The sequence below is a fragment of the Candidatus Bathyarchaeota archaeon genome, assembly GCA_026014745.1.
Taxonomy (GTDB): domain Archaea; phylum Thermoproteota; class Bathyarchaeia; order Bathyarchaeales; family Bathycorpusculaceae; genus Bathycorpusculum.
The window spans coordinates 1-57,671 of sequence record JAOZHS010000003.1; the positions used below are offsets into that span (position 1 = coordinate 1).

Consider the following 57,671-nt stretch of genomic DNA (forward strand, 5'->3'; position numbering starts at 1 on the left):
CTACGGTGCTAGGCGAGACGCCTAGGTAGACGAAGGATTTGAATTCGGTGTAGGGAACAGCAGCGTTACTTGTGGGTAGGTTTGCGATAGCGACGACTGTAGCGGTCAATAGCAATAGCAGAATAGAGGCAGAGAGTATTCTCTTTACATTTAGGGTTTTCATGTTCGATTTTCCTTTCGGTTTTAGGGGTAAGCCTAAGCTTACTCGGGCTTTTCGTATCAAGCAACCCCTATATAAGATTAGTCTCATTCACTTGGCCGATATATATACATGAAACTCAAAGTTACCCCCAAGATGCTGCATGGTGTACTTCGATTGAAAATTCCATATGAATCCCATGCTTCCCCCGCAATTGGACGACAAAAAAATGTTTTCTTTTCCCCAAAGGTGCTATTAAGTAAGCTAAGGCTACCATTTTTTCAAAAAATATCGTTTTGCACAAAAGGTCTGGTTGCAACCATACCTGCCCATTTATACTAAAAGGGTGGAGCAGCGGCTCTAACTGACTTCTTCTTTTCAAGAAACCGTTGTGCGCTGTTGCGTTTGCCTTAGTTAGTAATCGATATGCATTTAGGGTGGTGCTCGCGATATAGTTGCCACAGTTGATGACGATGTCTCTGGTTAAGATAAGCAAAATCTTAGACGGTGCCTATGCGGACCAAAAAGTAATGGTTCGCGGCTGGGTCTACCGTAAACGTGAAGGCAAAGAACTCATCTTTCTCCTAATCCGTGACTCCACAGGCGTTATACAGTGCACCATCAAAAAAGCTAACCCTTGCTGGAGCGATGCACAAAAACTCACAATCGAATCCGCCCTCTCCGTGGAAGGCACAGCAAAACCTGATACCCGCGCGCCTGGTGGATACGAAGTCGGCGTAGAAAACCTCAACATCATCGGTTTAGCCGAAACTTTCCCCATCAGCAAAGACAAAAGCGAGGAATTCATCCGCGACATGCGTCACCTCTGGCTGCGAAGCCGCAAAATGAATCTCGTCAACCGCGTCCGCGCCCAAACCATGCAAGCTGCACGTGACTACTTCAAAGAGCAAGATTTCACCGAGGTTTCCCCGCCCATGTTCATCTCCGCAGCAGTTGAAGGCGGCGCAACGCTTTTTGAGTTGAAGTATTTTGACCAGAATCTCTACTTAACCCAGAGCAGCCAACTGTACCTCGAAATACTCATGTACTCACTCGAAAAAGTCTACTGCATCGCGCCCTCATTCCGCGCAGAAAAAAGCCGCACCATACGCCACCTAACGGAGTATTGGCATATGGAGGGTGAGTGGCCCTTTGCCGACATGGGTGACCTCATGAAATTCGAAGAAGGACTACTAACGCACGTTTGCCACTCTATCGCAGGTACCTGCCAAAAAGAATTCAAAGAGTTAGGCGCAGACATCGAGAAACTCAAAGCCGTGCAGACGCCGTTTCCCCGCATAACCTACAAAGAAGCCATCGAGCGGCTCAAACCCAAAAACCCCGCACTTGATTGGGGCTCAGACCTCGGCTACGAGGACGAGAAGGTGCTTGCCGAAGATTTCGGGAAACCCTTCTTTGTGTATGATTATCCGACGGCGATTAAGGCGTTTTACTGCAAAACATACAGTGACCATCCTGAAGTGGCGATGTCGGTGGATATGATGGTGCCCCGCATTGGCGAAATCAGTACTGGCGGCGCAAGAGAAGACAACAAAGACATCCTAATCGCCCGCATGAAGGAGCAGGGGCTCAAACCCGAAGATTACGAATGGTACCTTGACCTACGCCGCTACGGCACCGTGCCGCATGTCGGTTTCGGTATGGGGTTGGAGCGACTGCTGGTATGGATGCTCGATCTCGACAACATCATCGACGCGATTCCGTTCCCACGCACTACGCGACGATTCTACCCCTAAACTCCTTTTCTTTATTGGTATCCTGTGAAGTATTCGAGTCGCAGTTTTTCTTTAGGTAACCCCAACGTCTCCACCAGTGCCTGCATGGCTTTAACCATCGGCGGCGGTCCACACGCGTAGTAGATGGTTTCGGCGTAGTCAGGGAGGGTTTGTTTTATCAGGTCTGCGGTTATGTGTCCAGTTATGCCCTTCCAGTCCGCGGGGGGTTGGCTGATAACGAAGACGACTTTTAAGTTAGGGTTTTTGTTGGCGAGCGCTTCAAATTCAGTTCTAAACGCAATGTCTTCTGGGGTGCGGCAGCCGTAGAAAAGGGTGATTTTGTTAGGTAGCCTCTTGTCGGCGGCGTTTTGCATTATGCTTATGAATGGGGTGATGCCGATGCCGCCGCCGAGCAACGCGATTTTTGGGTATTCGCCTGTAAAGGTGAATTCGCCATACGGTACGTCGATGCGTACCCAGTCGCCGACCTTGGCGGCTTTGAGCGCGAGGGAGTATTCGTGGTCGGTGAATTTTTTTGTGAATTCGATGTAGTTGGGTTGGGTGGGGCTGCTGCTGAAGCTAAAATGTTTGGTTAATTCTTTGCCGTCTTGGCGGAGCGTGACGAAGAAGAATTGCCCCGGCAAATAATTTAATCCGGCTGGTCGGGGGAATCGGAAGCTGGTGATGTCGGGTGTTCGGGGGATGATGGCTTGAAGGGTGGTTTCAAACTTCAAAATTGGCGCCTCAATCATCTAGGGTACGCGGGGTTTTAGAAGGTTTTGGAAAATCAAGCGTGCAACCCTTATTTTGCTTAGATACCAGTAGTATAAGCAACTACCTTATCCCTTTTTTAAACTATAACTAGACATTATTCTGCTCAAAATTGTACCTCTTATTCTAAAATTGCCTTAACCGGTCATTTCAGTAGAAAGAGTTGTCGGTGCTCGACGCTTGAGCTTTTCTCTGTTTTTAATAACTAAAGCTGTGGTCAATAAAGCTATGACACCAAAGATGATACAGACAAAGATTGGGATTTGCGAAATTGGGCGCACACTAAAGTATAACGCGCCTGAAGTTTGGGTTCTGCCATATTCATCGGTGGCAAAAACCGTCACGTTATGAGAACCGTTTCCCAAGTTGGATAGCGTTATGTTGCCCTCTATGGGTATGCTGTCGCCGTTGTCTAATACGTAAGCCATCGTTCTAACTGGTTGGTTTATTGTAAAGTTTAGAACCAAATCTGGGCTTGTCAAGTTAGTTCTTTGAGGGGTTAGAAGGGTAATTGATGGTTCCACTGGTACCAAGTTACTGTCTGCGTCTTGAGTTATCGAGAAAAGTGACGCTTTAGCAGGAACCGAGAAGGTAACGACTGCATTCTGGATTAAGATGAACTGATTTTGGGTACTGCTGTTGTTGTCCCAGTAGGTTCCAGATGCATAAGCACGAAGGGTCAATTTGTGTGTTCCCATCGGTACCCCGTCAATCGTAAAATTATATTTCCTGTAGTGTTTTCCGTTCATATGGTCTTTATCTTGGTAGGGGGATAGCCCGCTCGGATTGGGACACCGTTCCTCGGTTTGCATCCAATCTCCCTGATACATGACGCTGCTTAATCCATGGCCTGCTATCCAACAGACCCCCTCTGGGTCAACTAGGTACTGTGAAAAGCACACGTTCATTGTTCCATTCAAGAAATCATCATCTTGCTGGGGCGACTCAAAGGAAAAAATTATCGCTATATCATCTGGCGGCGCCACAGACACAGGGGGTCGCCAATCGGCATTAGCACCCACAGGTTCAGCAAACAGCAAACCAAAACAAAAGAGGACAAGAAGAGTATAACTTAGCAATTTTTTTCTCATATACCATTGAAGATACATTGCTGTCGCCTTATGAGGTTTTACCTGCATATTTCTTGTACTAGAAAAATCAAATACCTCATTATTTTTCGTTTTTTTCGCTCTGTATGAAGTTTAGTAGGTTCGGTTGGTTTCTAATTGCCATTGTGAGCAGGAGCCATTTCTCTTTCTCCTCAAGCGTATCTAAGGCTGATTTAGTTTCGAGAAATTTGTTGATTAATTTGATTCGTTCGTTGAGGATGTCTGTGTTTTGAGTATTGTAGGTTTTTAGCTCCTCGCGGTACAGTTTGTTTTTAGCTTCCTGCACGGTTTTGCTCAGTTTGCTCCAAACCTGTGGGTCTGCGCTTGGTTTTTCTGGGAGAACATTGTTTTTGTCTTTTTCATTGAGGGCTTCTTGCGCGATGCCTATTTCTTGCATTCTTTGGGTTTGCTCGGCTTTTCGTTGGAGAATCTTATCGTATTGCCGTTTTTCTTCTGGATTGGCTTTGGTTAGGGCTTCTTTTATGAGCTGGGCTTGGTACTCTTGATTATCTATCAGCCTAAAGTCTCCCCGCACTTCCAAGCCTCACCTATTTCTGTTTCTTAATTCTTCTTAAACGTTCTATTTATTTTTCTTTGACGGCTGGCTCGTAAACTTTCCAAAACACAAAAATCGACATCGGAATCGCCACCGCCGCCAAAATCAGAAACGGCAACTGCGGTGAAACAAATGCATAGAGGGCACCCACCATGATTTGCAGGATGGCCTGGGCAATGAACATGAAGAATTGCATGCAGCCGGTGGCGGTGCCGCGGAGGTTACGGGGAACAAGGTCGCCCATGAGCACGAGATAGCTGTTGAGTTGGAGCAGGTTGCCTAGCCCAAAGAAGAAGAACGCCAAAAGTAGCATGTAGAAGTCTGCTTGTATAAAGAGCAGCATGCCCGGCACAAATAGGAGGTAGCCGATGATTAGAAAGCTTTTGCGCCCCCGCCTATCCATCAACAGCCCTGCCAATATTCCGGGGACAGCGATGCTTAGGTAACGGAAGGCGGTTACGAGCGCCCATTGTTCCAGCGTCATGTTTAGCACGTCGGTGGCGTATACTACAAAGTACATCATGCAGCTTACCACCAGCCCGTTCATGATGATTGTGGATATGAAGAGGTTAAACGCGGAACGAGGGACTTTGCTCCAAACGGTTATGCCCTCCTTGACAGCGCGGGGGTAATTGCGAAGGACCTCAATGAAGCTTGGGCGTTTGGCGGTTGCATCTGCGGGAAGCGTCTCTTTGAGTTTAAGCCTCAACACGGCAATAACAAAGTATGCTGCGGCAACGATGGTGTAGGCAACGCGCATTCCTAAATCGAAATTGAACGTTGCAACCAGATACTGAGCAATGAGCGGCGCAGGTAACAGGACGAGGTTGGTTATGACCGATTGAAAGCTAAAACCAGCGCCACGGTTCTCGGGCGGTAATGAGTCGATGACCATAGCCATCAGAGCGGGACCATACATGGAGCAGACGTTTTGGATGAGGATGCCGATGAGTATGAATTGCCATGAAGGCGCGAATATGAAGAATAAGCTGCCTATGCCGAGCCCAAATGTCATGGAGACAATGAGCCATCTGCGTCCGTGTTTATCTGCGAGATAGCCACCGGGGAACTGCACCAACGCAACCGCGATGGAGCCCGCGAAGCCCATTACGGCAAGCAAAAAGTCGGTGGCGCCCAAATTTAGGTAGTAGATGCTGGCGTAGGTATCGGGGATGGGTTGAGCGGTGAAAAGGATAATCCAGCTTAGCGTTATGAGTAGAAAGTTCCCTCTAAGTACCGCTTGTTCTCCACGGAAAAGCTCCGAAAACCGCACGCAAGATAAAGCTCGCCTAAAATATTTAAAGTAAAAACCTAAAAACTCTTGTTTACTCAACAAACAGCCAAATTCAAGCTCTACGCGAATAGAGGTAGTACAGTCACATAGCTTTTTCTTCCATGAGTTCTCCAAAGAATAAGGACAACAATTTCTTCGGAGGTGAAGTTTTGTCATTTCTTAACAAAGCCAAAGAGAAAACCGAAGAGGCAGCAAAAAAGGCGTCTGATGGCGCCAAAGATGTGGGACAAAAAACAGAGGATGCAGCAAAGAAGGCAGGCAATAAAGTAAAGGGAAAAGAAGAATAGCAAACTACTGCTGGGATGGTATTTCGGCGCAACAACTACGATGGATATATAGAGTTTTCAATATGTACCGTTATTCTTAAATCGCCCTTATTCTGAGCTTAGATAGACTACTACAATGCAAAGCTCCTCAGATGGTCCAACCAAGCTTAGGGCTCTAAAGATTTCAGCCGTCGCTATATTTAGTGTCGTCATTGTCGAAGTCACAATGGGCGCGGCGGTGAACAGCTTAGCCATAATAAGCGACGGTTTACACGCACTTCTAGACGCTGTATCGAGCGTTATGCTCTTTTTTGCTGTCCGCGCCTCACTAAAACCACCCGATGAGGAGCACACATATGGGCACGAAAAATTCGAAACCATCGGCGGGTTAATCGGCGGCATAGTCCTGATTGCCGTTGCGATTTTGATATTCTACGAAGCTGCAATGCGCTTAATCTCTGACACCCAAATCGTCTCAGGTTTCGAATACGCGGGTTTCATAGCAATAGGCTACGCCCTCTTTATTGCGTCGTTGAGGGTGACGGTTTTTAGAAAATTCGAAAACGCCGAAAGCACCTCCATGAAGGCAGGGCTATACGACGCCATCTCCGACTTAGGCTCAACCCTTATTGCACTCTTGGGCTTCGGCTTAGCAGCCGTGGGCTTTGCATACGGCGACGCTTTCGCCTCAATTTTCCTCGGCGGCATGTTGACCTTTTTGAGCATAAAGCTTGTGCGTTCCAGCGTTATGGAACTCAGCGACTCCGCTTCCAAGGAACTCGTGGCGAAGACCCGCCGAATCATCGAGTCCTGCGATGGCGTCGTGGAAATCAAAACCCTCAAAATCCGCAAAGTTAGCTCCAAAATCTTCATCGAAGCATGCGTGGAAGTTCCCGGCGTTTTGAGTTTTGAAGATTCACATGGCTTAGCTTCCAAAATTGAAGCCTGCCTCAAAGAATCCTTCGGCAACGTGGACGCAACCATCCACATCGAGCCCTCTGAAGAGTCCCTAAAAACGGTTACGTTAGTCAAGCGGGCAGCAACGATTAAGGGTGTTCATGAAGTCCACGGAATCTCCACCATATACGTCGGCGGCAAACTCTACATCACTCTGCATGCCTACGTTAACCCTGACTTATCCGTTGAAGCAGCACACCAAATCGCCGAAACCATCGAAAGCCGCATCCGCATAGAAATTTCGCCTCTGGAAAACGTCACGGTACATGTGGAGCCCTCTGGCGTCGCCGTCCCCGCTTTGGAGGTTAACGAGGAGCAACTCCAAAAGGTCGTACGCGACATTGCAAAGGGCATCAAGGGCAACATGCGCGTTAACCGCGTTGTAACCTATGTCGCTGAGGGCAAACGCTACATCAATATTGACTGCTGCTTCACCAAGCAGGTGCGCATTAAAGAAGCTCATCACATGGCGTCGCTGCTTGAGAAAGAGACCAAGGATCATTTTTCAAGCGCCGTCGTCACGGTCCACATTGAACCTGAAACATACTAAATAATTATGTTTCCCCTCCAAAATCGCTAGACAATTTGGGTTGCTTGAGGGATTTCAGGATTTTTATTTAATTCAGATTGAAATAAAAAAAGAAAAAAGAAGAGCGGTTGGTTTATGGTTTTTTCTTAACCGCCATTAAAATAACTGCGCCCACGATTGCTATGGCAATGATAACGGCTACGCCAGTACCTAGAATGTACATGTCAGTAGGTGATTGCGCCACTTCTTGAGGTTGAGGACTTGCTGTTACTGCAGGTTCATCAACGGCAAAAGCTGTTTCTGCATGTGAAGGCCAATATGATTGTGTTCCAGCAAATGTTGCGATAACAGTGTATTTTCCGGGTATGTCTGGTTGCCATTCATAACTAAAGCAGCCATTGAGGTCGCTTGTGGTTTCGCCGATGTTGCGGTAGTTGCCGTTTGCATCCATAACGTCTAATGTAACTTTAACACCTGAAGCGTTTGTTGGTTTTGGTTGATCCATGTAGACGTATTCCATCCATTGACTCATGCTTTCGTCGGAAACCGCTGGGACACCGTTTGGAAAGCGAGCGGCTTGTTCAGTTATGCTTACTCCCGTAGCGATATCAGTGACTGTGCCCTCGATTAGCACGCTGCTGCCATATAGCGAGACCTTTGGTGAAGCAGTTGTTGTCATGGCGCTTGGTCCCTTGCCGAAAGAGTATATTCTTCCGTCATATCCGTTGTATGCTGTGTATTGACCGTCTGCAATTGCAAAGTCGCACCACCAGCCCTGAATAGACCAGATTCCTTCTCCAGTCGTGGCGTTTATCACGTGTAACCGTTCTCCTTGGTATAGCGGATCGTTTGGAGAGTGTTCTCCTGTTGCAGCGAAAACTTTTCCGTCAGCTACGCCAAATCCCATATAGATACCCACAAAGAAGGGATAGCTTCCGTAAGGTGTCATTAATCCTGGGTCGCCCGAAGAGTATTGCCAAAGCAAATCGCCAGTTTCGATGTCATATGCCATCATGTAGCCGTCGTATGTTCCTATGAAGAGTTTTCCGTAAGCGCTTTCCATGCACCAGCCTGAAGTGTAGCTGCCCCAGTCACTTTCGTTGCGTGGTGGAGTGTAGTATTTTACTTTTCCGTTGTTTATGTCAATGGCTAATGCCTGCAAGGTCTCCTTCTTGTAGTTTAGGTAGACGCCTCCTTCGCTGTCTAGATGTGTTCCTCCTCCGCCTCTCCATATGCCTGGGTCTTCGATTAGTTGGTGGTTTGATTCCCACATTACCTGGCCATCACTAGCTCTTATGCCTGCTAAGTAGACTGTTGGTGGCGATGTGGTCGTGTTTACTGATCTGGCGATTATCCATTTTCCGTCGCATTCCCCGCCGTTAGTGCCAAAAGCATAATCAGCTGATAGGAATTGGCCTGCTGAGTTGTGTGGTCTTGGGATCGCTACGTTGTAAACCATGCCGAGTGTACCGTTATAGGCTGTTGTTCTTGATGGTGACCAATTGGTTTGGCTCCCTGTTGGTTTTACTGTTTGGTAGAAGCTCCATTTTGTTAGGTTGCCTGCGGATAATGTGTATATGTATAAGTCGTTGGTGATGCCTACGTCTGTTACGTTTGTAATCAAAGCGCCGCTGGCTGGAACGTTGGTTATATTGAAGACGTTTTCTCCGTTTCGTGGGTCAAAGAAGTTGAGGTTTGTGCCTGTGCGTTGTATCAGGAAATCTATTGTTCCATGTGCATTTTCCCAATTGTTAGCAAACGAGAAGCCACAAGTGAGCGTGTAGTCACTTCGTCTGAAGAGTTCTTTTCCAGTGGCAAGGTCAAAGCATACGTAGCCTTGAGTTGAGGCGGGGCCGATTCTTGCGTTGGTGTATAGTTTTCCGTTGAGAATTATGGGGAAGAACTTGCTTTGATAAGATTCGCCAGTATAGTAGGCGCTTTCACCCATTTCTCCGCCAACTATGCCGCCATTGTCCCAATTGTTCGCCCAGAGTATGTGTGCAGTGTTTGGTGCTACTCCGTATGGTTGGTAGTTAGTCCAGTACATGTTTTGTGAACCGCCCATTCCCATTCTGAGCCAATTGCTTGTCTGACTGGCCCATAGTTGATTTGAGGCATCGATGGGGCGCGTCCAGTATTCCGTTGGCAGTGGCGTCTCAATCCAGTTACTTATTGGTTCTTGTTGAACTGTGAAAGTTGCAGGTCTACTTTGGGTCGCTTTGAATGTCACATTGGTTTTGAAGTATTCCACGTTCTCGAATGATTCACCGGGGTAGTAGGCAACGAGTGTGTAGGTTCCGATTTTGGTTGGAGCGTAGCTAAAGGCTACTGTGCCTAAGGAATCGGTTTCTTTGAAGGTTCGGTTTTCGACGATTCCGTCGGGGTCGGTAATTGTAACTACATAGTTGTGGTACCTTGGAAATCGAAGTAATCCTTGGCCAGCGCTCAAGTTTTGCGCAATGTATGTGCTTGGGTTAACATTTGCCCAAACTACAATTTGCGTTGATTGTCCAACGCCTATTGTACTTGGACCTGCAGCGGCAAGAAGCGTGAATGATCTTTCTGTTACAACAGAATCTCCTAGGGGCACCGTAATTAGCATCGCTAAGACCATCGGTATCAGTATAAGCGAACTTTGGAAGCGTTTGTTTCTGAAGGGTTTTCTTAAAGTTTCAATTAAAAAATTATGATTTTTTTTGGGTTTCATGCTTTTTCTCCTTATTTTGATAAGCGATAATTTGCTTACCGAAAAAGCAATCTTTTTGTCAGGAATATATTAGATTTTGGGTAATTTGTTTTTATGAATTGGCTGGAATCAAAAAAAGCGTAAACAAGATTTTATGCCTGAATTAGGTCCGCTTTTTTATTTTTTTGTGAAAGCTGCTCTAAACGATTATCGGATGAAGGTGGGTTTTTAGTGATAAGGCTTTAATGTGGAACTTGCATTATTTTCTATACGTCATTTGGAGTTTAAGGAGTATGTTATCCCGTTCGGCTTCCGTAAAATTAAAAGCAATTCTCATCATTGACCTCTTAATTGTTTGTTGTGCGGCAGGCGCCTATTTTTACCTTCAAAACCAAGGTTTAGTGGCAGGCGCTGAAAAACCAGCCGAATTCGTTCTCTCCGATTTAACTATCTCGCCGACCGAAGCCTACGTTGGTGAAGCCATCGCAATCTCCGTTAACGTAACCAACATTGGCGATTTAGAAGGAAACACAACCATTGACCTCCAAATAAACGGCGACGTATCACAAACCGGTAACATCACTCTGCCCGGAAACTCCTCAGACATTTTAGAATTCACCGCAATCGAAGACGCCGTAGGCACCTATAATGTGCAAATCGGCGACTTAGTGGGGAACTTTACCCTTAACGAAGCACCGCCAATGACAAGCAAAATCGTGCTTTCCGACCTCAGAGTGAACCCATACGAAATCTGGGTGAACGAATCTGCTACTGTCACTTGCCTTGCTGAGAATCCATCCTCGGAGCCTGACAAATTGATGGTTAAAATATCGGTTGATGATGTGGTTGTCGCTTCGCAGGTTATCTCGTTAGATGCGAAGGCAAGTCAAACGGTGACGTTCTCGGTTAACGCCACAACTGAGGGCAAACACATCATTTTGGTTAACACGCTTAAGGGCTCCTTTACGATTGTTCAGACGGGTTATCATACCCTCACGATTAACCGCTCGGGTGGCGGCTCTAAATCTTTGCCGTTTACTCTTGACGGACAAGAATATGGTACTCCTTACACAGTGCTCATGCCCGTAGGTGAACACACAATTTCTGTACCTGACCCCTTCGATGTCGGCACGGGTGTTTTAGCCTTCCAAACTTGGAGCGACGGTTCTCACAGTGCTTCCCGCACATTCACACTTAATTCGCGTTTGGTGCTGGTTGCAACTTACCTCTTAATCAGCGGATACGCCTCTTGCCCATCTCTCTACATTTGGAACGGCAATGGATACTCCTACGTCACCGACGTCTCCAACCCCGGCTGGCTAGGCTACATCGGCTACATCACCGATCAAGGAACAATTGTATTCAGCGGCGGCAACCCCTATGACTACGTTAAACTCGACCGCAACGTGCTGGCAACCCACGACGGTTACTATGACATGACCCTAACCCAACAGTGGGACGAACTCTACTACCTCGACCAAGCATACATGCTGGTTGTTGACCACCCCGCAGGCACCGACGCCTACACCTCCATGACTAACTACCTCAACAAAGGCTCCACAGGTCAAATCTATACGGTAACCAGCGGCGATTTAGGCTCACCAGTTAGCGCCACCAACGAAGCAGGGCAAAATGTGTTACCGTACCTTTTGAAACGTGACGGCAACTTTACCCCTGGCATCAACGGAATCGAAAGCACCTCTTGGGACAACATACTCAAAAACCAGTTAACGCTTGACTTAGGAGACCTTTCGGGATCTTCTAATGTAAAACTGGTGATTACAGGTATGGTTGATTGGGGTTCTGCTGATACATACTACAAGTACCTGGATCTTTTCAAGGAGGGAGCGGCACAGGGCTTGGTGCCTAACGGAACCGAAATCATGCCTGCACCTTATCTGGAGGTTTTAGCTGCAAACGGGACTTGGCTGCGTGCCCCTCAAAACCGGCAAATTCCTCTGCCCTCTGACTATAACGCTCGCACATTTGCCGTAGACTTAACTGGTTTATTCCCCGACGATGTTACCGACTATCAGGTGCGGTTCACTAACTTCTGGAACGTTACCTTCGACTTCATCGGCATCGACACTACTCCGCAGGCAGAAATCACCATCCAAGAAATCCACCCAACAACGGCGACGTTTAGCCAACTCTGGGAAACCATCTCTACGTCTTCGGGAGCCTTCACCCGTTACGGTGACGTCACTTCACTAGTACAAGACGCTGATGACATGTTCGTGATTGGTCGGCAAGGTGACCAAGTTAACCTGCAGTTCTCCACCGCAAACCTCACTGCCCCCGCGGAAGGAATGGAAAGAGACTATTTCTTTGTCGTGGCTTGCTGGTTCAAAGACCCCCTCGGAGAATGGGGCTACGGATTTGACTTCACTGTTGACCCGTTGCCGTTTATGGCTATGAGCGGCTTCCCCTACCCATCCACTGAAAGCTATCCCACCGACGCAGCGCACCTAGCATACCTGCAGCAATACAACACGCGCATATTCCCCCACTCTTAACCCTTTTTTATTGCAAAAATAACCTCAAACATCTGATTTGCAAAAGATATGTAACCTTTAAATTGCCAACGGCTCATTAAATGGTTTAAACAAAAAAAATTGAGAATATTTGCATGTCGTTGCCGGAAATCTCTAATCCATATGTTGGCTCGTTTACTATCGGTTTGTTCTATGGATTAGTTGTTTGCACCGCCTCTTGTCTTCCCTTCATCAGCAGCTACATTGCAGGCATCGGCGCAGGCTTCCGAAGCGGCATAAAAGTTACCTTCATCTTCAACGCAGGGCGCATCTTCGCCTACGCCCTCATCGGTGCCCTCATAGGCGTATTTAGTGGAATCATAACCCTCGTCGATCCCACGGCGTTGTCGCCTTTCCAAATGTACGCTTCACTCGTATTCGGCGCGGTAACGGCGGCAATCGGCATAAGCATCATTTTGAAAGCACGTAAACCCCCCCAATGCGGCTTACATGGCGCAGAATTGGCCCCTGTGGGTAGGCTGGGGAGGTTTGGGTTTGATTTTGGCGCTTTCTCTTTGGGGTTAACCCGCGGCTTAATTGTTTGTCCCCCGCTTTTGTCGCTTCTGTTGCTCTATGCGTTGCCTTTTGCTAATCCTTTGGGCAGCGTTGCTTTGGCGGTTCTTTTCGGTTTAGGCACGACTATTTCACCTCTTTTGGTGCTTGGCGGCGTCACGGGGTGGCTGTTTAATAAGGCTCCACTGCTTCGGAAGTGGATAGCGTTTGGCGGCGGAGCAGTACTTATCATCTTGGGCATCGTAACAATAGTAACTTCAATAATACAGACGGGGTAACAAAGCATGGTTTGGGAATATGTTGGGGAAATATTGCGGCTAATGGTGTTAGCGGGGCTTGGCATTGCTGGCGTTTTGGCGGTCTTGATTTGGAAACGCAACCGTTCCACACGCGTCACCTTTTTGCGCTTTGTTATCCAATTAGTCGCCTTAGCTGCAATCTTTTACATCTTTAGCTACTCCGAAATTATCCCCCTGCTCTACGAGCTCCTAATCCTCTTTGGCATGTCGCTGTTTCTGGGGCGCTTCTTCTGCGGCTGGCTTTGTCCACTTGGCTTAATCTTGGACCTCGAAATCTTTCTGCGTAAAGCCCTCAAAAAACGCCACCACCTCATCCCCGACCGATTAAACATTGCCCTCCACAAAAGCCGCTACATCATCTTCTTGGTCTTTCTGCTGTTGCCTATTGTGCTCTGGGTGCTTGACCCCCCCAACCCCGCGTATGTTTCTTTGATGGCTCAAAAATTAGCGGGTCCTTTTCGTCCCCTGAGTGTGCTTCTTGACCCCATGATACCCTTCATCGTGCCTTGGACTGGCGCAGCAGGAGAAGTCACAATCGGACCCCTAAACCTCTCCTTCCCCTACGCCCAAGACATAATCACCTACACAGGCGAAGGCATCGGTCAAATCGTAGCCATCGTGTTTGTCGTCTTGGTGTTGTTGGGCGGCTGGTTTGTTCGTCGTTTCTGGTGCCGCTTCTGCCCTACAGGCATCTCTTTGGCGGCAGTGAACCGCTTCAAAGGATTCAAATGGGCACCCTTCCTCTACGTTGACAAAAACGAGGAAAAATGCACCAAATGCGGCGTATGCAAACGCGTCTGTCAACTGCAAGTTAACGAGGTTTACGAGCAGAAAGGCGGAAAAATCATGACCCAACAATGTATGGTGTGTGCCCGTTGCATTGAGATGTGTCCCTATGAGGATGCTTTGCAGCTTAAGCTCGGTAACAAGACCCTGTTCCGGTCTAGGAACTGGTTAGAACCATCTACAAGTGAATGAGGAAAACAAAGTGAACACAAAAACCCCTGAAAGGAAATATTTGCCCGAAGTTTCCCCTAAAGAAATTGAAGAACTCAAAAAGAACATAACCGCCGCGTCAAAGAAAATCATAGCCGACAACATAGCACGCATGAAGAAAGCAGACCCCCACCGACCCAAAGCAATGGAATACTTTGACGGCATCGCAGATTTGTTTGGGCAACGCCAAAAAGAAATAGCCGCAGAAAAGGCTAAGGGCAAAAAAGTCATCGGTTACATGTGTCTCTTTGCACCCACCGAACTAATTATGGCTGCTGACGCCATCCCCATCCGCGTCAACTCCGGCTGGTACGACACATCCAAACTCGGCGACCGCGTCGTCCCCGTCGAAGTCTGCCCAGTGCTTCGCAGCACCATAGGCGCAAAAATGATTGAACTCTCCCCCTTCCTCGAACAAAGCGACGCTCTCATCAGCGTTTTAACCTGCGATGGCATGACTAAACTTAGCGAAATTCTAAGCGACACCAAACCCATCTGGGGCATGAACGTGCCACGCATAAAAGACAGCCAACAATCCCTGCGCTTCTGGAACGACGAAATCCGAGAGATGAAAACCCAAATCGAAACCTTCACCGGCAACAAAATCACACGGCAAAAACTAAAAGAAGCCATCGAAGTCAGCCACCGCGCCACCAAAGTCTTCCGTCGACTCCAAGAACTGCGCAAAGGCAACCCCGTTATCATGGGACGCGACGCCATGCTTGTTAACCAAACCTTCGTTTGGGATGATAAGAAGCGTTGGACTGAGAAAGCTGAGGCGCTCTGTGATGAGTTGGAGCAGCGTGTGCAACGTAAAGATTGGGTGGTTTCTACTGATACGCCTAGGGTGATGGTTACTGGTACGCCGATGTTTTGGCCTGACAACTGGAAACTCCCCACGCTGGTGGAGGAGGGTAACCCGCAGGGCGTTATCGTTGCTGACGAGCAGTGTAGTGGTGAACGCATCTTAAACGATCCCATTGGAGTTGACGAATGGTCAATGGATGACATGTTGAACGCTATTGGCGAACGTTATTTGATGGCTTCTACTTGTCCCTGCTTCACCAGCAAAGACGGCAATGAGGACCGCGTGAATTGGCTCCTTAACAAAGTCAAAGATTGGAAAGTTCAAGGCGTCATCTACTACGTGGTTCGTGGCTGTATGCTCTACGCTATGGAGTACACAAGAATCAAGAAAGCTTTGGACAAAGTAAATGTTCCCGTTTACTATTTAGATACAGAGTACACGCGCGAAGATGTCGGACAACTAAAAACACGTGTTGAAGCCTTCCTTGAGATGCTTAGCGCGAACGTTGACATTTAGGTGAACATGTAGTGATTACAGTCGGAATGGATCTCGGTACACAAAGAGTAAAAGCAATTGTCTTAAAAGACGGCGCAGTCGCCGGCATGGGGCAAGCGTTTTCAGGCTTTGACCCCGCTAAAGCCGCTGAACAAGCCGTCCAAGACGCCCTAAACACCGCCAACCTCAAACAAACAGATGTAGCCTACTTTTTAGCAACAGGCTCCGCCATGGACATGGCGCCCTACGCGAACAGCACCGTAAGCATGATGGGAGCCGACGCCAAAGCAGGCGTCTACCTCTGCCCAACCACACGCACAGTAATCGACGTCGGCGCAGAAGAAGCCCGAGCAGTAAGATGCGACGAGAAAGGCATCATGCTTGACTTCGTCGTCAACGAACGCTGCGCCGCTGGAGCTGGAGCATTCATTGAAGCCATGGCACGCGCATTAGAAGTTAACCTCGAAGAGATGGGTCCGCTCTCGCTAAAAGCCGAACGCGCAAGCCCAATTAACGCGTCATGCGTCATCTTCGGCGAATCTGACGTGGTTTCCCTGATTCACCGTCAAGAATCTAAACCTGAAATCGCCCGAGCCGTCTTTGACGCCATGGCTGACCGCATTTCTTCAATGATTCACCGCCTCGGCATTAACCCCGAAGTTGCATTGGTGGGCGGCGTCGCAAAAGATGAAGGCTTTGTCGCTTCACTTAACCGCAAACTGGGCCTAAACGTCGTGGTTCCCAAAAACCCTGATTATGCAGGAGCGTTAGGTGCCGCATTAATCGCTGTAACCCGCGCCAAGGAGGGGTCTAAGTGAAAGAACCCAGCACCGTAAAAGGCTTAGACTTCTGGCGATGGCAAGAATACCACCGCATTCTGCCCAAGAAATGGAGCAAAAACGACATAATCACCGCAGGCGTCGACGTAGGCTCCGTCGGCTCTAAAGCAGCTATTATGATTAATGGGGAAGCTTACAGTTGGGGCATCACCCGCACAGGCAGCAACAGCCCCGAATCCGCAAAAAAAGCCCTAGACTACGCACTCGAAGGCACCGGACTCACCGTAAACGATCTCAAATACATCGTCGGCACAGGCTATGGACGCGTGAACGTGCCAATGGCAAACAAAGCCATAACCGAAATCGCCTGCCACGCAAAAGGCGCCAACTACATCTGGGGCCCATCAGTGCATACAGTGCTCGACGTCGGCGGACAAGACATCAAAGCCATCCGCATTGACGAAAACGGCAAAGTTGTCTCATTTCTCATGAACGACAAATGCGCGGCTGGCACCGGTCGAGGCATGGAAGTTTTCGCTGACCTGCTACAAATCCCCATTGAAGACATAGGCGGCATCTCGCTTAAAGTAGACAAGGAACCCGACCCTGTAAGTTGCACCTGCGTTGCCTTCGCTAAAACCGAAGCTATGGGGCTGCTGCGCAAGGGCTGGTCTAAAGAGAAAGTGCTTGCCGCCTACACACGCGCGATGGCGGTGCGTATGGCTAACCTCATAAACCGCGTCGGATTAGAACGCGAACTCGTCGTTACTGGCGGGCAATCCAAAAACATCGGCATAGTTAGCCGTATTGAAGTGATTTTGGGTGTGAAGACGCTTCCGATGCCTCGATGGCAAGAAGATGGCGGCTTAGATCCCATGGTGGCGGGCGCGTTTGGGGCAGCGTTGTTTGCCAAGGCGCTCTATGAGAAGGCACAGAAGGGCTAGGCGTGATTACGCATTACGGGTATATTGATGGTTCAGGCGAATATTTCATCGTTGTTGACTCCGACAAATGCGTGGGCTGCGGCAAATGCGTCACCGAGTGCCCTCAAACCGCTTTTGAGTTGATAACCGAATTCATTGATCTTGAAGATAAAACGGTTGCAGCCATAAAAGAGGACCAACGCAAAAAAATCAAATACACATGCGACGCCTGCCGACCCGAAACCAACAAAACCCCATGCGTACTGGCATGCCCCGAAAAAGCCATAAAATGCATTTGGACTGCCCACTAAAATTTTGATATAGCGGTAGATCAACATTTTTTGTGCTTGGTTATGTTGTGGTGCTGGTGGTGTGAAAGAAAAATCAGTCTATACATGCCCCCACATGCACATGGCGGCAGTTTCAACATAGAGGCATGTTGGGTGTGTGGTAAACTTATGTTATCCCACACCTAAACAGACGCAGAAACACAAACCAAACCCAAAAAACGAACACAACCTACAACTATCTTGTGGCAACCGTAAAACCGCCACGCCCACACAAAGAGATAAAACAAAATTTTGATCTAATGATAAAATAAAAAGAAAAAAGGAAAAGTTTTTGGCTAGTGTGCTTTGTGCCTAAAGCTCAGTAACGCCACTGCCGCGATTCCAGCAATGACAACTACTGCGATTATGATTGTCCATGTGGCCATTGAATCGTTAGGGGGCGGGGTTGGCGAAGGTGTTATGGTTGCTGTGGCTGTGGGGACTGGTGTAGGCGATGCTGTGGGTGCTGGAGTTGGGCTTGGGGTGGCTGTGGGTTCAGGTTCTTCATGGACTGCGAAGGTTATGGTGAAGTTTTCGGTGGCCTTAACGCCGTGAGTACTGTTATAGACCATGACGTTCCAGAAGTAGGTGCCGTTTCCAGCGACTTGATAGGTGAGTGTGTTTTGGGTGTTGTTGACTATGGCTGTTTGGTTGGTGGAGGCTCTTTCGGTTCCGTTTATGTAGAGTTTAGCGATAAGATAGTAGTCATTTGTGCCGTTTATGATGGGCAGGTACCTGTAGGTATAGTTGAAGGTGCTGGTGATTGTGGTTTTGTTTGCGGGGTCAGTTAGTTGAACGGTTAAGGCTTGGTTGGTAGGTTCAGGAGTAGGCGAAGGCGTAGGCGTTGCAGCATCCGTGGGCGTTGGGTCTTGACTGGTAACCACAGAGGTAAAGCAACTGCCAACTAAAATTGTGAACAGGAGCAGAAAAACTGCTTGTTTGGTTTGCATGAAGCCTAATTAAAAAGCCTTTTCTATTTATAACTTTCCAACCGTTCAGACGCCGTTTTGCTGTCTATACAATAGAACGGCCCCTAAGTTGTATGTATCAGCGTGCCGCATTCCACAAAAACACCACTACAGCCGCCAAAATAACCGCTACAACCACTAAAGCTATGATTAAAACCATCATGCCATCCACTTCAAGTGCGAAGGGTTGGTCTGTCGGTTTGGGCGATGGGGTTGGCGTTGCGGTGGGCGTTGGTTTGGGGGTTGCGGTGGCTGTTGGTTGGGGTGTGGCTGTAGCTGTAGCGGTCGGCGTGGGTGAGGGCGTAGGAGAAGGTTCGGGCGTGGGCGAGGGCACCTGAATAGTTAAGGTGAAGGCGGTGGGAGTTGCGCTGTGGGTGCTGTTTTGGACTTTTATGGTCCATGTGCAGGTGCCGTTTTGGGTGAAGGTATACGAGATGTGGTTTTGGGTTTCGTTTCCAATAGGGGTTTGGTTCACGGCGGCAGTTGCGGTTCCATTAATGAACAATGTAGCCGTGTAGGGGTCGTCGCCGTATATGATGGGTGTGTAGACAAAGTCTACTGTAAAGCTTGTTTGAGTGCTTGTGTCTGTGGGGCTGTTAAGCGTCACCGAAACAAGTTGTTCTGGATCAGGGCTCTGCGCCACTGCGGAAGCGGCGAAACAGCCCATCAAAAGTAAAAACAGCGCGAATACCGCTAAGTGCGAGTGCCTACTGTGCATGAGTTTTAGTTGCCAAGTTAATATTTATGCTTTTTCAACTTACCCCTTGAATACATCAATCTTATAAACCTAAAAAATTCAATACACATAGGCTACTTACATGAAAAACCAGGCTGACCCATTAAAAAAATCCAAAACGCAAGCTCTGGGTGTTGCACCCTTAGTCGGCGCTTTCTCGCTGCCTCAACTCTTCTCTTTTCCCACAGTACTGTTGCTTGTTCTGGTCCCGCTGATAATAGTCGAAGTTGGCTTAGTCATATTTTACCTCGCTAAAATTAACAAGAAACACCAACCGCCTCCACCCATCGCCCTCGAGGAAGCCCCTACACCAGCCAAACCTGTGCCTCCGCCAAAGCCGCCCATGATATTGATTTCCAAAGCCGAAATCGCCGACAACAAACTCAAATTCTCCATCAAGCAGGGTTTGTTGCGTAAAAAGTGGGTCACCCTAAAAGAAATCCCCTTAACAGACCTCTTCCTCCTTGAATCACTCGGCAACACCCTAACAGTCACCACAAAAGACGCCGCATTCATGTTTGTGTATCCTAAAAAGAATGAATCATTTAGCAAGTTCCAAACCGAAGTTGCCGAAGCGCTTGAGGCGCAGCATAAGGCTCGTCTTGCACAGGAACAGGAAGCACGTCGCAGAAGCGACCTCAACGGCTTAATCCACGCCTCCACTCGCATCGTAGATGTCTCTTTTGACATCTTGATGGGGCTACAGCAGAAACGGGTCAACTGGCCCCTTTTGGAGGGCTACGTTAACCGTTTAGGCGGCACACCAAGCTTCTGGGGTCCCACCGTGCCACCGCTCTCGCTGGATTTTTCAGCCGTAGATGCCGCAGTGAAACGTCGAGTGCCCCAAGAAGCCTCAGACGAAACCTTTGCCATGCTAAAACTGGTTTACTCTTACTTTGAGGCGCTCAAAAAAGAGGAAACTTCACAGTTACACCCCAACTTCAAAGACGCCCACGCCGTCGTTGCGGCATATTACACCCTAAACGACATGCTCTTTGCAAAAGTCGTGGGAGCAAAAGAAAACCAAAACGAAACCTCCGCCCTCAAATCCAACCTCGACACCCTCGCAGCAGAGACCGCCTTCCAAGTTGACTTCGAAGCACTCACAAAAAGCGTTAGCCAAATCGGCAGCTTAGATGTTGATGTCGGCGACACCGTTGAGGACACACGTGACCTGTTTAAGATGCAATTAAAGCGCTTTGACACGCCCATCGAAATTCCCCCGGTAACTCCTGAGGGAACAGAACCTTCCTCGCCTGAGGCTACTCCACCGACCGAAACACCCGAAGTTCCCGCGTCGCCAGAACCTCCCTCCCAAACGCCTCCTCAAACACCATCCGAAGTGTCCCCCGAACCAACCCCAACTGTAGAGACGCCGCCTCAACCCCTCTCGCCTGAGAATCCTCAAGCAACCTCCCTCGAATCTGCCCCGGAAGCCGCCCCGCCGCTTGAAACACCCACATCCACTACCTCTGCCCTTGATGTGGAGCCTCCTGTTGCGCCAGAGCCACTTGCAGAACCATCCGCGGAAGCTGTTCCTGAGGTGGTCGAGGTTCCCGCTGTTGAACAGGCAGAGCCTGCAAAACCTGAATCGGCAGAGCAAGCTCCCTCGTCTGTTGTTGAGCCAGAAGCCGAAGCGCCCGCAGAAACGCCAGAAGCGCCTAAAAAGCCGAGTTTTGGTCGACGGTTACGCAAAGCCATCATGGGCTACTAGCCCTTTTTTGAGATTTTTTGTTGTACAGAATTTTCAATCAGTATGACTGTGCCTTTGCAGAGATATTTCTTTGTGATTCGTTAGCTTTATTTACACTAACCGCTGTAATGACTTGTCTGACCAAGTGGGGGTAGAATCAAAATTGACGAAGCCACAAAGCAAAGATGATGCTCTAGAAGCCTTAGATTTCATCGTTAACGTGCTAAAAGAGCATGAAAAAGACTTAGACAAACTCATTAACGAATTAGCAACTGTAACCGAGCAGATGGGTGACACTACCGAATTAACTGAAAAAGTCCAAACCATCGAAGAAAAAATCGGTGGATTGCAAAAAGAAGTAACAACCTTGGTATCCTGCATGTCAGGCACCTCCAAAGCTCTTCCTACAGTGGTTAAACAATCAGCTGAAGAACCCATGCCTTCTGCTGCTGTAGCTACCTCGACAGGGGGTCCAACAGTTGTTTTAAGGTGTAACCAACTGGAGGATTTTCAAGTTTTGGCTGCAAAAGCCCAAGAGGTCTCTTTTTCTTATAAAGAAGATGAAAAAGTTTTTCAGGTTGACGCCTTGAAAGGCAATCAGGTAATATCCTATACTGGTGCCTTGCCTAAATTGTCGGCGGTTCTTAAAGTGTACCTGTCTAAGCAACTATGTGTTCCTGAGGGAAACATAGTTGAAGGGCTACTTTCTGTAGCTTAAATCTGTACTTTTGTTTTTTATTTCTTATTCACAACCGTTATATCTTAATACTGGTATATTGTGTCTTGTTAGTGAATGGAGGACTTGGTTAAGGTTGAAGGCAAACCAAAGCCCAATAACAACCTTTTCCGTTTTCGAAGCCTTCTCCTTTCTCCTCGAACGACGGATGGCTTTGGTCGACCAACACACTTAACCCGACCTCCACATTTACACTAACAAAACAGAATCTTAAATAAAATATCCTGCTAACTTCTAATATTCAAAATTCAACACAAAAAAACTTGAAAGTAAAAAGGAAGGCGCGGTCATCTTAGATGCCGCCAACTAGCTATTACCTGTGCTCTAAGCCTGTGCGCTTTCATTTTTTCTTTTTTTGATTTGGCTCAACCCAATGGGTACGATTGCTGCGAAACAGGCTAAAATTGCTGCAAGGCTACCAATGGTGCTCTCAGAGAGTGGCAACGACGAAATAACAGCGAAAGTACATTCGCAAAGCGGTGCTCCACCATTATGGTCAAAAACATACACTGTATATGTTCCCATGGGCGTAGCTGCGTCTGTAGGCCAAGATACCTGTGAATTTGGAGTAACCCCTGAAAACACTTTGCAGTAATTTGAGCCCTTAAAAATTAAAACGTCAACCGAACTCAGACCAGAAGCGCGGACATCCCATTTTATAAAAACGGTATCGCCCTGCACAAATGCTGTTTGAATGGTCGAATAATCACTTTGATATGTCTGGACATTTGAGGCAGGCGGCGTTGGAGTGGGTGTGTTGGTCGGCGCAGGTGCAGATGTTTCTGGACCTATAGGTGGTAAAGTTGGCGCTGGAGGTGGCGTAGGAACCGTTGTCGGAGTGGCTGTGGGTGTAGCTGTGGGGGGTGGTGGTGCCGACGTACCCGGTCCAGGAGGGGGTCCAACCGGTGGGGGCGTTGGAAGAGCTGACACATCAGTTTGGACAACTATTACTGCAAAGGCAGCCAAACACATGATAGTTATTACTAAAGTCACTAAGGTTTTTCTCGGCATAATCTCAACCAAATTTAGTTAGTGGTAAAAAAGTTGCTTATTTAACGCTTATGCCCAACCCCGCAACGCCCAAGATACCTAAATGGCTCAGTTTATGCCCGATGCATTTGCTATCACGTCTATGTAGGCTTCTAAGTGGCGGACGTGTTGGCGGAGAAATCAGCATTTTGAACAACCTGCCATTATCCTTAACTTTGTATACAACAAATAAGGAAGAGTTTTGGTCTCTGAGGTGCGCCTCTTAGTGTGTGTGACGTTTTTGGGCGTTTTTTGATGGGCTTGATAAAAGAAAGGTGCGTTTCCGTCGATTGCCGCTAAAAGAGGTGTCAGTTCGCCCGTCGAGTCTTACTCACTGCATGTGCTCAGACTCTAGTGCTCATCATCCAACCAGTTAGAGTAGCAACTCAACATAAGACTCTTTTGCTATGTGAGCAAAAAACGATTTTAATCCCGTCAAGTAATCCTAGTTGCAGGAGATTTAGTTTGGATTTTTATTCGACCATAGATAACCGCAGAAGCATAAGAAGATTCACAAAAGAAACGGTGCCCCAAGAAGTGCTCAACCGCCTTCTTGATGCTGGCAGACGTGCGCCTTCTGCGGGGAACGCACAGCCTTGGGCTTTTATTGTTGTAACCTTGCAAGCCATCAAGGAACTGATTATGAAAGCGGCGTATGGGCAGAGAGCCATTGGGCAATCCTCCGTCTTAATTGTGGTCTGCGCCGACGAGAAACGCGCCGAAGAAGCCTATGGAGACCGCGGCAAAAGCCTCTACTGTCTGCAAGATACTGCTGCCGCCGTCGAGAACATCCTTTTGGCAGCCACCGCTTCTGGGTTGGGAGCCTGCTGGATGGGGGCATTCAACGAAGCTGAACTCCGAACCATAATCAAAGCTCCGCCACACATGCGACCAGTCGCCGTAATTCCAGTGGGCATCCCAAACGAGTCACCCCCACAACGGTCGCGAAGGGAGCTGATCGAAATCGTCTACAAAGAGACGTTTTAGCCGAATTTGATGCATTTCTTTGGCTGCAGGTTGGAATCGGTTGAGATTTTGCGGCGTTTTAGCTGAAGGAAAGCTTTAAAAGGGCGGGTTGCCTTCAACGTTAGCTCTATCAAGGTATATCACATAACAAATACCAAGTCACAATAATCAGGAGGAAAAGAAAAAGAATGTTATCACGCGATTGCGATGGCTGCAGCCAAATGAGACCCTGCAGCAGACGCTTCTTCGTCGCCGCTAAAGGCGAAAAAGTCTACTGCCCAGACGGCACAGCCCACTTAGTAGACGGCAACTAAACAACAAAAAGTAAACTGATTTTTCAGAATTTTCGTTTCTATTTTTATTTTTCTATATTTGTATAGCCGTTTTTATTTTCGTTAAGACTTCTGTAAAGTCAGCTTCCACGTCGGGTTTCATGCCTTTCTTGGAGACCTTGAGCACGATTTCGTAGCCCTTTGTTTTGAGCGTTTTCTCCAAGGTTTTCATGGCCCGCTCGTTACCAAAGATGCGGTAGGTAACAAAGAGGATGACTTTTTTGCCTTCCCCAGAAGGCATGGCGTCGATGAAGGCGCTGGTTTCTTTGGTTGGGCTGCTCCCCTCTACGGGCGTCCCCAAAATAACAAGGTCAAAACTTGCAAGAGCGGACGGTTGAGTCGCGGCTATGTCGAAGAGGGTTGCTTTGGTGGCGTCAGCTATGGCTTGGGCTAAACGTTTGGTGTTGCCAGTACGTGAGAAATATACAACGCAGGTGTTCATAGCCTCTTTTTAGGGGTCACTTGGTTAATATAACCTTCGTACATAGTTTATGGCGGCTTTTACCTTTTAATATCTGCACCTAACAGTAGTGTGTGGAAGCAAAACATGAACTACGCCGTAATCGCCGAAGCCTACGAAAAAATTGAATCCACCACCAAACGCCTAGAAATGACCGACCACCTCGTCGCACTCTTAGAGCAGACGCCTAAAGAAGTCATCAGCCGCGTCGTTTACCTCACACAGGGCAAACTCTACCCTGACTTTGTGGGCATAGAGATGGGCGTCGCAGAAAAACTCGCCATTAAGGCACTCATCCGCGCTTCAGGAGCCAGCGAAAGCGCAATCCTGTTGATGCTGCAAAAAAGCGGCGACATCGGCGAAACCAGCCAAAAAACCCTCGAAAAACGCAAACAATCCACATTTTTCACCAAATCCCTCACCGTAGAACGCGTCTATGAGACGCTTGACAAGCTGGCTAAGACGCAGGGCAGTGGCGCTGTAGATACAAAAATGGCGTTGCTCTCAGGGCTCCTAACCGATGCTTCTCCGATGGAAGCTAAATGGCTCATCCGCACCGTAACAGGCAACCTACGACTGGGCATCGCGGACATGACGGTGCTTGATGCGTTGGCGATTGCGTATGGCGGCGGCAAAACAGCCCGAGAACTCATCGAACGCGCCTATAACATCTCCTCGGACCTTGGTAAAGTCGCCTACACCGTCGCAGACCGCGGCTTAGAGGGTATTCAAGCGTTTCAGGTGGAAGTTTTTGAACCCATCCGCCCCATGCTTGCTGAACGTTTAGGCGTACCTGAGGAGATTTTGGAGAAATTCGGCGGCAAATGCGTAGCCGAATACAAATACGACGGCGAACGGGTGCAAGCCCACAAAAAAGGCGACAAAGTTGTCCTCTACTCTAGGCGGCTGGAAAACATTTCCAGCCAGTACCCTGATGCTGTAGAGCTTGTGCGGAGCCAGATAGCCGCGCAAGAGGCGATTTTTGAGGCTGAATGCGTAGCCATGGATCTTGAAACGGGGGATATGCGTCCTTTCCAAGAGTTGATGCATCGGCGCCGCAAATACGGCGTCGAGGAAGCCATCGAACAATACCCCATTTCCCTGTTCGCGTTTGATGCGCTTTTTGTGGATGGCAAAGATTTGACGCGGGAGCCTTTTCCGCAACGCCGTGAAGCTTTAAAGACGCTTATTCGCGAGGGCGAGCGTGTGAAGCCTGCCACACAGAAGTTGGTCAGTAGCCCTAAGGAGTTGGAGGATTTCTTTGAGGAAGCCATCGAGGACGGCTGCGAGGGCGTCATGTGCAAATCCATCGCCAAAGACTCCGTGTATCAGGCGGGTGCAAGGGGTTGGTTGTGGATTAAGTTTAAGCGGGATTACCGAAGCGAAATGACCGACACAGTGGACCTCGTGGTAGTCGGCGCTTTTCATGGTAGGGGGAAGCGTGTTGGCGCTTACGGAGCGCTGCTGCTGGCAACCTATAACCCAGAGAATGATACTTTTGAGTCTGTTACGAAATGTGGCACGGGCTTCACTGACAAGGATCTTGCCACTTTGTATGAGATGTTGCAGAAGCATGTTATTCCCCGCCGAAACAGCCGCGTCCAAACCACGCTTGAAGCTGACGTTTGGTTTGAGCCTGCTGTGGTGCTTGAGATTTTGGGCGCTGAAGTAACTTTGAGCCCCATTCACATGGCTGCCATGGATTCCATCCGCAAGGGCAGCGGGTTGGCTATTCGTTTTCCACGTTTTACTGGTAAGTATCGTACGGACAAAGCGCCAGAAGACGCTACCTCCTCTGCGGAAATCGTGGAGATGTATCGTGGGCAGCTTAAGAAAATCGGGGAAGCCCCTAAAGCTTAAGAAACCCGACCTGAATAAGGAATACAGCAGAAATATTGGCGGTGGACTGTTTGGCACAAGACCCTGAAAAAATGAAAGCTATAATCGCGTTCAAGAAGCGTCTCGAAGACCAGCTTGAAAAACTCTCCGCAGAAACCCACGAAGTTCAAGCCACCCTTGAAGTGGTGAATCAAATGTTGCTTGAGAAGGGTTTCAAACGGGGCGACATAAAAGAGGTTCCGCAGTCCATGCCCAAAGAGGTTGTGCTGCCCAAGGAAGAGCCTGAAGCGGAAGCCCAAAAACCCGCGTCTGTGCCGACACAGCAGCATACCGAATCCGAAAGCGTCATCCCCCTTAAGACCATGGCTGAGGAACCGTTGGCGTTGATGTATTTCGATAAGCAAACCATCCATGTGATGCCTGACGAATCCAAGCAGTTTAGCATGAATACGCCGCCGTTTGGTAATTTCTTGGTTGAGAAGGTCTTTGCAAAGATGCAGGAGAAAGACAAGGAGTTGGTGCGGCTGGGGCAGTTAACCACGGATAAAATGTTCTCCTACAATGTCGTGCACGAAGGCGATTCCCTGCGTGAAATCATTATAAAAAACGTTGATGATGAACGCCTAAAAGAACTCAAGTCGAGCATCCGCTGGACTTTTGAGAAGATGTATGAGAAAATGAAGAGTTCCCAACCGTAGCGTTTAGTTTCTAAATGTTTACGGTGTACTCCATCTCTTGTCCATATTCAACAGCTTTCTTGATGTACTCCAGCTCTAAGGTTACTTCTTTGTCGACTTCTTTGCTGACGCTTAATTTGTCGACAATTTTTCCGAAAACAGAATAGGGCAACTCATATTCCCCACCATGCGACAGCCTGACGCCTTCTCCAACGGGTTCAATGCTGTAAACGTTTATCAGTTTTTGTTTACTATCTGGCGCCGTACTCCAGACGATTTTTTGATTTTCTACCCATTCAGTTATAGCCATATCCCAATGTGTTTCTGTACCGCCATGCTTGCCAACAAAATGTGCAGTGGTTCCAAGGCCAACAGGACCCTTTGAGGTATATTCGGCTTTGGTGAATCCTTCATGTGCCTTGTTCATTTTTTCAAAGTCAATTAAGAAATTAAAAACCTCCCCGGGGGAGGCTTCGATATCAATGGATTTTACCATTTTTCCCACTTAATCACCTCCCAAGATTGGTTCTCAGAGCAGAACGCGCTGAGTAGGCATTAAGCAGGAAACGGGGCTTACTGTTGCTTGTTTAAGGTGTCGGTGATTCGGCTTTTGGGGCACAAACCGACAATCCGCTCAGTTTCCTGCCCATTGACAAACAGAATCATAGTTGGAATGCTGAAGACTTGGAAACGTTCGGCGGTGGCGGGGTTCTCGTCTACGTCTAGTTTTCCTACGAGTACTTTGCCTTGGTATTCTTTTGCGACTTCCTCGATGGTTGGGGCTAAAGCGCGGCAGGGACCGCACCAGGTTGCCCAGAAGTCAACAAAAACCACCTTGTTACTATTGATTGTTTGTTCAAAATTCGCGTCTGTTACATGGAAAGGTAGATTGCTCATAACTTGTGTCTCCAAAATAATATTCTGATTTTAGTTTGATATAAACAGTTCGTGGATACCCCTGCCTAGGCTGTGTAGGTAGCAAGCTGCAGATTTTTGCGGTTGTTCAGTGGTATACTTATCTGCTCAGTTAGAGTCACCTACCCCTCCCTTATTTGTCAGTAGATCAAAATTTTGTTTGTCTCTTTGTGTGGGTGCTGCGGTTTACGGCACGCCACAAGATAACTGTTGGTTTGGGTTGCTTTTTGGGTTTGGAGCCTGTTTCTGCGTCTGTTTGGGTGTGGCATAACCGTATTTTACCACACGCCCAACATGCTTCTATGTTGAAGCCGTCACGGTGTGCATGTGGGAGTATGCATGGATTGGTTTTTTCCTCCACAAGAACCAGAATACAAACAAACTTTTCTGATCTACTGATAAAGTAAAAATCTTCGCTACACTGGACTTATTAATCAAGTTTACCCTTTCTGAAGGGATTACCATTGCGCATTATTGAACACAATAAAATCGATTTAGCAATCCTCAAAACCTATCTAACAAAGCCCCCTTTGTACACGGAAGGTACATCAAAATTTTGGGACGACGAATACGTTTCTTTGCAGATGTTGAAGCTTCATCTAAATCCTGAAGTAGACTCCGCCAGCCGAACCAAAGCTACCCTCCAAGCAGAATCAGCCTTCATAATTCGTGAAACAGGTTTAACCGCGGCAAAGGCGGTGCTTGACTTAGGCTGCGGACCCGGATTGTATGTAGGTGAATTTGCCAAAACGGGTGCACATGTAACAGGTGTGGACATTTCTAAGCGTTCAATAGAGTACGCTAACAAGAACATTAAACCCGCATATGCGAACGTAGACTTTGCGCAGATGAATTATTTTGACTTGGATTTTAGGGGGTTATTTGATGTTGTTACTCTGATTTTTTATGACTTTTGCGTGCTAAACCCAACTGAGCAAAAGAATCTGTTGATGAGAATAAATAGTGCCTTAAAAATCGACGGTGTATTGGTCTTTGATGTGGTATCTGAAAGCTTCAAAGTAGCAGAATCCACTCAGGTCTCCATTTCTGAGGGCGAAGGGTTTTGGAGCCCTAAACCCTACCTAGAAATTGCCAACACCTACCTCTACGAGAACCCCAAAACATTGGGTCAACAGTACACAATCATAAGCGAAGATGGCTCCGTGGAGGTCACCAGACTCTACACCAGACTGTTCAACAAAAAGGAGCTTTCCGAGCTATTGAGCCAGTGTGGATTTAGAGTTGAAAAAATCTACAAAAACCTAAAAGGCGAACCCCTAAACGAGGGCTCAGAGACATACGGCATCTTTGCAAGAAAAGTATGACTTTAAAGTGGGAAGTTAGAGCTGAACTTTGTGAAGTCCTTTTTGGTGTAGACCTTCTTCTCTGTAATGATGCCTGTAACATATTTTAGCGGGGTAGGGTCAAATGCGGGGTTGAATACTTCGATGCCGTTTGGTGCCGTTTGCTGGCAACCCACATGCGTAACTTCTTCAGGTTTGCGTTCTTCGACGGTGATGTCGGCGGCTTTATGTGCCAAATCAAACGTGGATGTGGGCGCCGCAACGTAGAAGGGAATTTTGTGTTCATGCGCCAACACCGCCACGCCATAGGTACCGATTTTGTTGAACACGGCGTCTTGGGTGATACGATCTGCGCCTACCACGACTTTTTGAATTAAACCTTTGCTCATAACGTAGGCTGCCATGTTATCCGTGATTAAGGTGACTGGAATGCCGTCGCGTTTAAGCTCATACGCTGTGAGTCGTGCACCCTGCAGAAGCGGACGGGTTTCATCAGCGATGACCTTGATTTTTTTGCCTTCCTCCCATGCTGCGCGGATAACACCCAAGGCTGTACCGTATTCGACGGTTGCTAATTCGCCTGCGTTGCAGTGGGTTAGGATGGTGTCGCCGTCTTCGATGAGGGCGGCGCCGTTTTTGCCTATGGCGCGGTTCTGGGCGGCATCTTCGTCAGCGATTGCTTGCGCCTCTGCGATGACGGCTGCTTTTATCTCCTCAACGCCGCCTTGCACGGTTTTGGCTTTGGATAAGACGCGGTCGACGCCCCAGAACAGGTTTACCGCGGTTGGGCGTTGGCGTTTGATGAATGTGCCTGCGGTTTCGAGTTCCGCTAAAAGGGCTTTGGGGGTTTTGGCGTTTGAATGGTAAGCGGCTAAGGCAACACCGAAGCCTGCTGCGGCTCCCAAAAGCGGGGCTCCTCGGACGCGTAGGACTTTGATGGCTTCTGCCATTTGCTCGACGGTTTTGAGTTCGAGAGTGACTTCTTGGAGGGGGAGTTTGGTTTGGTCAGGGGTTATTACGACGCCGTTTTGCCATTTAATCATCCGCATAACTGTTGCCTCGGTGGTGCGGTTTAGTTGTTGGCTGATTAGTTAAAGGTTTTCTGTAGCCTAATGAATTGACGCTGCAAGAAAGCCATCTAAAAGAAGAAGGTTGACTTAAGGGTGTCCTTAGTTGGAGTTGTCAAAGGGGGATTTGAGGTGTGTGACAACCTCGACTGGGCTGTCTTCGCCGCTCTTTAGGCGTTTCTTCCATTCTTCGCCGACTGCAATTAGCGAGAAGATGCCTGAAACTTCAGCTTTGGATTTCTTGACGAGGTTTACCAGTGCTTCTTGGGTTTCGCCGCTCTTAATCATGTCATCAACAATTAGTACGCTGTCACGTTTCTTGACGGATTCCTTGGGGATGTAGAGCGTTACGGTTACGCCGCTGTCTCGTCCCAGGATGTAAGTTTCTTCTAGGAAGGCTCGGACGCCGACTTCTTTGTTGCGTTTAGCTACGATAAGGTTGACGCCTAAGGCGTTGGCAACCATGGTTGCGAGGGGGACACCATCAACGGCTGCGGTTAAGATTTTGGTGACGCGTTTGCCGGCGAAGTTGGCGAGTGCATGGTTAGCGGCTTGTTGGAGGATGTTGTAGTCTCCGACGATTTCGGTGTTGTCAAAGTACCCGCGTTCGTCGAATTTGATGCGGCTGCGGAGTTCGGCTTCGAGTCCGACTAGTTTGGTTAGGACTCGCCAGAGTTGTTTGGCGCGGGTGGTGTTGGGTAGGACGTGGCCTTTGGCGTAGCGGCTTAGCACGGTTACGGGTAAGCCTGTTTTGGAGGCTAATTCGCGGTAGGTGATGTTTCGTTTGTATTTTGCGGTTCGTAACAACTCTATGGTCATTAACCTGAGTTTTAGATCTTCTGCGTGTGTGCTCAACTGATACGCTCCCCTTTTTTACATCAACAAGTCAAATATTGATTTAAACCTAATTATTGCGTCTTGAAATTTATAACTTTCCGTTAAAATATGATCCGCAACCAGACTTAGCCGACGCGACGTTTTAGCGTTCAATAGCATATTCAGACAAAAGATTTGCAGGTTAATTATAAATACATGCTAATTGAATAGGATTTACAGGAAGCAAGCGCTTCCAAGAAGGAATAAAACAAAATGAATAGGAAAAGCCTTTTTGTTTTTATGACCTTGATACTTTTAGCATCCATTGCAACACCTCTAATCGCCTTTTTTCCCCAAGCATCAGCATCAGTATCCTCAACACAAACCTACCTCTACGTCGGAGTCTCACCTAACCCCGTAGGAGTAGGACAACAAGCCCTCATCGTAGCATGGACCCAAGCAATGCCCCCTGACATCGGCGAAACCGAAGGCAAAGTCCCCGCACCCAACGGACGCGCTGCATGGGAAGCCCACATGATGGTAAACATCGTGAAACCTGACGGAACTAACGACACACAACTTGAACTGCCACGCACCGACCCTGTAGGCGCAACTTTTGGACTCTATGTCCCTGAAACCGCAGGCAACTACACAATCCAAGTTTACTACCCCGGCGAATGGCGAAACTCAACAGTCGCTGACGTTCAAGCCTACTTCACCTCAGCTTGGAGTGCCCCAATCACTCTAACTGTACAAGAAGAAGCAGTCCAAAACTGGGTCGAAAGCCCCGTCACAGATGACTGGTGGACTCGACCCATAAACGACGCAAACCGCGAATGGTACACGCTAGCAGGCAACTGGTTTGGTCTCTTTGCAGCAGCCTATCCTCCTGGTTCACCTGGCCCCACAGGAGCAATCGGAGCCGCAGTAACAAGCAACACCCAATACTTCTCATATGGCAAAGGACCTGAAACTGCACATATTCTGTGGACAAAACCCTACTATGCTGGCGGCATAATGGATTCACGGTTCGAAAGTGACAACGGCAAAGGCAACTGGGGCTTTGAAACCGCACACTACCAAGGCTACAACTTCGGCAACCCCATCATCTTACAGGGTAAATTGATCTATCAGTACCAAAACACTGGCCACGCTGCCCTTGGATGGCAAGCAGTAGACCTCTACACGGGCGAACAAATCTACTTCAGCAACGACACCATACCCTCCTATGGTCAAATCTACAACTACGAATCCCCCAACCAACACGGCGGCATCCCCTACCTCTACCGAACCGTAACCACCGGTCCAAGCACAGTCTGGGGTAACGGTAACGGCACAGTTTACGATATGATGGACGGCTACACCTTTAGCCACGTTGCATTCATCGCAAACGTCAGCACCGCCGGAACCATGGTTTACGGATTAGACGGCAGCCTACTTCGCTACAACATATTTAACGCTGGAACAAACGCGGCGCCAAAGTATTATCTGCAAGTCTGGAACAGCTCTGCGATTCCAAGCGAACTCGGCAGCACATCAGGAACCACCTATTGGCAGTGGCGACCCCAGGGCGGCGCCTTTGGTGCTGGCCCCGCACTCAGCTACACAATAGTGCATAACGGAGCCCAAGGATTCTCACTCAACGTTTCTCTACCTACCGATTCTGTTTGGGGTCCTCGAAATTCCGTTGTGAACCAAACAGGGAGCATCTACTCAGTTCGCCAAGACGAAAGCATAATCATCGGAACATCTGGATACGTTGACGAAAGCGGAACCGTCAAAGGCCAAATGGTGTGCCTAAGCTTAGTGCCCGGTCAAGCCGGAACACAACTCTGGAAGACATCCTTCACGCCACCGTCATCAGCCAACAACGCCTCAGTAAGCCTCATGGGAGTCTACCCCGAATATGACCGCATGGTCTTCTACTGCAAGAGCCTGCTCAAGTGGTATGGTTACAGCCTCTCAACCGGCCAGCTAATGTGGACATCCGAGCCGCAAACTCAATTCGTCTACTACGGTTCAGGCAACAACATGTACGAGGGCATCCTCTATACCTACGGCTACGGCGGAGTCGTCTACGCCTACGACTTAGAATCAGGTGAACTGCTCTGGCAATATGCAGCCAAAAGCGTCGGCGACGAATCCCCCTACGGCGGCAACTACCCCATCGGCATAAACCTTGTTGCAGACGACAAACTCTACCTCGTTGGCAGTGAACATTCTCCCACTCAACCCCTCTATCGTGGACCTAACTTACGCTGTATCAACGCTACTTCTGGCGAAGAAATCTGGAAGATCCTGTTCTGGGGCGCAAGAATGTCACCTACCGAATCCAACATCTACATGGCTGATGGCATCCTAGTCGGTCTCAACTATTACGATGGCGAAATCTACGCTTTCGGCAGAGGTCCCAGCGCAACCACTGTCACCGCAGCCAACCCTGCTTCAACTCTTGGCTCAACCGTGTTGATTCAGGGCACCGTAACAGACCAAACCCCAAGCGGCAAACGCACCACCAACGACATCTTAGACTTCTCCCTCAAAGGCACCCCCGCAATCTCCGACGAAGACATGACGGCCTGGATGGAATACAAATTCATGCAGCAACCCGAACCAGTCGACGCCAAAGGAGTCCCCGTGACTTTAGCTACAGTTGACCCCAACGGCAACTACCGCGAAATCGGCGAAGCCACCAGTGACATGTACGGCAACTACGCAGTGCCCTTCACGCCAGACGTCCCCGGCACCTACCAAATACTTGCAACCTTTGCAGGCTCCAAATCTTACGGTCCATCCGCCTCCTCAACCTATCTCACTGTAACTGACCAATCAACACCTGCACCCACAGCCGCTACATCCTCGGTATCGGTTGCTGACCAGTACTTCATACCCGCAGTCATCGCAATCATAATCACCATCATCTTGGTCGGCGTTGTCCTAGGCGTACTGCTGCTAAGAAAACGACCCTAAAACTCTCCCTTCCCCCTTCTTTTTTGTTTTTTTGCTTGACGTTGGAAAGATTAAGGTTTTTAAAACGCGGCGATGACTCCTATAGCCAACGGGGACTTGGATGCAGAGGCTACAACAACTATTCATCATCGCGTTATTCGGCGCAATCATCTTTGTCGCTAACGTGTTTCTGCCGCCGCCCCTGAACTACCTCATGATTGTAGTTCAAGCCGTACTTTTGGCAATAGCGGCACTGTTTATTCACCACGTCGGCGCAATGTACGTGGGGGCAGTCGGCGGTCTCCTCACAGCCCTGTGGAATCCCTCGCTGGGACCCTTCACTTTTTTGTTTGCCTTCCTCTATGGCGTCTTTGTTGATTTGCTCCTCTATCTCTTCAAAATTCAAGGCAACCGAATGGGCGTAAACCAAAACCGCCTCATAGCAGCCATGGCAGTCAGCACGCTTTTAATAGCCGTTACCAGCTACTCAGCTTTTGCCGCCTTTCCCGAGATCTTAAGCGCTGCAGGCATCTCTTATGTGAGCCTGTTTGTTCAACGAAGCCCTATGCTCGATGCAATGGTGCTCTTTATGGGACCCGCAACTGGAGCAGTCGCAGGCTACGCAGCCGCCTACTTATGGAATAAGTACCTTCGTCACATCTGCGTCTAAGGCGGCAGTGCCTTAATTTTTTGGTCCACTAACTGTGCAATCATTAAATTTGAGATAAATACGCATTTTACGCCTAATAGTTCAGCTAGTTCAGCGGGTTTTTGGTCTTCTGTTACAAGTAGCAGGTTGTGTTTGGCGGCGTATTCGACGACTTCGTGGTCTTTGGCGCCTTTAAGCCCCGCTTCCTGTGCGGTTAAGACGTCATAGCCTAAGGTTTCAAAGTATTCTTTCAAGCCTGCGTACATTTCGTCTAGTAAAAGTTTCATGGCGCTTCGGTTCTTTTTTGTTGGATTGGTTATTTTAGAGTTTCGCGAATCGCGAATCATTAAGCTGTAAAAGGAAAAGGGGTTCCTTAGTCTATCAAGAGTAGAGCAAAGGATTCAGGGGTCTTCGCAAACGGAAAAGTAAACGTAATCCCCGCGTTCGCTGCGGTTTTCTTCACGTTAACGCCTATTGCATCCTCAGACCATCTTGCCAACTCGGGATGCCGACAGATTTTGGTTTCAAGATTACACTTTTCGCAGAGTTGGCAATGCCCTGAAACAAATGAGATGGCTAAACTGTTGCCTTCTTTCATGGCTGCTTTTTCTAGGTCCACAACGCTTTGGAGCATTCTGCGTTTGTCATCTTTCCAGTCTTGCCAGAATTTAGCGGCTTTCTCCTTGATTTCTTTGGGGACAGTTGGGTCAGAATCAGCTACGGAGAGATTCTTGAGCACTTCAGGTTCAGCCGTCGCGTTTGAAGCGAACTTCATGAACATAGCATACTTGTATTCGGAAACAATTTTGCGAAACTCCTCAGCGGTAGGTGTGTAGGGTGGGCACGCGAGGGTTTTGCCATAGTTGGTGCAGCCCACTTTACATTTTAGGGTTACGCGGTCCTCTATGACGACTTTATTGGCTGGAATAATTTTAGCGTCAACTGCACCTTTTTCAAGGGCTAATTTGACGAGGAAACCAAATTTTTCTGCGCCATTTTCAGCAGACATATCAGTCACTTTTGCTGCTCTGAGGGCAAATCTTGATATAAAGTTTTGGCGCTTCTAAGAACGTTTTCTGGTGCGTTTTAAGGAGTTTGTTTTTTGCGTCTATCGATTTCTTGGTTGACTTCGCCGAGTCGCTCGCGGAGCATACTCATTTTTTCTTTTATTTGTTGACGTTGGGCTTCGAGGCTTTCAAGGGTTTCTGGGCTGGTTTTTTCTTCAAAAAACGGTGAGAACAAGGAGGGCATTGGTGGAGCGACATCGTTTGGGGGTTTTATGTTGAGTACGTCGCGTGCGAATTCGCGAAAGAGATTGCCGATGTTGGTGAAGATTTCGCTTTGTTTTATGATGGCGCGTTTGAGGATGGCTTCACCGTGTGGGGTGATGGTGTAGACTTTGAGGTTGCGGTTTTTTTGGGTTTCCCAGCGGCCTTTGATGTACCCGCTTTTTTCAAGGTTGCGTAGCACGGGATAGACTCCGCCGGGGGTTGGTTTCCAGAAGCCTTTGGTGCGGTCTTTGATTTCTTTCATGATTTCGTAGCCGTGGGCGGGTTTTTTGTTTAGTAAGATGAGGACGCCTATTCGTATGTAGCCTTTTTGGGCTTCGTTTATCCAGTTTGCTGTTTCTTTTTCTTCTGGGCAGGACATTGAGATGTAGTATTGTGCCGAGTAATATTTATATTTTAATGCAATATATTGCGATAAATAATATTTGTATGAAAGTGGTGCTCTCCATGGACAACGGCAACATAATTGAAGTAAAAAACCTAACCAAAACCTTCGGCAAATTCACCGCTGTCGACGACATCTCCTTCCAAGTCAAAAAAGGCGAAATCTTCGGACTTTTAGGCCCCAACGGCGCAGGCAAAAGCACCACCCTACGCATGCTCTCCACCCTTTCCCGCCCCACCAAAGGCACCGCAACCATCGGCGGCTACGACACCGTCAAAGACGACATGAAAGTCCGCCAACTCATCGGCATAGTCAGCGAAAAAATGATCATATACAACCGCTTAACCGCCAAAGAAAACCTCTACTTCTTCGGCAACCTCTTCAACATCCCCAAAGACACCCTCAACAAACGCATCGACGAATTACTCGAACTAGTCCAATTAACCAAATTCAAAGATGCCCAAGTAGGCACATTCTCCACGGGCATGCGCCAAAGAATGAACGTCATCCGCGCATTACTCAACATGCCCCAAGTGCTCTATCTCGACGAACCCACCTTGGGCTTAGACCCCCAATCCTCGGTTGAAATCCGAGACTTCATCAAGAAACTCAACCAAGAAAACGGAACCACCGTGGTGTTGACCACTCACATGATGGTTGACGCGGATTTGCTCTGTGACCGCATCGCCATTGTGGATCACGGCAAAATCATCGCGCTTGACACTTCCACGAACCTCAAAAAGATAATTTCAGGCGCCGACACCATGATTATCAAGCTAGAAGTAGCCAACTTAAGCCCTGATATGATTGAAGCCATCAAAGCCATAGACTGCGTAGATGCGGTTAACCAAGAAACTTCCATGGCGCTTCACATAATTGTACATGGGGAAGACGCATTCGACAAAATCGTTGATGTCGTGCGCAAACGCAGTGGCAAAATAACTTCTATGTCGAATCTGCAGCCCTCCCTAGAAGACGTTTTTCTCCACATTACGGGGCACGAGGTTAGGGATAACGCTGACCAAAAAATTCCCATGGAACATGGACCTAAAGAATTTAGACCCCAAAGGAGAGTAAGGTGAGAAAAATGACAGCGAAAACAATCCTAAAACACAGTTTCCGAATCGCATGGAAAGATCTGCTTGAACTCTTCCGCAACCGCCTAGGCCTTGTCCTCTTAGTTGTAATGCCTCTGTTCATGATGGTGATGGTTGGCTTCATTTACCCCACTGGCGGCGCAAGCATAAGCAACATGCCCATCGCCATGGTAAACGAGGACGCAGGCTTTAACGGCTCAACTTTACCCAGCCAAACCTTCTTTGCCACGCTACAAGGCATCAATGACCAAACCGGCATGATGACGTTAACTAACGCGTCAAGTTTAGATGAACTTAGGGATCTGGTGCAGCGGGGTGAGCTTAGCGGAGGCATAGTGTTGCCCAGTAACTTTAGCGAATGCATCCTCACAGGGCAGCAAGGCACCGTTATTATAATTACTGACCAGTCGAACCCGCAGATATCAGCCACCATACAAGGCGTCTTATCGAGCGTGTTTGAAAATATGGGGACGGTCATGTCGCAACAAGCTATCCAAGCCCTTAACCCCGCCCTCAACGCAACCACTGCGCTTGCCATAGCTAAACCCCTCAATGTGCAAAGCGTAGGCGTGGTTCCAGGCAACCCCAGCTATTTTGATTTCATTGCGCCTGGCATTATGGCGATGACTGTTATGATGAGTGTTATGACTGGGTTGCCTGTTGCGATTAGTCAAGAAAAAGAAATCGGCACCATGGACGGCATGATGGTTGCACCCGTAAACCGCCTCTCCATACTGCTGGGTAAAACAATGGCGCAGACCGCCCGCGGCTTAATCCAAGGCTGCATCATCTTGGCGTTAGCCATCGGCATCTTTGGAGTCACCATACAGGGCAGCATACTCTTAGTATTTGCTCTGTTGCTGTTGGGCGTGTTTAGCTTCGTTGGTTTAGGCATAGTCATCACGTCATTCACCAAAGATCAGGAAACCGCGCAGATGCTCATGATGACGCTGATGTTTCCGATGATGTTCCTGTCCGGGGTATTCTTCCCGATACAGCAGATGCCTTGGTACATGCAAGATATCAGCAAGTTTCTGCCGCTAACCTATGCTTCTGATGCGTTGCGAAAAGTTATGGTGCTCGGCGCTGGTGTACCGCAGATAAGTAACGAGCTTATAATCCTGATAGCTTTCGGTGTGGTCATGATAGCTATTGCACTACCGGTGTTTAGAAGGATGATGACCCGATAGGAGACGAGAAGATGAGTACGCTTTGCTCTAAATGTCCCTTCTTTCAGTTTGCGCCTATTCTGAGACGCAAAAACGCCCGTAAACGCTGCCGTATTGAGCCTCAGCGGCAATTGAGAATTTATGAGTGTAAAGATTTTCCTCAGAATAAACCGCGCAAATAGTTTCCTTTCTTTTTTGTCTCTAAATTCTTAATGCTGTATTAATAATTCATACACCTTATATTCTCTATATAGATACTTTTTCTCCGAAAGGACCGGAGAATACTGGGAATGAAACTACGTAGCAAAACGGTACTCACAGTTCTGTTTCTTTCCCTTATGATGTTTGTATCCCTTGAAGTCATCACAACATTCATACTTCAACCCAGCTTTAGCGTCCTTGAAGACCAAGAATGCCGAGAACAATTCAACCAAGCAAACGGCATAATAAACTACCGCACCACAGACCTAATCGCCAAAGCAAAAGACTACGCCTTCTGGAATGACACTTGCCTCTACGTGGAGGGCGAATACAGCGGTTACCCAGAGGACAACTTTATGGAGTCTACTTTTGAAAACTTAGGTGTCAACCTTATAGCCATCGCTGACAAGAACCCTGACCTACTCTATTGCCAATCTTTTGACCTCTATCACTTCCAAAAAATAGACGCCTCCGACGTGACCAAACAGGCCCTCACTGAATACCCCACCCTTTGGCAGTTTCCAAATACTCTTGAGGCAACTTCAGGGTTAATGGTTATCGACAACAAAACAATGCTAATCGCAATTGCCCCAGTTGTAACCAGTGAAGGGCTGGGTCCAGCAAAGGGCGGTGTGCTCTTTGGTAAATACCTCGATGACCAAGAAATCACTACACTTGCCAACTTGATTGAAGTTAATTTTTGTGTAACCACACTTTCTGATTTCCAAAATAACCCAAGCAACAACCAACTTCTCACTTCTCTTTTATCGAGCAGTCAACCCTACATCCAAGAATATAAAAACCCAGAAACAATCTTATCCTACTCTCTAATCAACGACGTCAACGCTGACCCCGCCTTCGTTTTAACCATTGCACAAACCCGAGAAGCCTATCAGCAAAGTATACTTGTCGGGAACGTCTTTTTGGTGGCGGCGGTTGTCTTTTCGATTTGTTTTGGGTCGTTAATTCTGATTATGCTTGAACGCGAAATCGTGCAGCCCATGACCAAATTGGCGGCATACGTCGAAAAAATCTCGCTAAACACAAATTATCCTCCGCCGCCCTGTCTGGTTCACGCAGTCGAAGAAGTCACAGTCCTGACCAACGCGGTTAGAAATACGATGAAACGGAAATTTGAAGGCATGAATGAGGTTTCCACCATGGTTGCACATGACCTCCGCAATCCCCTCTCAGGCATCAAAAACGCTGTTTACGTCCTCAAAAAGAAGTATGCCAACACGTTGGGTGATGATGGGCAAGCAATGCTTAACACAATTGAGGATTGCATTAGCTACTCTGACAAAATCGTGCAGGACCTCTTTGATTATTCCTCTGAAATTCGCCCAGTAAAAGTACCTGCCAGCCCCAAAAAACTAGTCGATGTAGCGCTCTCAAAGTTTGTTTTACCCCTAAACATTGTGGTCATTAATGAAACCCAAGACGAACAAACCCTCCTAGTAGACCACCTCAAAATCGAGCGCGTCTTCACAAACCTCATAAACAATGCCCTAGACGCAATGCACGAAGGAGGAACCCTTACAATAACCAGTTCCCATGTGAAAGACTACATCCAGATTGATTTTGCGGACACTGGAGCCGGTATGCCCTCTGAGGTGCTTGAGAAGTTATGGACGCCGTTTTTTACCACCAAAGCCAAGGGTATGGGTATTGGTTTAGCGATTTGTAAGCGTATTGTAGATGCTCACGGTGGAAAAATTGAGGTTCAAAGCGTTGAGGGCGAAGGAACCATTTTTTCAGTGTTTTTGCCCTCCTCGAAATAGGTCACTGCGTGTTTTACCTTAACTGTACCTTTATCTAACAGTTGGCGATTTTTCTATATGGTAAACGCAAGAATAAAATGGCATATTCTAAACTCACTTTTTATTGGAAGGTGCCGTAGCCATAAAAAGTAAAATTAGCAGCATTGGATACGTTAACCGAATCCAAGAAAACATCATGAACATTAAACGCAAAGAACTCGCCAACCTCTATGAGGAACTCAAGGCTGCGGACTGCGTCATCTGTGGAGGCTCAGGTCGTTCATTGTATTCTCTTAATGCTGCCCTAAGCCAAATTGCTCTGGCGCAGGCGGGTGGGCGTAACAAAGTTGTCTTAACACCCGATGACCCTGGTTTTCCTGGTAAAGACATGTATGAAGCTGCCGCGAACCTCGAACGCCGCTACAAAAAAACCTTGCTTCTCATGAATAGTGGTAGCGGATATAGCGACGACCCCCTTGTCATGGCCCAGGACCTTGCTAAATATATTGAAGAAAAGAAAAGCAACAATTTCTCCATGGGGCTATTAACTTCCTCTTATGAATCGCCCCTTGCGGACATCACTGCCAAATATGGTCGAGTTGTGCAGCTTAAAGGCCGCGGCAAACTCAAACCGAGCTTTGAATATAACGAAACTGGCATGATGGGTGACATCTTTGAGCTTGGTACGCTGGAGCTCCTAAACGGCATGATAGAAGGGATATTTCGCAACCTTGAAGTCGATGATATCTTTACGCTTTGTGAAGAAGAATTCAAAATATTGGGTGACATGATTGACTCCCACGTTAACTCCGATACTTACACCCAACTCGTCGACTTACTTGAGAAACGCACAGACCTCTTTTTAGGCGGTAAAGGAACCGCGAACGAAATCGCCAAAATGACTGGCGTAAGATTATTCCACATAAAAAGCTTCCTAGGTGACAACGTCTACATAACCCGCGGCGTAAACACACCTCACCCACGCGCAGGAGACCTAGAAATCCTGCTCTCTTACTCAGGCGAAACCCGCCCTGTCATCTTGTGGGCTGATGTCATCAAAAAATTCGCGGGCACCGTGTTTGCTATAACCGCAAACAAAAACTCCGCTCTTGCCAAAAAAGCTGACCTCAAAATCATCCTTCCCGAAGAGCCTAAACCCAACTTCCCCAGACGATTCTACACCCGCGCCGCCTACGTGCTAAGCCCAATCCCCGTCAAACTTGCGGAAAGACTCGCTGAACGCGGCTTAAACCTGCCCGAATACATCATCAGCTGGTACCACTCAGTAACTCAATAAACCCCAACCCCGTTTCCTGTTCAGTTTCTTTTCCATTTAACATTTTAAAAGTGAACAAATCTATACGCCCTAAAATAGCTAAAAAAGGCAAGTTTGGGGTTTTCAACTACATTAACTTGATCGATCCTTGTCCGATAGACTTGACGCGCCCTTTTGCGGTCACGAACCTATTTGGATGCTAATATTCAAGCTATGCAGAAAACGATAGAGGGGGAGGGGCTAAGCGGGTATATTTGGATCCTATTAGAGGTTCTATGCAGAAACCTAAGAGGGGTAGGTCACTATTGGTTGAAAACAAGCGCATTAGCATGTTGAAATCCAGTAGAATGCCCTTGATTAGGGTTACAAAAAAGGGGTGGGGTTTAGATGGTTGTGAATTGTGTGGGTATGGGTAGCCATTGTGTTGCGATGCCGACTAATGCGAGTACGAAGCCGATGACGAGCATGATGACGATGGCGACGACGAGGGCTATGATGCTGATGAGGAAGGCTTTGACCCAGCCGCAATCAAAGAAGTGCTTCACCAGTCCGAGCCAAATCACTAACATCACAAAGTAAGCTACCAGTGTCATGATGATTCCGCTGACCAAGCTTGCCACGAAGGCGTTGAAGAGGTACATGACGGCGGCGCCAAGCATCACTATCCAAAATGCGTCGGTGAATTTGGCGTTGTTTTTGCCTGCAAGCAGTCTGCCGCTAAGCCAGAGGGGGGGCACCACAAAGATTACGAGCACTATGACGGTTACTATGAGTCCTATTAGGGAGGCAACTATGTCAAATTCCATAGGGGTCTTCTCTTAAAATTGCTTAGTGCTCCTTTATCGAGGTTAGCGCTTTTAAGGTTTGCGTGCAAAGAAGCAACCAAGCCTACCGGAGGTTTCAGAGGCGGAATTTGCCCTTCTTAGAAACATCCGAGCCGAACTCCTTAGCCAACTGCTCAAGTAGCTCGCGCTGTGGACCCGTCAACTTATCAGGAACCGAAATGCCTATGCGCACCAACAAATCACCGCGACCGTAACCGCGAAAACGCGGCATCCCCTTACCCCGCAGTGTCACAACTTCCCCGACCTGTGTTCCAGGACGGATTTTTATCGGAGTCGGACCCTCAAGAGTTGGGACAGTGATTTCAGCACCCAAAGCTGCCTGCGGATAACTAACGACAGCCACATGCCAGAGGTCATCACCCTCCCGGATGAAATAGGGATTTTGCCGAACATGCACCTGCACATAGAGGTCGCCGGGTTCACCGCCGTTAGGAGCATAATCGCCCTCGCCGCGCAACCGAAGTTGCAACCCCTCATCCACGCCAGCAGGTATTTTAACGGTAATTTTTCGCCGCTTACGCATAACGCCAGACCCGCGACAGTTACTGCAAGGCGTCTCGATAATTTTGCCCTTCCCCTTACAAGTGGGGCACGCGCCAACCTGCATGTACGTGGCAAAACCTACCTTATGCATATTCTGCACACGACCCGCCCCGCCACAACGACTACACGTCTTGGTTGTTGTGCCCGCCGCCGCGCCAGACCCGCCACAGACTTCACAGGGTTCAGTGCGGGGAATTTCAATCTCGCGTTCCGCGCCTCTAGCGGCTTCTTCAAGGCTGATTTCAAGGTCAAACCCTAAATCTTGACCCCGGTTACGTTCCTCGTAACCACCAAAACCGCCGCCACCAAAGATAGTGCGGAATAAGTCGCCAAAACCCATGTCACGGAAAATCGAGTCAAAATCTGCACCACGGAAAATATCCTCGCTAGTGTATTGTTGGTCAAAGCCAGTGTGACCTAAAGTATCGTATTTTTGGCGTTTCTGGTCATCGCTAAGAACCGCATAAGCCTCGCTGATTTCTTTGAATTTTTCTTCCGCATCAGGGGCTTTGTTGCGGTCAGGGTGGTATTGGAGCGCCAGTTTCCTGTAGGAGTCTTTGATTTGGTCTTTAGACGCGTTTTTTGCAACGCCTAAAACCTCATAGTAGTCTCGTTTTTCCGCCATGCAGCCTTACCGTTGAATAAGTGTTTTTTGGACTTTGTAAGGATGCATCAGACCCAAATTTTAGGGTTTCCCTGCTTTGATAAGTGTTTTTTGGTGCAGCAGCTTTTCTTGACAGAAACGCTTAGAACAAAAGTAGATTAATTAGGCATTGCAAACGCATATGCCTAAGTTATTTTTTGTTGATTCTACGCATCAAGATCAGCACGCCGACTACAGCCACTAAAGCAACTATCGCCACGACAATGAGGCTTGTTTGATCCTCAGATAAGTCGCCGAAGAGTTGGCCTAATTGGTTATCGGGAAAAATCGGGTTTTGAGTGGGGGTAGCTGTGGGATCAGGCCAGGAATAGTAGGGTGTTGCTGTAGGCGGATTCCAATTGTTGGGTGTGGGGGTTGCGCTGATGGGGTTGCCGTAGGTGACGGTTTGGGTGCCGCTCCAGCCGCTTACTTGAACCGTGTGGAAACTAGCTGAGCCACAATAGGAGCCGCTTGAATCGGTATAACCGAAGATGGCTTCAACTTGGAAGTCTATTTGTCCGCCTTGTTTGATACCCCAGTTTTGGACGTCAAACGAAACCACGGTGTCACCTGTAGTGGACGCTGCAACTGCGCTCATGCCATGGCTGCCGCCGTCGTCTCCGTACCAATCTTCAAAATGCCCTTTAGCGCGGACATTATAGTAGAGGCTAAGAGTGTGGTTTTCCTCATCGAGGCCCGGATTTATGTTCTGACGGTGTATAGTAACGTCAACGGTTATGCTCGTTACGCGATAACCGCCGTGGGGAGTCTTAATTTCCTCGCCTGTGTAGGGGTCTTTTGAAGTAGTGTATGTTAGGGGTACATCGTAGGAGTGGTCGATGTATTGCACTGTAAAGGAGGGAACGGGGGGTGGGGAAACTGCAGATACAGGGATTGCAGTTAACACAAAAGAGACAGCTAAAACAACTGTGATTAGCAACGCGGGGATGGGGTTTCGGGTTGGCATACTTAACCCTTAAGGGGGTTGCGCATATTAAGCTATCAGTAAAGAAACCTTGACTAAGCTTCGTCAAACTTTTTTGACTGCCTAAAAAACGATTTTAACCCCGTTTTGGCTTCTTTTTTATTCATATCGTTGTACCGGGGCGCTGTCCATAAGCATTATCTAGAGGGCTACACCGCTATAATCTAGGTGTTTTTGTGGCTTCAAGATATCTCTCCTACACCGACCGCACAGGCGAAATCGCTTTTGCCGTCATCATGGTCATAATCATAAACGGCTACGTTGCCCTAACAGACCTCAATTCTGGATTTACCTACATAATCGTGGTAAATTTAGGCGCCTGTGCAAGCTGGGGCTTAATTGATGGGTTAATCTATGCTTTTTCTGGTTCCATCGAACGTAATAACATGCGGAATAAGTTGTTAAAGTTGAAAGCCTCCCTTCGGAATGGCTGCACTATAGAAGTGGTGAAAGCAACCTTAAATGACACCTACTTGTCAACCTTTGATGACGCAGGCAAAGAAGCCATAGCCAAAGAAATCGTTGTCCACGTTTCAGGGGCTGATTTTGGAAAAGTAAAAGTTCTCACCAAAAACGAAATTATGGGCTGGCTAGCCATAATCGGCATCTACATGACCGTCGGCGTTTTGTTGGCGTTACCCTTTCTGATTTTGAGCGATAAGGTGTTAGCGTGGATACTTTCTAACATTTGTGGCGTAACCTGGTTAACTTGGTATGGAATACAAATGGGAAAAACAGCGGGTAAAAATCGTTGGCTACTGGGCGCGTTTATGGCTATCGTCAGTATTCTTTTTATCTTGTTCTCTTATTTGGCGTGGGCAAAATAGGTAGGCTGGGGCGACTCTAAATTAGAGGGACGCCCATGATTCCTGAAGCTAAGCTTTCAATGCCGATTAAGAGGAACACGATAGATACAAAGAACGCCCACGTGTAGACTCCGATTATCGGGAAGAAAATTATGATTATTGCAAAGACTGCGATCAAGATGCCCATCACTATGAGTAATGCTCGCAGACCACCTGATAGGTTGACGCCTGTTCCGCCGACTGCGATGCGCCCAATGGCGTAAATAAAGAGACCGATACCCAGAAGTATCACAATTGTGGCTGTCGCAAGACCTGGGAAAAACAGTATAATTAGTGCAACAATTATCGCCAAGATGCCAATAACCGCGTTGGTGCTTCTACTTGCCGTTGTAAGTGCTGAAGACGCTGCAGTTGCCAGCCGAAGGACACCGACTATCAGAAGAGCAATTGCGAACAAAACAACGATTGTAACTATGATGCCTTCGGGATAAATCAACGCTAAAATTCCCACTGCTAACGCAATTATCCCCAAAATGATTTCTAACGCGCGGTAGCCGCCCGAACTTTTTGAATCGCTCATACAAAAACCTTCTAAATTGATTGAAACTATAAAACGCCTAAACGAATATGCTTCAATCGAACATAAAAACTATTGCTAGATAAGGGATGCTACAACTATTTTACCCTACGATAGGCAAGATAGTTTTTCCCCGTATGCTACGTTTCCAGTGCCACAGTAATAACACAACCACAGCAATTCTTAGGTAAATAGACAGAGCCATCATCCAACTGAACACGGAGACCGTTGTGAAACCTAAATTCAGGGTGAACAGCAGAGTGTTCTGGGGTACTAACCATAGGCTGTAATAGGTGTTTACGCCGATGCTCAGAGACCCCGCTAAATATTTGAGGGCGCCATAGAAGACATCATTCATCAAAGACGCCACCAACCCTAAACCTAAGGTAAGTTCCCAGTTTCGGGGGTTAAGCAATGTGAACCCGACAAAAGGCAAAAAGTACATGATGACCAGCCAGAGGTGGTAGCCGTTGCTGGGGACAGGAGAAGCTATGTCGATGTAGTTGATGAAAACCACCCCGTAGACGACAGAGAAGAGCACAAGATAGAGCAGCTTGCCTTCAAGAACTCCCCTAAGCAGGCTAAGTGGTGTTCGCGTGTTTGGGGCTGCGTTGGCACCCTGGAGTTCTTTTTTGGCGGTCAGGGTAGGTCACGAAAAGCGCAGCACGACCTGCTTTGTAATAAATCTTATTTTTTGAAACAGTAATTTCGCCTGAAGTTTGTGACTGTATCGATACAGTCACAAGTTTTTACTTCGCGTTTGGAGATGAGAAAAACCGTCAAAGACCTCGATTAGGGTATCCCAACGGTCAATTCAGTCTGCCTCAACACTTCGCCCAATTCGAGGCATCTTAACTTAGCCTTAATCTGCTATACCAAGACAAAAATTAACGGAGAAGGGATTTTTAACAGATGAAAAGGACTGCTTTACACGTATGAAAATGAAGAGAAAGGGCGTTTAAGAGAGCTCGAGGGTTCCTGCAATTCTTAGCTTGGCGCCCTCAAGATACATCAGCACCGCTTGGTCTTTAGGCTGATAAACCAGAGGCTTATCAAGACTAAATGTTACGGTTGGTTTTCGCCAGTCACCCGCGTCAGATACTGAATCCACTTTGGCGGTTACAAACTGCGCCCAATGCCCAACATGCATAACCATACCCTCCTTTAGCGGAGTCTGCCAATACTTAACAAGCGTCGCTTGCGCCTGCAGTTTGTTGGAGGATTTCACCTCGGGGTCATTGGTTAAGACAGCGCCGCGGTCAAGGTCCTCAACATCCACGTTCTTCAAAGCAAACCCAACACGGTCGCCCAAGCCTGCAGATTCAAATTCGTCATCGTGCTTTTGGATGCTGCGAACCTGTGCAGTTTTTGTGCCCGGCAACACTTTGAGGTTGGCATGTTTTTGGATGCTTCCTTTGATGACTATGCCTAAGATGACTACGCCGACTCCCTTCACGTTAAAGGCATGGTCAACGGGGACGGTTCCGATTGTTTGGTCCTCGGCGGGTTTTATTTGGGCGGCTTCGGCTAAAAGTTTCTCCCGCAACATGTTGGCGTCGTCTTCTAAGAATTCGAAGGTTTCAAGGCTTGTGCCTTTTATGAGGGGCAAGATTTTTTCTTTAGGAATATAATTTCGCAAAATGAAGTAGCCGCTTTTGATGCCCGAACATTGCAGCATAACAAGTTGTTCGCCTAAACCTGCACTTAATTCGTCCACGACTACGAGGGCTTTGGTGGCGAGTGCGCAGGCGTAGAAGAGCGGCGCGAGGCGTTCGGGGTAACGGGTAGGTTCGATGAGGGTGACTGTGGCTTCGCCTTTTTTTAGGTCGTAGAGAGTGATGTCTGTGGATGTACCTTTCTTTGCTATGGTTCCGCTGTAACCTTGTGCGCCAAGGACGGCGACTGTGATGTTACCCATAATGTTTCACCGATGGATATCGCCTACGTGCACCCGAAAGATAAGTGTTGTTGACGCAACAGATTTTTTGTTGATGCCGCCGCTAAATTTTATGATGATACGTGTTAAAATGCATGGACGAAAGGTTCTTAAGGTATATAGTATTCTCATAAACGGCAATGTGGCGGAAGCGTTTCGCCAATTCAGGTAACGACCAATCTCCATGTGAGGCGGGTCAGACCAACTAAAAAGGTTAAAATACTCGGATGAAGAGGTGAAAAGGTATGGAAAACATTTACGCAGCAATGCTCCTTCACAAGGCAGGTAAAGAAATAAACGAAGATTCCGTAACAAAAGTTCTCGAAGCAGCAGGACTCACTGTTGACGCAGTCCAGGTTAAAGCACTCGTAGCTTCACTTAGCGAAGTAAACATTGATGAAGCAATCAAAGCAGCCCCAACCATGATGGCAGCAGCTCCAGTTGCAGCCGCAGCAGCAGAATCCAAGCCAGCAGCAGCTCCAGCAGAAGACAAGAAGAAGAAAGCTGAAGACGAAAAAGCCAAGGAAGAAGCAGCACTAGAAGGATTAGGCGCCCTATTCGGGTAAATTAGCCTCACATTTCTTATTTTTAACCAATTTTTCCCCAAAACATATTTTACCCCACATAGAAACGTAGCTAAAACGCTACATCACAATAAACTCTAAACTAAAAAAATAAAACAAAAAAGCGGTTACTGGATAGGCAAACCCTGCTCCTCAGGAACAGGATTTGACTGCACAACAACCGTAGCCTCAGCGGGCTTATTTCTATTCATAAGCAACGCCACAGCCACGATAGGCGCCCAGCCTGTGAGAATCATCAGGGTTCCGGGGAAGCCGCCGATGCTACGTCCCATAAGCGGGTCAAGTATGTTTAATATGTCTCGCAGGAAGGCTTCCCATATGCCAAACGCAACCGACATCGAGATAACCGATATCAGGGCGGTTTTTTTACCAAATTTGTTGAAGGTCTGAATTGCCAAAACGCCGGCGAAGAAGAAGTCTCCAAGTCCTAAGCCGCGGTTAAGAATCGCCTGTGTTGTAGGGTCAATAATTAACGGAACGTTAGGTAGATACACAAGCACAGGGAGCCCGATAGATGTAAACGTGTTTGCGGTTGTCATCATAACAGGTGTTACGATAACTAGGACTATGTCCATGATTGTTAAAAGTATGGCGAAGAGTCCCACGGTTTTCCAGCTAAACAACGAGCTCAAATAGAGTATGATTAGGATGGCGAATGTGAAGCCGAAAACATCCATCAAATACGGCGTCCAAATGTTAGCTGCACCGCCATAGAATACGTTGAAAAACGCGAAGAGAAGTATGAACAGAACTGGTGGCTGCACTGCAAGATACCACCGTGCCTTTGCAAGAGCTTTTCTTTGCTCATAGATTATTGAGCCAAAGCAGAAGGCGGCTAAACCAAAGAATGCCACCGCACGATAGATGCTCAAAGAGTCCGCGAGGGGCGCTGTGAGGCTTGCTGCACCCGCGATTACTGCTGCCGCGCCGAAACCAGCCGAGATAATTTGGGACCGCACCTTGGTTAGGCTGGAGAATATGTATGAAAAAGTGTAGAGCAACACAGTGTAGGAGCCCAAGAATAGCAGCATGAATACGTTTGTGAACATTTGTTCCGGAGCCACAAACGACGTGACCGCTATAACGGAGATAACTATGGTCATGAATATGACAAGCATGATGATGTCGCGGTTTTTGAATTCTTTCTGCTCAACGGTAGCCATAAGTTTTCCTTCAACTCTCTTGTTGAGGAACATAGCAACCGTTACCACAAGGAAAAGCGCAATTGGCATAGCAATATCTAGAGATGGCATAAACTTCACAATAACCAAACGCGACATTTATGCCTTTAGCCAAAACCCTCCATAAAGGCACCCGCACAACTCAGTAACTTAGCTGCAAATTAAAAACAGCAAGCGTCGCCAAAAGCGCCTCTTCAGTGCGAACCGTCACAGTGCCTTGATTGGGAACCGTGTTAACAACAAAATCCACCAGCTCCGCAAGCTTTAGGCCCTCGTCTTCAACAATTTCATGTAGCCCCCGAGATGGAGCACCAAACCCGACCAACACCCGTTCGCTGCCCATCAATTTCGCGTTGATTTTTCCTGCAACCTCATTGAAGTTGTCGCCGATGCGTGCGGTGGCAATCCGCAAATCAAAGTCCTTGTCCTGTACTATTTGCCCAAAGGGTCGTTTCTCGACGCGGACTTTATATGCCCAATATTGAGGTACATCGTCGCGGTTAACGACTTGAACTTCGACATGTTCGCCAAGGTTTACCACCTGTGTAGTTAAGCGGTCACCGATGGAGAATTCTCTTTGCCTCAGCAGAGCAGGTTGTTGAACGCCGATATCTACCCTTAAGCCTTCTTTTGTTTCAGAGAAAACCTGTCCTTCGCGGTATTCACCGAGTTGGAGGTGTTTGGTTTTGCCGCTGGATGGATGGTTAGGTGTACGCAGTGGGGGGAGTATGCCTGCGTATTCGAGGCTGGGTTGCAACGCAAACATCCGCTTCCGCAAATACTGAGGCGTCTCCAAATAATTCAACAACAATGCCATTAGTTCGAGGTCGCGGCGTTGATCTACTCTGGCGTCGTCTGGGTAAACTATGATTTCGTCTATGCGGAAAATTGCTGCTGCTCGTCCGATTAACCCGATTTTGCCTGTTTTTTCTCGAAGATGCGGCGTGTCCGATATGACGGAGGCGGGAATGGCTATTGAGACTTTCTTTTTACTCATATCATAGTTTCCTGTATGTGTGTCAGTTTAGTTACTACGTTGTGCTTAAAAGGTGGAGAAGAGATATAAAAATACGGGTTAATGGAGGATTACTTTGTGTCCACGCCCATTTTAGATGACCCCGAAAAAATAAAATCCGCTGATAAAAGTGACATGCTAAAGTACTGTATCCACGCTGCACAGCATTACCGAAAAGCAGCAGATATAGCAGAGTCAATAACAACCAATTATCCTAAACCAAGCAACATCATTGTGGCAGGCATGGGCGGCTCAGCCATAGGCGGCGACCTACTAAAGGACTGGTGCAAAAACAAGCTATCTGTTCCCATCGAGGTAAACCGCGAATATCATCTCCCCGCCTACGCAGATAACAAAACACTGGTACTAATCACTAGTTACTCAGGCGACACCGAAGAAACCCTCAGTAACTACCTTGATGCCTTGCAACGTAAATGCATGATTTTCTGCGTTACAAGCGGTGGGGTCTTACTCAAAGACGCCCAGAAACGTGGCATCCCCTCCATTCAGGTTCCCGGCGTCATGCCCCCCCGAGCAGCCTTGCCCTACATGTTTGTTCCCCTGATAATTTATCTCCAAAAGGCAGGATTAATCGCAGGTGCCCTTGAGGAATTAGACGAAGCCATCGAGGTTATGGAACATATCAGCATCGAAAACGGTCCTGAAAAGCTAACTCGAGACAATTTTGCCAAAACAACCGCATACTATATCGGTGAAACCGCCCCCGTTGTCTATGGCTTCGGCGTTTTTCGCAGCGTTGCCCAACGCTTTAAGCAGCAATTCAACGAAAACAGCAAATCTGCCGCAAAATGGGAGTTTTTCCCCGAATTAAACCATAACGAAATCGTAGGCTGGGAAAGCCGCGACGAACAATGCAAGTATTTCTCGGTAATTCTCATTCGCGACATCGACAATGAACCCTTTGAAATCGCCGACAGAATCGATGTAACCCAACAGATCTTAGAGCGAAAGGGGCTCATAATGTTTGAGCTAAAAGTGCAGGGTAAAAGCCCGCTGGCAAAGATGCTGTCCACGATTGTTATCGGCGACTTCATCAGCGTCTACTTAGCTGTGCTGCGCAAAGCAGACCCCACACCTGTAGCAACCATAAACTACCTCAAAGAAAGCCTCAAACAAAACGGGTTCAGAGAAAAAATAATCGAGGAATTAGAAAAGCTGTAGACGGTCACCATTTTTCCTTATGCACAATCTCTTCTAGGTTTTTTCTTTGATCAGCACCCACGGCTGCACGGACACGTCTACTTGCTTCGCTATCTTCTGCAGGATACCCCAACGGCGTCAAAGCCACCACCTTTACATCGCCAGGAACGCCAAGAGCCGCTTTAACTGACGCTTCATCGAAGGCACCTATCCAGCAAGTTCCTAACCCAAGGTTAGAGGCGGCCAAAACCAACTGCTGCAACGCAATACCAACATCAACGAGGTAGTAGTCCATGCCGTTGCGGAAACCTGACTCTTTAGGGTCAGCACACGCCACAATCACAACGGGTGCCTGCTTTATCCAGCTAAATTTGCCACAGATTTTTTCAATTCGGGCTTTGTCTTTAACAACAATGTATCTGGCGCATTGCCTGTTTGCCCATGAAGGCGCCCAACGTGCCGCCTCTAAAATCTGTGTTAACTTCTCTTCCTCTACAGCCTTGTTAGCATAGTCTCGAATGCTTTTTCGCGAAGTAATTACATCCGCAAAGTCCATAATTTCGTCACTAAAAACAAACAGAGAAACAAAGAATATACAAATATTGGCGAATAAATCGACTGTCGAAATTTGAGGCTAATTTACAAAAAGAAAGAATTATTTTTGGGTTTGTTTTGCCCATTCTTCTTTTGCCATTTTCGCTAGGGCTTCGAGGTTAGCTTGTTGAGATAAATCGTAGACTACATTGTTTAATTCGTTTTTGACCAGCAACGCGATTTCGCCGGGGCGTAGTGGTTCAGGCCTTGTAGATTGGTAAACGCGCAGTGCACGCATAACGAAGTGCACCATTAACTCGTTTAGGTGATTTTGCAGGTCGGTTAACTCGTTTTTGTCTTCTTTCATTTTCTGCGAATAAGTACTTGAATCCCATTTTCCTTCGTTTGACATAATGATTCAATCCGTTAAGCACTCATGTCAACGGAACATTATAGCTTTTACTAAAAAAGAGACTAAGAAAAGGAAAGTTTGGGCTTGCCCAGTTTCTTATTTACGCAAGCTTGGATAAAACCAAAATATTCAGGCGAGGGGCGTCCAGGTCGACTTCTGAATTCACCATGGAATTGGCTGGCAAAGTAGAAGTAATTCTTGAGGTACTCGAGGGTTTCCATGCGTCTGCCGTCACTGCTTTTGCCTGTGAAGCGCAAGCCATTGTTTTTGAGAACTTCGATATAGTCAAGGTTGACTTCGAAGCGGTGGCGGTGGCGTTCATAGATTTCTTCACATCCAAACATATTGTAGGCTACGCTGCCCTTCTCAAGAATAACTTTGTGGGCACCCAACCGCATTGTTGCGCCTTTAGCTTCGATACCGCGTTGCTCAGGCATCAAGTCAATAACGGGATAAGGAGTGTCAGGATTGATTTCAGTGCTGTTAGCATCTTTTAGACCGCAGACGTTACGTGCAAATTCAATGACAGCCAACTGGAAGCCATAACATATGCCTAAGAAGGGGATGTCGTGTTCACGTGCATATTTTGCGGCGGCGATTTTGCCTTCAGTGCCGCGTGGACCAAAGCCGTAGGGAACAAAGACGCCGTCATAACCAGCGAGTTCCTCAATACATTGAGGTTCACGCTCGTATTTTTCAGCTTCAAGATAGGATATGCAGACTTTGGCTTTATTTGCCGCGCCGCCGTGCCGCAGGGCTTCAGTCATGCTAACATAGCTATCAGTTAACCCTGCGTATTTGCCAACTAACGCAATTTTAACTTCATGTTCTGGATGAACCATGGCGTCAACGAATGTTTGCCATTGGCTGAAGTCTTTGGTTTCATATTTAAGACCAAGACGTTGACAGACAAAGTCGCCCATGCCCTGCTTATCCAAGATGAGTGGCACTTGATAGACAGTTTCGGCGTTGTATGAGCAGAAGACTGCTGCTTCGGGGATGGTACCGAACAAGGCGATTTTGCGGAGTGCCTCAGAATCAATCATGACGGGGCTGCGGGCAACGATGGTGTCAGGTTGAATACCGATGCGACGCAGTTCGTTTACGCTGTGCTGGAGCGGTTTAGTTTTCATTTCGCCGGTAACATCCAAGACGGGTACCAACGCGACATGCACATAGAGGGTGTTTTCGTAACCTTCCTCGACACGCATCTGACGAATAGCCTCCAAGAAAGGCAAGCCTTCAATGTCGCCGACCGTGCCGCCAACCTCGGTTAAAACGATGTCGGCGTTTACGGCTTTACCCGCGTTTTTGATGCGATTTTTAATTTCGTTAGTGACGTGAGGGACGATTTGGACGCATCTGCCCAAAAAGTCGCCGTGACGTTCTTTTTCGATTACGCTGCGGTAGATGGTTCCGGTGGTTAAATTGTTGCTTTGTTTGAGGCTGAGATCCAAGAAGCGTTCATACCAGCCCAAGTCTAGGTCTGTTTCGCCTCCGTCATCGGTGACGAAGACTTCGCCGTGCATGTATGGATTCATTGTTCCCGCGTCAATGTTAACGTAGGGGTCGATTTTTACGACAGTGGGTTTTAAGCCTCTTGCTTGGAGCATTTTGCCGATTGAAGAAGTTAAGATACCTTTACCAACTGAGCTTAACACGCCGCCTGTTACGAAAATGTACTTAACCATTTTTTTCCCCGTTATAACCACTACCTTTCAAGCAGTCTTAATATAACTCTTTTGTGTGCAACGCTGAAAAACCGTGCAATTAAGCATCATTAAAACAGAAAAAATATACAATTATTGGGGTGCAGACATGGAATATTTGCGGTTGCGTCTAAGTCCCCAAATCAAAAGCCAAATGCCAATCACCACCAAAACCAGCGGCCAGAAATACGCCCAGAACAAACCCAAGGTTCCAGTGAGTGCTGCTAAACCCAAGAAAACTATGATTAAGCCCGCGATGAGTAACCCTATGCCGCCACCCTGATGGTGATAATGATAATCGCCTTGGTAGTGACGATGCACGTGTCGATAGTTAACTCTGCAATCTACGTACAGGGGAGAACCGCAGTTTGAACAATTCGTTGCTACTTCAGGGTTTAATGTTCCGCATTTTGTGCAATAAACCAAAGCCATATCCTCGATACGCTTGTAGATGTCTGTGGACTCATAAAATTTTTGGTCGCTTTCAGAAAAGCTACAGAAATCTGCTGCATAAAATATTAATTAAAGGCAGCATATACTAAACGAGACATAAAATGCCACAAGCCTTCGTATTAATCAACGTAGAATCTGGAGCCGAAGAAGAAGTAGTCAACCAACTAAAACAGGTCGAAGGCATCCAAGAAGCCTACTTCTCCTATGGCGTTTACGACATAATCACCAAGATAAAAGCAGACTCCATGGAGAAACTCAAAGACACAGTAACCCGCAAAATCCGAACCCTAAACAGAGTTCGTTCAACGCTAACACTCATCATGATGGAAGAATAAGCCTCAACTTATCCTTGTGGAGCCTTTTTGCTATAACCCTTAAATGCCTAGGCACTGAAGGTTAAGCAAGGCAAACCCCATGAAACAGCTAAAAGCACCCACACGCCAGCAAGCAGTCATCATCCTTTTAATCGTGGGGTTAATTGCATTCGTAGCCTACTTCTACTTCTACATCAACCCCGCCCAACTAATTGAGATTCTTGCCCAAACCAACCTCGTTTACTTCGCCGGCGCGTTTATCGCCTACAGCCTCTACGTTCTTTTCTCGTCGCTGGTCTGGCAAAACCTCCTAACAAACCTCTCCATAGACGTATCCAAACGCAAAGCCCTCCTCTACACATGGGTCGGCCTCTTCTTTGAAGCCACAGTCCCTCAACTGGGATGGTCCGCGGAGATATCCAAAACCTATCTCCTCTCCAAAGACACAAAAGTAGACGCAGAACGAATCGGTGCCTCCGTGGTTGGACAAAAAATCTTCGTCATGACCCTGAGCGTTGTTGCGATGGCAGTCGGGTTAACTTCAGTGCTGGTTAGTTATTCATTGCCACCACTTGTCACTTTCCTGATTGGTCTGGTCTTGGGGCTTTCAGCTTTGACTTTGTCGATGGTCTACTACATCAGCGTTAAGCCTTCCGCCACACAAACCCTTCTAAAATGGGCCATACGGATTGTGTTGATTTTCCGTAAGAGTTGGAACCCGCAAAGCTTTAAAGAAAAAGCGGAAGACTGGCTGAGTAAGTTTCACCGAGACATCGAGCAACTAAAAGCTAACCCACGCCAACTCATCTGCCCCATCATCACCTCAATTATTGCTTTTGTTTGTGAAGTTTCCGTGTTGGCCTTTGCCTTTTTAGCGTTAGGTCAAGCGGTACCTGTTAACGTAATCTTGATCGTTTTCACCTTAACCGGAACACTACAAACTGTCGGGGTAACGTTTTTTGGTTTTCCAGAAATAATAATGGCCACGTCGTTTGAGGCGTTAGGTATCGTGCCGGCGTCTTTAGGACTTGCGGTAACTTTGTTGGCGCGCGTAGTGAATTTGTGGTTTAGACTGATTGTTTCTTATGCGGCGTTGCAATATGCAGGGTTAGGCATACTTAAAAGAAAGCCAATCAAACAAGCAGGCAAGCAGTGAATTTTTCTCTTGAATATAGGGAGCATTTTTTACTTTCCTGTTCATTTTGCGGGTTTTTTCTGTTAGGAAAGATTTTAATGCAGTCTCCCTAATTCAATTACATAGAGGATCTTTATGCCCACAGCGTTTGTGTTGATAAACACTGAGATAGGCTCAGAATCAGACGTTTTAAATGAACTCAAAAAAGTTGAGGGTGTCGAGGAATCGTCAGCTGTTTATGGAGTATATGACATCGTAGCACGAGTTAAAGCCGACACCATGGATAGACTAAAAGAAATCGTAACTTGGCGTGTAAGGCGCCTTGACAAAGTCCGCTCAACACTCACCATGATTGTTGTAGAGGACAAAGTCTAAACTTTCTTTTTTCTTTCAAAAAACGGCTAATATTGATTTTTAGTTCATAAGAATTTTTAACAAAACCCACAGAGTAACTGTGATAACTATGGAAAAACAGTTTAGATGCCCTTGGTGTGGCAACAACTTTCAGAATGGGAAAGAACTTGACGCACACGCACGAGGCCACTATATTAGGCAAAGTTCAGCTTAGCCTCTTAACGCTAAACAAGTTGTGACTGTGCCGATACAGTCACATAATTTTAAATTTTTTGCAAAGGAGTAGTGAGTCCTGTGCGTCATAGAGGTAGAGCCAAATGAGTCCAAACTCAAAAAAAATCTGCATGCGACATAATACCCAACCCGCAGGCAGAGGTGACTCTACCCGTAGAAGCACCGAACTTTTTGTTGGTTGGCAGAGGAGGCTTGGAAAAATGCATGTTTTTTCGTGT

General features: G+C 47.6%; 58 protein-coding genes. 29 read left to right on the forward strand and 29 right to left on the reverse strand.

What is annotated here, in order from left to right; all coding sequences use genetic code 11:
• The first annotated feature begins 612 nt into the window (after positions 1-612).
• Entirely contained in the window at positions 613-1,896 is a 1,284-nt protein-coding gene (asnS, locus tag NWE92_11170) for an asparagine--tRNA ligase (GenBank protein MCW4030192.1), read from the forward strand.
• An 11-nt stretch (positions 1,897-1,907) separates the two neighbouring features.
• Here the strand turns inward: asnS and NWE92_11175 are convergent, their stop codons facing one another.
• The 4 genes from NWE92_11175 to NWE92_11190 all read right to left on the reverse strand — a co-directional run bounded on the left by NWE92_11175 (position 1,908) and on the right by NWE92_11190 (position 5,584).
• Positions 1,908-2,609 carry an FAD-dependent oxidoreductase gene (locus tag NWE92_11175; protein ID MCW4030193.1) on the reverse strand — a complete coding sequence of 234 codons (702 nt, stop codon included), beginning with the start codon at positions 2,607-2,609 and terminating at the stop codon, positions 1,908-1,910.
• A gap of 174 nt (positions 2,610-2,783) precedes the next feature.
• The gene (locus NWE92_11180) at positions 2,784-3,737 is read right to left on the reverse strand and encodes a hypothetical protein (GenBank protein ID MCW4030194.1); all 954 of its coding nucleotides are present in this window, start codon (positions 3,735-3,737) and stop codon (positions 2,784-2,786) included.
• A 79-nt stretch (positions 3,738-3,816) separates the two neighbouring features.
• Entirely contained in the window at positions 3,817-4,296 is a 480-nt protein-coding gene (locus NWE92_11185) for a hypothetical protein (protein MCW4030195.1), read from the reverse strand.
• 43 nt (positions 4,297-4,339) lie between these two features.
• Positions 4,340-5,584, reverse strand: coding sequence for an MFS transporter (locus NWE92_11190; protein MCW4030196.1), 1,245 nt, complete (start codon positions 5,582-5,584; stop codon positions 4,340-4,342).
• 170 nt (positions 5,585-5,754) lie between these two features.
• Between NWE92_11190 and NWE92_11195 the strand changes: the two genes are divergently transcribed.
• Entirely contained in the window at positions 5,755-5,892 is a 138-nt protein-coding gene (locus tag NWE92_11195; GenBank protein ID MCW4030197.1) for a hypothetical protein, read from the forward strand.
• A 115-nt stretch (positions 5,893-6,007) separates the two neighbouring features.
• Positions 6,008-7,378 (forward strand): cation-efflux pump, encoded by a 1,371-nt coding sequence (locus NWE92_11200; GenBank protein MCW4030198.1) that lies wholly within the window; start codon positions 6,008-6,010, stop codon positions 7,376-7,378.
• Positions 7,379-7,490: 112 nt separating this feature from the next.
• Here the strand turns inward: NWE92_11200 and NWE92_11205 are convergent, their stop codons facing one another.
• Complete coding sequence (locus tag NWE92_11205) at positions 7,491-10,064, reverse strand: PQQ-binding-like beta-propeller repeat protein (protein ID MCW4030199.1); 2,574 nt, start codon at positions 10,062-10,064, stop codon at positions 7,491-7,493.
• A gap of 272 nt (positions 10,065-10,336) precedes the next feature.
• Here NWE92_11205 and NWE92_11210 point away from each other — a divergent pair, with 272 nt between their 5' ends.
• The 7 genes from NWE92_11210 to NWE92_11240 all read left to right on the forward strand — a co-directional run bounded on the left by NWE92_11210 (position 10,337) and on the right by NWE92_11240 (position 17,701).
• Positions 10,337-12,559: a hypothetical protein gene (locus NWE92_11210; protein MCW4030200.1), complete on the forward strand. Its 2,223-nt coding sequence runs from the start codon at positions 10,337-10,339 to the stop codon at positions 12,557-12,559.
• A 113-nt stretch (positions 12,560-12,672) separates the two neighbouring features.
• Positions 12,673-13,368, forward strand: coding sequence for a sulfite exporter TauE/SafE family protein (locus NWE92_11215; GenBank protein ID MCW4030201.1), 696 nt, complete (start codon positions 12,673-12,675; stop codon positions 13,366-13,368).
• 6 nt (positions 13,369-13,374) lie between these two features.
• A complete protein-coding gene (locus NWE92_11220; protein MCW4030202.1) occupies positions 13,375-14,367 on the forward strand; it encodes a 4Fe-4S binding protein in 993 nt (330 codons plus the stop codon).
• 10 nt (positions 14,368-14,377) lie between these two features.
• Positions 14,378-15,709, forward strand: a complete 1,332-nt coding sequence (locus NWE92_11225; GenBank protein MCW4030203.1) for a 2-hydroxyacyl-CoA dehydratase family protein — start codon at positions 14,378-14,380, stop codon at positions 15,707-15,709.
• Between the two features lie 11 nt (positions 15,710-15,720).
• Complete coding sequence (locus NWE92_11230) at positions 15,721-16,506, forward strand: acyl-CoA dehydratase activase (protein MCW4030204.1); 786 nt, start codon at positions 15,721-15,723, stop codon at positions 16,504-16,506.
• Entirely contained in the window at positions 16,503-17,411 is a 909-nt protein-coding gene (locus NWE92_11235) for an acyl-CoA dehydratase activase (GenBank protein ID MCW4030205.1), read from the forward strand. The genes NWE92_11230 and NWE92_11235 overlap by 4 nt, the downstream gene beginning before the upstream one ends.
• A gap of 2 nt (positions 17,412-17,413) precedes the next feature.
• Positions 17,414-17,701: a 4Fe-4S dicluster domain-containing protein gene (locus NWE92_11240; GenBank protein MCW4030206.1), complete on the forward strand. Its 288-nt coding sequence runs from the start codon at positions 17,414-17,416 to the stop codon at positions 17,699-17,701.
• A gap of 314 nt (positions 17,702-18,015) precedes the next feature.
• Here the strand turns inward: NWE92_11240 and NWE92_11245 are convergent, their stop codons facing one another.
• Positions 18,016-18,669: a hypothetical protein gene (locus NWE92_11245; GenBank protein MCW4030207.1), complete on the reverse strand. Its 654-nt coding sequence runs from the start codon at positions 18,667-18,669 to the stop codon at positions 18,016-18,018.
• 97 nt (positions 18,670-18,766) lie between these two features.
• Positions 18,767-19,405: a hypothetical protein gene (locus tag NWE92_11250; protein MCW4030208.1), complete on the reverse strand. Its 639-nt coding sequence runs from the start codon at positions 19,403-19,405 to the stop codon at positions 18,767-18,769.
• Positions 19,406-19,505: 100 nt separating this feature from the next.
• On the opposite strand from NWE92_11250, the gene NWE92_11255 reads away from it, so the two are divergent.
• Both NWE92_11255 and NWE92_11260 read left to right on the forward strand, forming a co-directional pair.
• Positions 19,506-21,137: a hypothetical protein gene (locus NWE92_11255; GenBank protein ID MCW4030209.1), complete on the forward strand. Its 1,632-nt coding sequence runs from the start codon at positions 19,506-19,508 to the stop codon at positions 21,135-21,137.
• Between the two features lie 142 nt (positions 21,138-21,279).
• Complete coding sequence (locus tag NWE92_11260; protein MCW4030210.1) at positions 21,280-21,834, forward strand: hypothetical protein; 555 nt, start codon at positions 21,280-21,282, stop codon at positions 21,832-21,834.
• A gap of 342 nt (positions 21,835-22,176) precedes the next feature.
• Here the strand turns inward: NWE92_11260 and NWE92_11265 are convergent, their stop codons facing one another.
• Entirely contained in the window at positions 22,177-22,863 is a 687-nt protein-coding gene (locus NWE92_11265; GenBank protein MCW4030211.1) for a hypothetical protein, read from the reverse strand.
• Positions 22,864-23,346: 483 nt separating this feature from the next.
• Here NWE92_11265 and NWE92_11270 point away from each other — a divergent pair, with 483 nt between their 5' ends.
• Both NWE92_11270 and NWE92_11275 read left to right on the forward strand, forming a co-directional pair.
• A complete protein-coding gene (locus tag NWE92_11270) occupies positions 23,347-23,868 on the forward strand; it encodes a nitroreductase family protein (GenBank protein MCW4030212.1) in 522 nt (173 codons plus the stop codon).
• A gap of 167 nt (positions 23,869-24,035) precedes the next feature.
• Positions 24,036-24,161, forward strand: coding sequence for a hypothetical protein (locus tag NWE92_11275; GenBank protein ID MCW4030213.1), 126 nt, complete (start codon positions 24,036-24,038; stop codon positions 24,159-24,161).
• Positions 24,162-24,213: 52 nt separating this feature from the next.
• Here the strand turns inward: NWE92_11275 and NWE92_11280 are convergent, their stop codons facing one another.
• Entirely contained in the window at positions 24,214-24,621 is a 408-nt protein-coding gene (locus NWE92_11280; GenBank protein ID MCW4030214.1) for a flavodoxin domain-containing protein, read from the reverse strand.
• A gap of 105 nt (positions 24,622-24,726) precedes the next feature.
• Between NWE92_11280 and NWE92_11285 the strand changes: the two genes are divergently transcribed.
• Positions 24,727-26,499: an ATP-dependent DNA ligase gene (locus tag NWE92_11285; protein ID MCW4030215.1), complete on the forward strand. Its 1,773-nt coding sequence runs from the start codon at positions 24,727-24,729 to the stop codon at positions 26,497-26,499.
• Between the two features lie 50 nt (positions 26,500-26,549).
• On the forward strand, positions 26,550-27,176 hold the full coding sequence (locus NWE92_11290; protein ID MCW4030216.1) for a hypothetical protein: 627 nt from the start codon (positions 26,550-26,552) through the stop codon (positions 27,174-27,176).
• Positions 27,177-27,186: 10 nt separating this feature from the next.
• On the opposite strand, the gene NWE92_11295 is transcribed toward NWE92_11290, so the two are convergent.
• From NWE92_11295 to NWE92_11305, 3 genes are all read right to left on the reverse strand, one after another.
• Positions 27,187-27,651 carry an SRPBCC family protein gene (locus NWE92_11295; GenBank protein ID MCW4030217.1) on the reverse strand — a complete coding sequence of 155 codons (465 nt, stop codon included), beginning with the start codon at positions 27,649-27,651 and terminating at the stop codon, positions 27,187-27,189.
• 77 nt (positions 27,652-27,728) lie between these two features.
• Positions 27,729-28,052, reverse strand: a complete 324-nt coding sequence (gene trxA, locus NWE92_11300; protein MCW4030218.1) for a thioredoxin — start codon at positions 28,050-28,052, stop codon at positions 27,729-27,731.
• A gap of 166 nt (positions 28,053-28,218) precedes the next feature.
• Positions 28,219-28,431, reverse strand: coding sequence for a hypothetical protein (locus tag NWE92_11305; GenBank protein MCW4030219.1), 213 nt, complete (start codon positions 28,429-28,431; stop codon positions 28,219-28,221).
• Positions 28,432-28,534: 103 nt separating this feature from the next.
• On the opposite strand from NWE92_11305, the gene NWE92_11310 reads away from it, so the two are divergent.
• On the forward strand, positions 28,535-29,395 hold the full coding sequence (locus NWE92_11310) for a class I SAM-dependent methyltransferase (protein ID MCW4030220.1): 861 nt from the start codon (positions 28,535-28,537) through the stop codon (positions 29,393-29,395).
• A gap of 2 nt (positions 29,396-29,397) precedes the next feature.
• Here NWE92_11310 and mtnA read toward each other — a convergent pair whose 3' ends face one another.
• Together mtnA and NWE92_11320 are read right to left on the reverse strand one after the other, a co-directional pair.
• Positions 29,398-30,423 (reverse strand): S-methyl-5-thioribose-1-phosphate isomerase, encoded by a 1,026-nt coding sequence (gene mtnA, locus NWE92_11315; GenBank protein MCW4030221.1) that lies wholly within the window; start codon positions 30,421-30,423, stop codon positions 29,398-29,400.
• A 120-nt stretch (positions 30,424-30,543) separates the two neighbouring features.
• On the reverse strand, positions 30,544-31,296 hold the full coding sequence (locus NWE92_11320; GenBank protein MCW4030222.1) for a phosphoribosyltransferase family protein: 753 nt from the start codon (positions 31,294-31,296) through the stop codon (positions 30,544-30,546).
• Positions 31,297-31,557: 261 nt separating this feature from the next.
• On the opposite strand from NWE92_11320, the gene NWE92_11325 reads away from it, so the two are divergent.
• Positions 31,558-34,227: a PQQ-binding-like beta-propeller repeat protein gene (locus tag NWE92_11325; protein MCW4030223.1), complete on the forward strand. Its 2,670-nt coding sequence runs from the start codon at positions 31,558-31,560 to the stop codon at positions 34,225-34,227.
• A gap of 100 nt (positions 34,228-34,327) precedes the next feature.
• A complete protein-coding gene (locus NWE92_11330) occupies positions 34,328-34,876 on the forward strand; it encodes a hypothetical protein (protein ID MCW4030224.1) in 549 nt (182 codons plus the stop codon).
• On the opposite strand, the gene NWE92_11335 is transcribed toward NWE92_11330, so the two are convergent.
• The 3 genes from NWE92_11335 to NWE92_11345 all read right to left on the reverse strand — a co-directional run bounded on the left by NWE92_11335 (position 34,873) and on the right by NWE92_11345 (position 36,505).
• A complete protein-coding gene (locus NWE92_11335) occupies positions 34,873-35,142 on the reverse strand; it encodes a DUF5615 family PIN-like protein (protein ID MCW4030225.1) in 270 nt (89 codons plus the stop codon). The two genes, NWE92_11330 and NWE92_11335, sit on opposite strands and share 4 nt — an antisense overlap.
• 86 nt (positions 35,143-35,228) lie before the next feature.
• Positions 35,229-35,864, reverse strand: a complete 636-nt coding sequence (locus NWE92_11340) for a DUF2284 domain-containing protein (protein ID MCW4030226.1) — start codon at positions 35,862-35,864, stop codon at positions 35,229-35,231.
• 77 nt (positions 35,865-35,941) lie between these two features.
• Positions 35,942-36,505: a PadR family transcriptional regulator gene (locus tag NWE92_11345; protein ID MCW4030227.1), complete on the reverse strand. Its 564-nt coding sequence runs from the start codon at positions 36,503-36,505 to the stop codon at positions 35,942-35,944.
• Positions 36,506-36,591: 86 nt separating this feature from the next.
• Between NWE92_11345 and NWE92_11350 the strand changes: the two genes are divergently transcribed.
• The 4 genes from NWE92_11350 to NWE92_11365 all read left to right on the forward strand — a co-directional run bounded on the left by NWE92_11350 (position 36,592) and on the right by NWE92_11365 (position 42,053).
• Complete coding sequence (locus NWE92_11350; protein ID MCW4030228.1) at positions 36,592-37,611, forward strand: ATP-binding cassette domain-containing protein; 1,020 nt, start codon at positions 36,592-36,594, stop codon at positions 37,609-37,611.
• Between the two features lie 5 nt (positions 37,612-37,616).
• Complete coding sequence (locus NWE92_11355) at positions 37,617-38,816, forward strand: ABC transporter permease (GenBank protein ID MCW4030229.1); 1,200 nt, start codon at positions 37,617-37,619, stop codon at positions 38,814-38,816.
• Between the two features lie 269 nt (positions 38,817-39,085).
• Positions 39,086-40,777, forward strand: coding sequence for an ATP-binding protein (locus NWE92_11360; GenBank protein ID MCW4030230.1), 1,692 nt, complete (start codon positions 39,086-39,088; stop codon positions 40,775-40,777).
• Positions 40,778-40,880: 103 nt separating this feature from the next.
• A complete protein-coding gene (locus tag NWE92_11365) occupies positions 40,881-42,053 on the forward strand; it encodes an SIS domain-containing protein (protein ID MCW4030231.1) in 1,173 nt (390 codons plus the stop codon).
• A 362-nt stretch (positions 42,054-42,415) separates the two neighbouring features.
• Here NWE92_11365 and NWE92_11370 read toward each other — a convergent pair whose 3' ends face one another.
• From NWE92_11370 to NWE92_11380, 3 genes are all read right to left on the reverse strand, one after another.
• Positions 42,416-42,838, reverse strand: coding sequence for a hypothetical protein (locus tag NWE92_11370; GenBank protein ID MCW4030232.1), 423 nt, complete (start codon positions 42,836-42,838; stop codon positions 42,416-42,418).
• A gap of 94 nt (positions 42,839-42,932) precedes the next feature.
• Positions 42,933-44,045 carry a molecular chaperone DnaJ gene (dnaJ, locus tag NWE92_11375; protein ID MCW4030233.1) on the reverse strand — a complete coding sequence of 371 codons (1,113 nt, stop codon included), beginning with the start codon at positions 44,043-44,045 and terminating at the stop codon, positions 42,933-42,935.
• 169 nt (positions 44,046-44,214) lie between these two features.
• Positions 44,215-45,030, reverse strand: a complete 816-nt coding sequence (locus NWE92_11380; GenBank protein MCW4030234.1) for a hypothetical protein — start codon at positions 45,028-45,030, stop codon at positions 44,215-44,217.
• Positions 45,031-45,224: 194 nt separating this feature from the next.
• On the opposite strand from NWE92_11380, the gene NWE92_11385 reads away from it, so the two are divergent.
• Positions 45,225-45,875, forward strand: a complete 651-nt coding sequence (locus tag NWE92_11385; protein ID MCW4030235.1) for a hypothetical protein — start codon at positions 45,225-45,227, stop codon at positions 45,873-45,875.
• 16 nt (positions 45,876-45,891) lie between these two features.
• On the opposite strand, the gene NWE92_11390 is transcribed toward NWE92_11385, so the two are convergent.
• The 3 genes from NWE92_11390 to NWE92_11400 all read right to left on the reverse strand — a co-directional run bounded on the left by NWE92_11390 (position 45,892) and on the right by NWE92_11400 (position 48,349).
• Positions 45,892-46,434, reverse strand: coding sequence for a DUF308 domain-containing protein (locus tag NWE92_11390; protein ID MCW4030236.1), 543 nt, complete (start codon positions 46,432-46,434; stop codon positions 45,892-45,894).
• A gap of 100 nt (positions 46,435-46,534) precedes the next feature.
• On the reverse strand, positions 46,535-46,972 hold the full coding sequence (locus tag NWE92_11395) for a hypothetical protein (GenBank protein MCW4030237.1): 438 nt from the start codon (positions 46,970-46,972) through the stop codon (positions 46,535-46,537).
• Positions 46,973-47,389: 417 nt separating this feature from the next.
• Positions 47,390-48,349 (reverse strand): elongation factor Tu, encoded by a 960-nt coding sequence (locus NWE92_11400; GenBank protein ID MCW4030238.1) that lies wholly within the window; start codon positions 48,347-48,349, stop codon positions 47,390-47,392.
• A gap of 263 nt (positions 48,350-48,612) precedes the next feature.
• Between NWE92_11400 and rpl12p the strand changes: the two genes are divergently transcribed.
• Positions 48,613-48,933 (forward strand): 50S ribosomal protein P1, encoded by a 321-nt coding sequence (gene rpl12p / locus NWE92_11405; GenBank protein MCW4030239.1) that lies wholly within the window; start codon positions 48,613-48,615, stop codon positions 48,931-48,933.
• A 125-nt stretch (positions 48,934-49,058) separates the two neighbouring features.
• On the opposite strand, the gene NWE92_11410 is transcribed toward rpl12p, so the two are convergent.
• Positions 49,059-50,204, reverse strand: a complete 1,146-nt coding sequence (locus tag NWE92_11410) for a hypothetical protein (protein MCW4030240.1) — start codon at positions 50,202-50,204, stop codon at positions 49,059-49,061.
• Between the two features lie 70 nt (positions 50,205-50,274).
• A complete protein-coding gene (locus NWE92_11415) occupies positions 50,275-51,129 on the reverse strand; it encodes an RNA methyltransferase (GenBank protein ID MCW4030241.1) in 855 nt (284 codons plus the stop codon).
• An 81-nt stretch (positions 51,130-51,210) separates the two neighbouring features.
• On the opposite strand from NWE92_11415, the gene NWE92_11420 reads away from it, so the two are divergent.
• Positions 51,211-52,329, forward strand: a complete 1,119-nt coding sequence (locus NWE92_11420; protein ID MCW4030242.1) for a bifunctional phosphoglucose/phosphomannose isomerase — start codon at positions 51,211-51,213, stop codon at positions 52,327-52,329.
• A gap of 4 nt (positions 52,330-52,333) precedes the next feature.
• Here the strand turns inward: NWE92_11420 and NWE92_11425 are convergent, their stop codons facing one another.
• The 4 genes from NWE92_11425 to NWE92_11440 all read right to left on the reverse strand — a co-directional run bounded on the left by NWE92_11425 (position 52,334) and on the right by NWE92_11440 (position 55,389).
• Positions 52,334-52,864, reverse strand: a complete 531-nt coding sequence (locus NWE92_11425) for a nitroreductase family protein (protein ID MCW4030243.1) — start codon at positions 52,862-52,864, stop codon at positions 52,334-52,336.
• A 99-nt stretch (positions 52,865-52,963) separates the two neighbouring features.
• The gene (locus NWE92_11430) at positions 52,964-53,254 is read right to left on the reverse strand and encodes a hypothetical protein (GenBank protein MCW4030244.1); all 291 of its coding nucleotides are present in this window, start codon (positions 53,252-53,254) and stop codon (positions 52,964-52,966) included.
• 62 nt (positions 53,255-53,316) lie between these two features.
• A complete protein-coding gene (locus NWE92_11435) occupies positions 53,317-54,945 on the reverse strand; it encodes a CTP synthase (protein ID MCW4030245.1) in 1,629 nt (542 codons plus the stop codon).
• A 111-nt stretch (positions 54,946-55,056) separates the two neighbouring features.
• Positions 55,057-55,389, reverse strand: a complete 333-nt coding sequence (locus tag NWE92_11440) for a zinc-ribbon domain-containing protein (protein ID MCW4030246.1) — start codon at positions 55,387-55,389, stop codon at positions 55,057-55,059.
• Between the two features lie 128 nt (positions 55,390-55,517).
• Between NWE92_11440 and NWE92_11445 the strand changes: the two genes are divergently transcribed.
• The 3 genes from NWE92_11445 to NWE92_11455 all read left to right on the forward strand — a co-directional run bounded on the left by NWE92_11445 (position 55,518) and on the right by NWE92_11455 (position 57,240).
• Positions 55,518-55,751: an Lrp/AsnC ligand binding domain-containing protein gene (locus NWE92_11445; protein MCW4030247.1), complete on the forward strand. Its 234-nt coding sequence runs from the start codon at positions 55,518-55,520 to the stop codon at positions 55,749-55,751.
• A gap of 79 nt (positions 55,752-55,830) precedes the next feature.
• Complete coding sequence (locus NWE92_11450; GenBank protein ID MCW4030248.1) at positions 55,831-56,886, forward strand: flippase-like domain-containing protein; 1,056 nt, start codon at positions 55,831-55,833, stop codon at positions 56,884-56,886.
• Between the two features lie 114 nt (positions 56,887-57,000).
• Positions 57,001-57,240: an Lrp/AsnC ligand binding domain-containing protein gene (locus tag NWE92_11455; protein ID MCW4030249.1), complete on the forward strand. Its 240-nt coding sequence runs from the start codon at positions 57,001-57,003 to the stop codon at positions 57,238-57,240.
• The last annotated feature ends 431 nt before the right edge of the window (positions 57,241-57,671 follow it).

Excerpts from the sequence above, each read along its gene's own strand:
- NWE92_11350 (MCW4030228.1), top strand. The coding sequence starts at position 36,592 with ATGGACAACGGCAACATAATTGAAGTAAAAAACCTAACCAAAACCTTC.
- NWE92_11390 (MCW4030236.1), bottom strand. The coding sequence starts at position 46,434 with ATGAGCGATTCAAAAAGTTCGGGCGGCTACCGCGCGTTAGAAATCATT.
- NWE92_11335 (MCW4030225.1), bottom strand. The coding sequence starts at position 35,142 with ATGAAACTTTTACTAGACGAAATGTACGCAGGCTTGAAAGAATACTTT.
- NWE92_11275 (MCW4030213.1), top strand. The coding sequence starts at position 24,036 with ATGTTATCACGCGATTGCGATGGCTGCAGCCAAATGAGACCCTGCAGC.
- NWE92_11340 (MCW4030226.1), bottom strand. The coding sequence starts at position 35,864 with ATGTCTGCTGAAAATGGCGCAGAAAAATTTGGTTTCCTCGTCAAATTA.
- NWE92_11420 (MCW4030242.1), top strand. The coding sequence starts at position 51,211 with ATGGAGGATTACTTTGTGTCCACGCCCATTTTAGATGACCCCGAAAAA.
- asnS (MCW4030192.1), top strand. The coding sequence starts at position 613 with ATGTCTCTGGTTAAGATAAGCAAAATCTTAGACGGTGCCTATGCGGAC.
- NWE92_11360 (MCW4030230.1), top strand. The coding sequence starts at position 39,086 with ATGAAACTACGTAGCAAAACGGTACTCACAGTTCTGTTTCTTTCCCTT.
- NWE92_11200 (MCW4030198.1), top strand. The coding sequence starts at position 6,008 with ATGCAAAGCTCCTCAGATGGTCCAACCAAGCTTAGGGCTCTAAAGATT.
- NWE92_11450 (MCW4030248.1), top strand. The coding sequence starts at position 55,831 with ATGAAACAGCTAAAAGCACCCACACGCCAGCAAGCAGTCATCATCCTT.
- mtnA (MCW4030221.1), bottom strand. The coding sequence starts at position 30,423 with ATGCGGATGATTAAATGGCAAAACGGCGTCGTAATAACCCCTGACCAA.
- NWE92_11245 (MCW4030207.1), bottom strand. The coding sequence starts at position 18,669 with ATGCAAACCAAACAAGCAGTTTTTCTGCTCCTGTTCACAATTTTAGTT.
- NWE92_11215 (MCW4030201.1), top strand. The coding sequence starts at position 12,673 with ATGTCGTTGCCGGAAATCTCTAATCCATATGTTGGCTCGTTTACTATC.
- NWE92_11400 (MCW4030238.1), bottom strand. The coding sequence starts at position 48,349 with ATGGGTAACATCACAGTCGCCGTCCTTGGCGCACAAGGTTACAGCGGA.
- NWE92_11345 (MCW4030227.1), bottom strand. The coding sequence starts at position 36,505 with ATGTCCTGCCCAGAAGAAAAAGAAACAGCAAACTGGATAAACGAAGCC.
- NWE92_11220 (MCW4030202.1), top strand. The coding sequence starts at position 13,375 with ATGGTTTGGGAATATGTTGGGGAAATATTGCGGCTAATGGTGTTAGCG.
- NWE92_11430 (MCW4030244.1), bottom strand. The coding sequence starts at position 53,254 with ATGTCAAACGAAGGAAAATGGGATTCAAGTACTTATTCGCAGAAAATG.
- NWE92_11205 (MCW4030199.1), bottom strand. The coding sequence starts at position 10,064 with ATGAAACCCAAAAAAAATCATAATTTTTTAATTGAAACTTTAAGAAAA.
- NWE92_11370 (MCW4030232.1), bottom strand. The coding sequence starts at position 42,838 with ATGGAATTTGACATAGTTGCCTCCCTAATAGGACTCATAGTAACCGTC.
- NWE92_11210 (MCW4030200.1), top strand. The coding sequence starts at position 10,337 with ATGTTATCCCGTTCGGCTTCCGTAAAATTAAAAGCAATTCTCATCATT.
- NWE92_11330 (MCW4030224.1), top strand. The coding sequence starts at position 34,328 with ATGCAGAGGCTACAACAACTATTCATCATCGCGTTATTCGGCGCAATC.
- NWE92_11455 (MCW4030249.1), top strand. The coding sequence starts at position 57,001 with ATGCCCACAGCGTTTGTGTTGATAAACACTGAGATAGGCTCAGAATCA.
- NWE92_11280 (MCW4030214.1), bottom strand. The coding sequence starts at position 24,621 with ATGAACACCTGCGTTGTATATTTCTCACGTACTGGCAACACCAAACGT.
- NWE92_11295 (MCW4030217.1), bottom strand. The coding sequence starts at position 27,651 with ATGGTAAAATCCATTGATATCGAAGCCTCCCCCGGGGAGGTTTTTAAT.
- NWE92_11285 (MCW4030215.1), top strand. The coding sequence starts at position 24,727 with ATGAACTACGCCGTAATCGCCGAAGCCTACGAAAAAATTGAATCCACC.
- NWE92_11180 (MCW4030194.1), bottom strand. The coding sequence starts at position 3,737 with ATGAGAAAAAAATTGCTAAGTTATACTCTTCTTGTCCTCTTTTGTTTT.
- NWE92_11325 (MCW4030223.1), top strand. The coding sequence starts at position 31,558 with ATGACCTTGATACTTTTAGCATCCATTGCAACACCTCTAATCGCCTTT.
- NWE92_11255 (MCW4030209.1), top strand. The coding sequence starts at position 19,506 with ATGAAAAACCAGGCTGACCCATTAAAAAAATCCAAAACGCAAGCTCTG.
- NWE92_11435 (MCW4030245.1), bottom strand. The coding sequence starts at position 54,945 with ATGGTTAAGTACATTTTCGTAACAGGCGGCGTGTTAAGCTCAGTTGGT.
- NWE92_11265 (MCW4030211.1), bottom strand. The coding sequence starts at position 22,863 with ATGCCGAGAAAAACCTTAGTGACTTTAGTAATAACTATCATGTGTTTG.
- rpl12p (MCW4030239.1), top strand. The coding sequence starts at position 48,613 with ATGGAAAACATTTACGCAGCAATGCTCCTTCACAAGGCAGGTAAAGAA.
- NWE92_11380 (MCW4030234.1), bottom strand. The coding sequence starts at position 45,030 with ATGCCAACCCGAAACCCCATCCCCGCGTTGCTAATCACAGTTGTTTTA.
- NWE92_11250 (MCW4030208.1), bottom strand. The coding sequence starts at position 19,405 with ATGCACAGTAGGCACTCGCACTTAGCGGTATTCGCGCTGTTTTTACTT.
- NWE92_11415 (MCW4030241.1), bottom strand. The coding sequence starts at position 51,129 with ATGAGTAAAAAGAAAGTCTCAATAGCCATTCCCGCCTCCGTCATATCG.
- NWE92_11410 (MCW4030240.1), bottom strand. The coding sequence starts at position 50,204 with ATGCCATCTCTAGATATTGCTATGCCAATTGCGCTTTTCCTTGTGGTA.
- trxA (MCW4030218.1), bottom strand. The coding sequence starts at position 28,052 with ATGAGCAATCTACCTTTCCATGTAACAGACGCGAATTTTGAACAAACA.
- NWE92_11425 (MCW4030243.1), bottom strand. The coding sequence starts at position 52,864 with ATGGACTTTGCGGATGTAATTACTTCGCGAAAAAGCATTCGAGACTAT.
- NWE92_11445 (MCW4030247.1), top strand. The coding sequence starts at position 55,518 with ATGCCACAAGCCTTCGTATTAATCAACGTAGAATCTGGAGCCGAAGAA.
- dnaJ (MCW4030233.1), bottom strand. The coding sequence starts at position 44,045 with ATGGCGGAAAAACGAGACTACTATGAGGTTTTAGGCGTTGCAAAAAAC.
- NWE92_11355 (MCW4030229.1), top strand. The coding sequence starts at position 37,617 with ATGACAGCGAAAACAATCCTAAAACACAGTTTCCGAATCGCATGGAAA.